The sequence below is a fragment of the Thermostichus sp. MS-CIW-30 genome, assembly GCF_054058015.1.
Window position 1 is genome coordinate 1 of record NZ_JBSRZW010000021.1, and the last position, 55,335, is coordinate 55,335.

Annotated in this window: 56 protein-coding genes and 1 tRNA gene (1 of these 57 only partly in view); 24 read left to right on the forward strand and 33 right to left on the reverse strand. The window is 58.9% G+C overall.

The window, feature by feature from the left end:
- Positions 1-125 precede the first annotated feature (125 nt).
- From ACVWXW_RS09795 to ACVWXW_RS09805, 3 genes are all read right to left on the reverse strand, one after another.
- Positions 126-2,669, reverse strand: a complete 2,544-nt coding sequence (locus ACVWXW_RS09795; RefSeq protein WP_457403707.1) for a UPF0182 family membrane protein — start codon at positions 2,667-2,669, stop codon at positions 126-128.
- Positions 2,670-2,673: 4 nt separating this feature from the next.
- Positions 2,674-4,116 (reverse strand): TIGR03279 family radical SAM protein, encoded by a 1,443-nt coding sequence (locus ACVWXW_RS09800; protein ID WP_457395288.1) that lies wholly within the window; start codon positions 4,114-4,116, stop codon positions 2,674-2,676.
- Between the two features lie 107 nt (positions 4,117-4,223).
- Positions 4,224-4,511 (reverse strand): DUF2103 domain-containing protein, encoded by a 288-nt coding sequence (locus ACVWXW_RS09805; protein WP_414373940.1) that lies wholly within the window; start codon positions 4,509-4,511, stop codon positions 4,224-4,226.
- Between the two features lie 77 nt (positions 4,512-4,588).
- On the opposite strand from ACVWXW_RS09805, the gene ACVWXW_RS09810 reads away from it, so the two are divergent.
- From ACVWXW_RS09810 to ACVWXW_RS09835, 6 genes are all read left to right on the forward strand, one after another.
- Positions 4,589-5,266, forward strand: a complete 678-nt coding sequence (locus ACVWXW_RS09810; protein ID WP_457403708.1) for a molybdenum cofactor guanylyltransferase — start codon at positions 4,589-4,591, stop codon at positions 5,264-5,266.
- 32 nt (positions 5,267-5,298) lie between these two features.
- Positions 5,299-7,437, forward strand: a complete 2,139-nt coding sequence (locus ACVWXW_RS09815) for an FAD-dependent oxidoreductase (protein WP_457403709.1) — start codon at positions 5,299-5,301, stop codon at positions 7,435-7,437.
- A 789-nt stretch (positions 7,438-8,226) separates the two neighbouring features.
- Positions 8,227-8,565, forward strand: coding sequence for a hypothetical protein (locus ACVWXW_RS09820; protein ID WP_011432042.1), 339 nt, complete (start codon positions 8,227-8,229; stop codon positions 8,563-8,565).
- Between the two features lie 84 nt (positions 8,566-8,649).
- Entirely contained in the window at positions 8,650-8,991 is a 342-nt protein-coding gene (locus tag ACVWXW_RS09825; protein ID WP_011432043.1) for a histidine triad nucleotide-binding protein, read from the forward strand.
- A gap of 84 nt (positions 8,992-9,075) precedes the next feature.
- Positions 9,076-9,726 (forward strand): precorrin-8X methylmutase, encoded by a 651-nt coding sequence (locus tag ACVWXW_RS09830; RefSeq protein WP_011432044.1) that lies wholly within the window; start codon positions 9,076-9,078, stop codon positions 9,724-9,726.
- A 238-nt stretch (positions 9,727-9,964) separates the two neighbouring features.
- Positions 9,965-10,435, forward strand: a complete 471-nt coding sequence (locus ACVWXW_RS09835; RefSeq protein WP_011432045.1) for a hypothetical protein — start codon at positions 9,965-9,967, stop codon at positions 10,433-10,435.
- 118 nt (positions 10,436-10,553) lie between these two features.
- Here ACVWXW_RS09835 and ACVWXW_RS09840 read toward each other — a convergent pair whose 3' ends face one another.
- Positions 10,554-12,302 carry a diflavin flavoprotein gene (locus ACVWXW_RS09840; RefSeq protein ID WP_457403710.1) on the reverse strand — a complete coding sequence of 583 codons (1,749 nt, stop codon included), beginning with the start codon at positions 12,300-12,302 and terminating at the stop codon, positions 10,554-10,556.
- Between the two features lie 115 nt (positions 12,303-12,417).
- Entirely contained in the window at positions 12,418-14,184 is a 1,767-nt protein-coding gene (gene hflX, locus ACVWXW_RS09845; RefSeq protein WP_457403711.1) for a GTPase HflX, read from the reverse strand.
- A 195-nt stretch (positions 14,185-14,379) separates the two neighbouring features.
- On the opposite strand from hflX, the gene ACVWXW_RS09850 reads away from it, so the two are divergent.
- Positions 14,380-14,514: a hypothetical protein gene (locus ACVWXW_RS09850; RefSeq protein WP_414342083.1), complete on the forward strand. Its 135-nt coding sequence runs from the start codon at positions 14,380-14,382 to the stop codon at positions 14,512-14,514.
- Between the two features lie 134 nt (positions 14,515-14,648).
- Here ACVWXW_RS09850 and ACVWXW_RS09855 read toward each other — a convergent pair whose 3' ends face one another.
- The 7 genes from ACVWXW_RS09855 to ACVWXW_RS09885 all read right to left on the reverse strand — a co-directional run bounded on the left by ACVWXW_RS09855 (position 14,649) and on the right by ACVWXW_RS09885 (position 21,005).
- Positions 14,649-15,080 carry a DUF488 domain-containing protein gene (locus ACVWXW_RS09855; RefSeq protein ID WP_414424599.1) on the reverse strand — a complete coding sequence of 144 codons (432 nt, stop codon included), beginning with the start codon at positions 15,078-15,080 and terminating at the stop codon, positions 14,649-14,651.
- Positions 15,077-15,694, reverse strand: a complete 618-nt coding sequence (locus ACVWXW_RS09860) for a DUF488 domain-containing protein (protein ID WP_414373927.1) — start codon at positions 15,692-15,694, stop codon at positions 15,077-15,079. Before ACVWXW_RS09860 ends, ACVWXW_RS09855 begins: the two co-directional genes overlap by 4 nt.
- Positions 15,691-16,374, reverse strand: coding sequence for a dual OB domain-containing protein (locus tag ACVWXW_RS09865; RefSeq protein ID WP_011432051.1), 684 nt, complete (start codon positions 16,372-16,374; stop codon positions 15,691-15,693). Before ACVWXW_RS09865 ends, ACVWXW_RS09860 begins: the two co-directional genes overlap by 4 nt.
- A 66-nt stretch (positions 16,375-16,440) precedes the next feature.
- Positions 16,441-17,397: an ABC transporter permease gene (locus ACVWXW_RS09870; protein WP_457394936.1), complete on the reverse strand. Its 957-nt coding sequence runs from the start codon at positions 17,395-17,397 to the stop codon at positions 16,441-16,443.
- A gap of 6 nt (positions 17,398-17,403) precedes the next feature.
- On the reverse strand, positions 17,404-18,453 hold the full coding sequence (locus ACVWXW_RS09875) for an ABC transporter permease (RefSeq protein WP_414417098.1): 1,050 nt from the start codon (positions 18,451-18,453) through the stop codon (positions 17,404-17,406).
- Complete coding sequence (locus ACVWXW_RS09880) at positions 18,443-20,005, reverse strand: ABC transporter ATP-binding protein (protein WP_457394932.1); 1,563 nt, start codon at positions 20,003-20,005, stop codon at positions 18,443-18,445. The genes ACVWXW_RS09875 and ACVWXW_RS09880 overlap by 11 nt, the downstream gene beginning before the upstream one ends.
- On the reverse strand, positions 19,977-21,005 hold the full coding sequence (locus tag ACVWXW_RS09885; protein ID WP_011430426.1) for a BMP family protein: 1,029 nt from the start codon (positions 21,003-21,005) through the stop codon (positions 19,977-19,979). Before ACVWXW_RS09885 ends, ACVWXW_RS09880 begins: the two co-directional genes overlap by 29 nt.
- 401 nt (positions 21,006-21,406) lie before the next feature.
- On the opposite strand from ACVWXW_RS09885, the gene ACVWXW_RS09890 reads away from it, so the two are divergent.
- Positions 21,407-22,681, forward strand: coding sequence for an amidohydrolase family protein (locus ACVWXW_RS09890; RefSeq protein WP_457403713.1), 1,275 nt, complete (start codon positions 21,407-21,409; stop codon positions 22,679-22,681).
- Between the two features lie 3 nt (positions 22,682-22,684).
- Here the strand turns inward: ACVWXW_RS09890 and ACVWXW_RS09895 are convergent, their stop codons facing one another.
- From ACVWXW_RS09895 to ACVWXW_RS09910, 4 genes are read right to left on the reverse strand one after another with little or no spacing between them, the layout of a single operon-like run.
- Positions 22,685-23,143, reverse strand: a complete 459-nt coding sequence (locus ACVWXW_RS09895) for an FxLYD domain-containing protein (protein WP_414332474.1) — start codon at positions 23,141-23,143, stop codon at positions 22,685-22,687.
- Positions 23,144-23,174: 31 nt separating this feature from the next.
- Complete coding sequence (locus tag ACVWXW_RS09900; RefSeq protein ID WP_457403715.1) at positions 23,175-23,801, reverse strand: 5-formyltetrahydrofolate cyclo-ligase; 627 nt, start codon at positions 23,799-23,801, stop codon at positions 23,175-23,177.
- 44 nt (positions 23,802-23,845) lie between these two features.
- Positions 23,846-24,310 (reverse strand): FKBP-type peptidyl-prolyl cis-trans isomerase, encoded by a 465-nt coding sequence (locus tag ACVWXW_RS09905; protein ID WP_457403716.1) that lies wholly within the window; start codon positions 24,308-24,310, stop codon positions 23,846-23,848.
- Positions 24,311-24,369: 59 nt separating this feature from the next.
- Positions 24,370-25,050 carry a VOC family protein gene (locus ACVWXW_RS09910; RefSeq protein ID WP_011432060.1) on the reverse strand — a complete coding sequence of 227 codons (681 nt, stop codon included), beginning with the start codon at positions 25,048-25,050 and terminating at the stop codon, positions 24,370-24,372.
- Between the two features lie 76 nt (positions 25,051-25,126).
- Between ACVWXW_RS09910 and cobJ the strand changes: the two genes are divergently transcribed.
- Complete coding sequence (gene cobJ / locus ACVWXW_RS09915) at positions 25,127-27,025, forward strand: precorrin-3B C(17)-methyltransferase (RefSeq protein ID WP_457403717.1); 1,899 nt, start codon at positions 25,127-25,129, stop codon at positions 27,023-27,025.
- 18 nt (positions 27,026-27,043) lie between these two features.
- On the opposite strand, the gene modB is transcribed toward cobJ, so the two are convergent.
- Both modB and modA read right to left on the reverse strand, forming a co-directional pair.
- Complete coding sequence (modB, locus tag ACVWXW_RS09920) at positions 27,044-28,831, reverse strand: molybdate ABC transporter permease subunit (RefSeq protein ID WP_457403719.1); 1,788 nt, start codon at positions 28,829-28,831, stop codon at positions 27,044-27,046.
- A gap of 37 nt (positions 28,832-28,868) precedes the next feature.
- Entirely contained in the window at positions 28,869-29,630 is a 762-nt protein-coding gene (gene modA, locus ACVWXW_RS09925; RefSeq protein ID WP_457403721.1) for a molybdate ABC transporter substrate-binding protein, read from the reverse strand.
- A gap of 255 nt (positions 29,631-29,885) precedes the next feature.
- On the opposite strand from modA, the gene ACVWXW_RS09930 reads away from it, so the two are divergent.
- On the forward strand, positions 29,886-30,095 hold the full coding sequence (locus ACVWXW_RS09930; RefSeq protein ID WP_414373910.1) for a TOBE domain-containing protein: 210 nt from the start codon (positions 29,886-29,888) through the stop codon (positions 30,093-30,095).
- A gap of 28 nt (positions 30,096-30,123) precedes the next feature.
- On the opposite strand, the gene ACVWXW_RS09935 is transcribed toward ACVWXW_RS09930, so the two are convergent.
- The 14 genes from ACVWXW_RS09935 to ACVWXW_RS10000 form a co-directional block, all read right to left on the reverse strand.
- Complete coding sequence (locus ACVWXW_RS09935; protein ID WP_457403722.1) at positions 30,124-31,776, reverse strand: helix-turn-helix domain-containing protein; 1,653 nt, start codon at positions 31,774-31,776, stop codon at positions 30,124-30,126.
- A gap of 342 nt (positions 31,777-32,118) precedes the next feature.
- Complete coding sequence (locus tag ACVWXW_RS09940) at positions 32,119-32,376, reverse strand: hypothetical protein (protein WP_011430669.1); 258 nt, start codon at positions 32,374-32,376, stop codon at positions 32,119-32,121.
- A gap of 99 nt (positions 32,377-32,475) precedes the next feature.
- The gene (locus tag ACVWXW_RS09945) at positions 32,476-32,802 is read right to left on the reverse strand and encodes a FeoA domain-containing protein (RefSeq protein ID WP_099883830.1); all 327 of its coding nucleotides are present in this window, start codon (positions 32,800-32,802) and stop codon (positions 32,476-32,478) included.
- A gap of 80 nt (positions 32,803-32,882) precedes the next feature.
- Positions 32,883-33,182: a 2Fe-2S iron-sulfur cluster-binding protein gene (locus ACVWXW_RS09950; RefSeq protein WP_457403724.1), complete on the reverse strand. Its 300-nt coding sequence runs from the start codon at positions 33,180-33,182 to the stop codon at positions 32,883-32,885.
- A 42-nt stretch (positions 33,183-33,224) separates the two neighbouring features.
- Positions 33,225-33,590: a nitrogenase-stabilizing/protective protein NifW gene (gene nifW / locus ACVWXW_RS09955; protein ID WP_414424483.1), complete on the reverse strand. Its 366-nt coding sequence runs from the start codon at positions 33,588-33,590 to the stop codon at positions 33,225-33,227.
- Positions 33,587-33,850: a CCE_0567 family metalloprotein gene (locus ACVWXW_RS09960; RefSeq protein ID WP_457403725.1), complete on the reverse strand. Its 264-nt coding sequence runs from the start codon at positions 33,848-33,850 to the stop codon at positions 33,587-33,589. The genes nifW and ACVWXW_RS09960 overlap by 4 nt, the downstream gene beginning before the upstream one ends.
- 60 nt (positions 33,851-33,910) lie before the next feature.
- A complete protein-coding gene (locus tag ACVWXW_RS09965; RefSeq protein ID WP_099813098.1) occupies positions 33,911-34,366 on the reverse strand; it encodes a NifX-associated nitrogen fixation protein in 456 nt (151 codons plus the stop codon).
- Positions 34,363-34,779 carry a nitrogen fixation protein NifX gene (gene nifX, locus ACVWXW_RS09970; protein WP_414373904.1) on the reverse strand — a complete coding sequence of 139 codons (417 nt, stop codon included), beginning with the start codon at positions 34,777-34,779 and terminating at the stop codon, positions 34,363-34,365. The genes ACVWXW_RS09965 and nifX overlap by 4 nt, the downstream gene beginning before the upstream one ends.
- A 74-nt stretch (positions 34,780-34,853) precedes the next feature.
- On the reverse strand, positions 34,854-36,191 hold the full coding sequence (gene nifN / locus ACVWXW_RS09975; RefSeq protein ID WP_011432072.1) for a nitrogenase iron-molybdenum cofactor biosynthesis protein NifN: 1,338 nt from the start codon (positions 36,189-36,191) through the stop codon (positions 34,854-34,856).
- The gene (gene nifE, locus ACVWXW_RS09980) at positions 36,179-37,585 is read right to left on the reverse strand and encodes a nitrogenase iron-molybdenum cofactor biosynthesis protein NifE (RefSeq protein ID WP_457403726.1); all 1,407 of its coding nucleotides are present in this window, start codon (positions 37,583-37,585) and stop codon (positions 36,179-36,181) included. Before nifE ends, nifN begins: the two co-directional genes overlap by 13 nt.
- Positions 37,576-37,935, reverse strand: coding sequence for a Mo-dependent nitrogenase C-terminal domain-containing protein (locus ACVWXW_RS09985; protein WP_011430660.1), 360 nt, complete (start codon positions 37,933-37,935; stop codon positions 37,576-37,578). Before ACVWXW_RS09985 ends, nifE begins: the two co-directional genes overlap by 10 nt.
- 3 nt (positions 37,936-37,938) lie before the next feature.
- The gene (locus ACVWXW_RS09990) at positions 37,939-38,163 is read right to left on the reverse strand and encodes a DUF2949 domain-containing protein (RefSeq protein ID WP_011430659.1); all 225 of its coding nucleotides are present in this window, start codon (positions 38,161-38,163) and stop codon (positions 37,939-37,941) included.
- A gap of 42 nt (positions 38,164-38,205) precedes the next feature.
- Positions 38,206-38,751, reverse strand: a complete 546-nt coding sequence (locus ACVWXW_RS09995) for a ferritin-like domain-containing protein (RefSeq protein ID WP_011432075.1) — start codon at positions 38,749-38,751, stop codon at positions 38,206-38,208.
- A 54-nt stretch (positions 38,752-38,805) separates the two neighbouring features.
- A complete protein-coding gene (locus ACVWXW_RS10000; RefSeq protein ID WP_414416372.1) occupies positions 38,806-39,099 on the reverse strand; it encodes an Asr1405/Asl0597 family protein in 294 nt (97 codons plus the stop codon).
- A gap of 771 nt (positions 39,100-39,870) precedes the next feature.
- Between ACVWXW_RS10000 and nifB the strand changes: the two genes are divergently transcribed.
- From nifB to ACVWXW_RS10065, 13 genes are all read left to right on the forward strand, one after another.
- Positions 39,871-41,307 (forward strand): nitrogenase cofactor biosynthesis protein NifB, encoded by a 1,437-nt coding sequence (gene nifB / locus ACVWXW_RS10005; protein ID WP_457403728.1) that lies wholly within the window; start codon positions 39,871-39,873, stop codon positions 41,305-41,307.
- Positions 41,308-41,332: 25 nt separating this feature from the next.
- Complete coding sequence (gene fdxB / locus ACVWXW_RS10010; protein ID WP_011432079.1) at positions 41,333-41,626, forward strand: ferredoxin III, nif-specific; 294 nt, start codon at positions 41,333-41,335, stop codon at positions 41,624-41,626.
- Between the two features lie 34 nt (positions 41,627-41,660).
- The gene (nifS, locus tag ACVWXW_RS10015; protein WP_041436140.1) at positions 41,661-42,860 is read left to right on the forward strand and encodes a cysteine desulfurase NifS; all 1,200 of its coding nucleotides are present in this window, start codon (positions 41,661-41,663) and stop codon (positions 42,858-42,860) included.
- A gap of 56 nt (positions 42,861-42,916) precedes the next feature.
- Positions 42,917-43,855, forward strand: a complete 939-nt coding sequence (gene nifU, locus ACVWXW_RS10020) for a Fe-S cluster assembly protein NifU (protein ID WP_011432081.1) — start codon at positions 42,917-42,919, stop codon at positions 43,853-43,855.
- A gap of 277 nt (positions 43,856-44,132) precedes the next feature.
- Positions 44,133-45,011: a nitrogenase iron protein gene (gene nifH, locus ACVWXW_RS10025; RefSeq protein WP_011430651.1), complete on the forward strand. Its 879-nt coding sequence runs from the start codon at positions 44,133-44,135 to the stop codon at positions 45,009-45,011.
- 95 nt (positions 45,012-45,106) lie between these two features.
- Entirely contained in the window at positions 45,107-46,570 is a 1,464-nt protein-coding gene (nifD, locus tag ACVWXW_RS10030; RefSeq protein ID WP_457403730.1) for a nitrogenase molybdenum-iron protein alpha chain, read from the forward strand.
- A 65-nt stretch (positions 46,571-46,635) separates the two neighbouring features.
- Complete coding sequence (gene nifK / locus ACVWXW_RS10035) at positions 46,636-48,171, forward strand: nitrogenase molybdenum-iron protein subunit beta (protein WP_457403731.1); 1,536 nt, start codon at positions 46,636-46,638, stop codon at positions 48,169-48,171.
- Positions 48,172-48,424: 253 nt separating this feature from the next.
- Positions 48,425-49,612, forward strand: coding sequence for a homocitrate synthase (nifV, locus tag ACVWXW_RS10040; RefSeq protein ID WP_457403732.1), 1,188 nt, complete (start codon positions 48,425-48,427; stop codon positions 49,610-49,612).
- Positions 49,602-49,751, forward strand: coding sequence for a hypothetical protein (locus ACVWXW_RS10045; RefSeq protein WP_011432085.1), 150 nt, complete (start codon positions 49,602-49,604; stop codon positions 49,749-49,751). The genes nifV and ACVWXW_RS10045 overlap by 11 nt, the downstream gene beginning before the upstream one ends.
- Positions 49,748-50,011, forward strand: a complete 264-nt coding sequence (locus ACVWXW_RS10050; protein WP_011430646.1) for a nitrogen fixation protein NifZ — start codon at positions 49,748-49,750, stop codon at positions 50,009-50,011. The genes ACVWXW_RS10045 and ACVWXW_RS10050 overlap by 4 nt, the downstream gene beginning before the upstream one ends.
- Positions 50,008-50,208, forward strand: a complete 201-nt coding sequence (gene nifT, locus ACVWXW_RS10055) for a putative nitrogen fixation protein NifT (protein WP_011430645.1) — start codon at positions 50,008-50,010, stop codon at positions 50,206-50,208. Before ACVWXW_RS10050 ends, nifT begins: the two co-directional genes overlap by 4 nt.
- A gap of 335 nt (positions 50,209-50,543) precedes the next feature.
- Complete coding sequence (locus tag ACVWXW_RS10060; protein ID WP_457403736.1) at positions 50,544-51,800, forward strand: L-lactate MFS transporter; 1,257 nt, start codon at positions 50,544-50,546, stop codon at positions 51,798-51,800.
- 155 nt (positions 51,801-51,955) lie between these two features.
- Positions 51,956-52,039 (forward strand) — tRNA-Leu (locus ACVWXW_RS10065).
- Here the strand turns inward: ACVWXW_RS10065 and ACVWXW_RS10070 are convergent.
- Positions 52,040-54,223 carry a glycosyltransferase 61 family protein gene (locus ACVWXW_RS10070; RefSeq protein WP_457403734.1) on the reverse strand — a complete coding sequence of 728 codons (2,184 nt, stop codon included), beginning with the start codon at positions 54,221-54,223 and terminating at the stop codon, positions 52,040-52,042.
- 193 nt (positions 54,224-54,416) lie between these two features.
- Here ACVWXW_RS10070 and ACVWXW_RS10075 point away from each other — a divergent pair, with 193 nt between their 5' ends.
- Positions 54,417-55,335, forward strand: partial view of a phycobilisome rod-core linker polypeptide gene (locus ACVWXW_RS10075; protein ID WP_457403735.1) — the beginning only. Its footprint extends 1,778 nt past the window's final position; the window shows 919 of its 2,697 coding nt (coding positions 1-919); the start codon lies at positions 54,417-54,419; its stop codon lies beyond the right edge, outside the window.

Here is a 55,335-nt window from a genome sequence, read left to right on the forward strand (position 1 = left end):
TTGGATAACAGTAGTCATGAGGACAAACTTCCCTAAGGAAGCGCGAAGATTGACAACCTAAACTTAAAACATCCGTTAAGTTTCGTCAACTACCTGCCTCAAAAATGAGGAGGGGATCCCTTTCTCTATCGGCTGCCCCTCGGCAGAAAGAGGGCTTCTAAGGCCTGGCCGAGAGTCGGTTCCATCACCACCCGGTCTTCGTAGGCAGCGATCACCCGGGTGAGCTGAGGCAAGCGGCCCTGTTCTGCTTCGATGTAGAGGGGCTGAACATAGAGCAAAGAAGTCTCGATAGGAATGACCAGCAGCGTGCCCAGGTTCACCCGCGACCCATGCTGGTTCCAGAGGGAAATTTGCTCGGAGATTAAGGGATCCTGATTGACCCGTGCTTCCACCTGTTCCGGGCCATAGATGAGCCGTTGCTTGGAAAACTCGTACACCAGGAGCTTGCCGTAGTTTTCCCCGTCGCAGCGGGCCGCTATCCAAGCCACCATGTTCTGCTTGTTAACAGGGGCATAGGGGGAGAGGAGGACGAACTCAGGAGTGTGGTTTGCAACCCCTTGGGGATCCCTCGGCAAGGTGAGAATGAGATACTGCGGCTGCATGGGAATGCGCCGTCGATTGCGGAACTGGCCGGGGATCTGCCATTGATCCTCGCGGTTGTAGAAGAGGCGGGGATCCGTCATGTGGTAGGTGGCAAACTGCTGCGCTTGCAGGCGGAAGAGGTCTTGGGGATAGCGGATGTGTTGCCGCAGCGGCTCCGGCATTGCCTCCAGAGGCTTGAAGAGGGTGGGGTAGATGCGGGCGTAGGCTTGGATGAGGGGATCCCGAGGGTCGGCAATGTACCAATCGATGCTGCCGTTGTAGGCGTCCATCACCGCCTTGACCGAGTTGCGGATGTAGTTGAAGGGAAAGCCGGGCAGGTGCTCCGAGTAGGGGTAGCGGCTGCTGGTGGTATAGGCATCGAAAAACCAGTAGAGCTTGCCGCCTTGAATGACCAGGTAGGGATCCCGGTCGTAGAGCAAAAAGGGCATCACCCGACGGATGCGCTCGCGGATTTGGCGGCGATAGAGAAAGCGGGTGGCAGAAGACAGCTCGCGGCTGAGAAGGATGCGCAGATCGCCAAAATGCCAGGCGTAGAGAAACCGCTGCCAGAGGTGGGGAATGGGCACGCCACCGCTGCCCCGGTAGCTGCTGTACACATAGCGCTCTGCTGCAGGGTAGTCCAATTCCCGCGCCTCAGCGCCCACGAAAACATCGGTGGTGGTCAGCTCGCCATAGTAGAGGGCCGGCTGCTCCACCCGCAAGACGGAGGCCACCTCAGGGTAGCGAGGAGAAACCCGCGGCGGAATATCCGATAGGAAAAAATCCGGCAGGCCTTCAGGGGTCACCACATTCACCGGGCTGAGGGTGAGGCCATAGCCGTGGGTGTAGAAAAACCGCCGGTTAACCCAGGTTTGGGCGGCGGGGGGTACCTGGGCAAAGTCCAGCTCGCGGGCGGCATGCATAACTTGGCGCAATTCTCCCCCAATGCGGTAGCGATCCACATTCACATAGGGAAATTGGTAGTAGGGGCGGATTTCTTGCAGTTGGCGGTAGGTGGCTAATAGGGGATCCGCATCCCAGAGGCGCACGTTGCTCAGGGTGGATTGATTCTGCTGCAGGATCTCCCAGGTGAGGGCTCCCCCTTCCGGGAAGGGTTGGACTTCGACATCGGCCAGGCCAAAGCCAGCACGGGTAAAACGGATGTTGTCCTCGATGTAGGGGCGCTCCAGCTCCAGCTCGTTGGGGGTGACCAAGAAGGTCTGCACCAGTTGGGGATAAAGTTGGGTGGTTAGCAGCCCAAACCCCAGGTAGGCCCCCCAGAGGATGGCCGGCGCCAAGAGAGAGCTGGCCCAGGGGGGGCACCAGGACTTGAGGAAAGGAAGGTTGAGGCGGATCCCCTGGCGGGCCAAAGCCCAGAATCCCACCGCCGTCAGGCCTGCCACCCCGCTCATCAAGGTCGTGGCCGGCAAGGTTGCATGCACATCGGCAAAACCGGCCCCAAACACAACGCCGCGGGTGGAATAGAGCAGCTCGTAGCGCTCCAGCCAATGGCCCCAGGCGCGAATGAGAAACAGGGATCCCCCCAAGATCAGCAGGTGCCGCTGGGCATAGAGAGAGAGGGCCAAGGTCAGCCGTTGCTCGGAAAGCCCCAGCTCCACCAAGTAGATGAGGACAACGGCAATCAAGGTGAGCAGCACCAGGTTGAAGCACCAATGCTGCACCGTCTCCCAGAAAGGCAGGCTGAAGAGAAAAAAGCCGAGATCGCGGTTGAAAATGGGATCCGACTCCCCGACGGGCCCCTGGTTCAGCCAGAGCAACAGCGTGAACCAGTGATTGGAAAGAGACCAAGCAAAGAAAACACTCAAACCTGTGGCAATCGCCCAGGCCCCAGCCAAGGTTGCCCCCCGCCAGCAGGAGCAGATGTTGGATCCCACCACCGCCAGGGCAAAGAGGAAAGCGCCCAGGCCCAGCCCCCAGCGGGCAATTACCCGCGTCCACAGCACCGGCAGAGCATGCAGCTCGGCAAACCAGGCCAGATCTACATAGAAAGAGGCCAAAGCCGTGATGGCCAGGATCCCCAGCCCCACCCCCAGCAGCAGAAACAATCCTCGCCGCAACCTCTGCATCGCCTCAGGATCCTCGGCTCAAAGCTGTTCTTGGTCGCGTCAGCGGTGCAGTTTCCCTTCGCCCGAGCGTTGCGGAACAACACAGGGTGCCGTAGGCATAGCCCTGTTCTAGCTGTTGCACCGCCTGCACCAAGCCTGCCGGCCCGCCGTCCACCCGCACCACCGGGATCCCCACCTGGGCCTGCACCTCTTGCCAGGTCAGATCGTCCAAAAAGCGCTCCCCATCCTTAAGGGCAATCTGAGGTAGCAGCAGCCCATCGTAGGCCGCCAAGTTTTCAACCGATTTCAAGGCATTCAAGACATCTTGGCCCGTCAGCAGCCCGGTTACCGTCAGGGTTTGTCCCCAAAATTGGCTGGCAATAGGCAAAAGATCCAACTGCAGCCCGCGGATGCGGTTCATCTGCTCCACCACAGGCTGGAAGGCTTGCTCTACGGCATTGCCCACCACCCACAGAACCTTGAGGGGAGAAGGGAGCTCAGGCGGCAGTTTGAGCTGCTCGAACTTGCTGAGGAAAAGCCGCAGGGATCCCACGCCATTCCCCAGTTGGGGGTAATCTTCATAGTGCTCTGCCGGTGGCAGTTCCCACCCCGCCAGCAGATACCACTCATCGGCCAGCCAGGCAAAGGTGGATCCCAATGTTTGCCGAAACTCGACCTGCAAAGTTTCCACCTGCCGGATCACTTCTCGGGCCTTGGCTGCATCCACAGGAACCAGCTCATCTCCAGGGGGGCGAAAGCGGGTCAGCCCCACAGGCACCACAGCAGCCGACAGCACCGTAGGGATCCCGTCTACGGGCCGGCGAAAGGCGGCCAAATCGAGGAGTGTGCGGGTGAGGTGATCCCCATCGTTCCAGCCTGGGCAGACCACCACCTGTGCGTGCAGTTGCAAGCGATGCTGGCGAAACCAGGCCAACTGCTCCAAAATCAGGCCAGCCCGCGGGTTTTTGAGCAAGCGGCTGCGCAGCTCCGGGTCGGTAGCATGCACTGACACGTAGAGGGGAGAAAGGCGCAGGCGAGCGATGCGCTCCCATTCGGCAGCAGGCAAGTTGGTGAGGGTGAGGTAGCTGCCGTAGAGAAAGCTGAGGCGGTAGTCGTCGTCCTTGAGGTGCAGCGTTGCCCGCATTTCCGGAGGTTGTTGGTCGATGAAGCAAAAGGGGCAAGCGTTGGCGCACTGGATCAGGCCATCGAACAGGGCTGTCTCAAACTCTAGCCCCAGATCCTCGTCGATTCCCTTCTCCAGCTCAACTGTGCGCGGGATCCCTTGGCTATTCAAGATCTCCAGGCTTACACACTCCTCAGCGATCAGGAAGCGGTAGTCGATGAGATCGCGGGGGCGCTCGCCGTTGATGCTGACCAGGGCCTCTCCAGGTCGAATGCCTGCTTCTGCTGCCAGGGATCCCGGCAAAACAGCACTGATGCGGGCAGGCTTGAGGCTAGTACGAGACATAAGATTGACTCATAATCAGATGTGCTATTCGCGTTGGCAGGGCGGAGTCCTGGATCGGGACAGCGTTGTGTAGCAAGAACGAGGCTCGGTTGCGTTGCCAGAAGAGCTCACTGCAAACAGCGGAGAATAGCCGCCTCTAGCTCGGTTTGGCTGAGATCCGTCACCACAAACACCTCCTGCACGCTGCTTCCCTTGCGGGCCACCAGCTTGTACCCGCCCCGGATCGGCACCGAAACCCGCAACTGCAACTGGGGGATCCGCCCACGGCTGCAGGACAGAGCGCCCGGCGTCACGGTTTTAATGCCCGCCTGCCGGGTCAGGCGTTCCAAAACAGGGATCAACCCTGAGATGTGGGTGGAGTGGTTCCAAACCAGACGACCAGAGGGCTCAGACATGGCGGCCAAAGTGAGGAGAGGATGGGATCCCTATCCTATTCCTCCACAAATACCTGCTGCTCGTTGTGGAAAACTGGATGTCCAAAATGCCTGAAGATTCCCCGCCTGCGGTCGTGGCTCTGATCTTGGCCGGGGGCAACAGCCGCCGCATGGGATCCGACAAAGCCTTGGTGCTTTGGGATGGGATCCCCCTGCTGCGACGGGTGGCTCAGGTGGCAGCAGCCTGCGCCGACGCGGTTTACATCCTCACCCCCTGGCCGGAGCGCTATGCGCCGGTGGTGGATCCCGGTTGGCACCTCTGGCGGGAAAACGTTCACAGCCGCGACAGCATTGCGGAGCAACACCGAGGCCCGCTGCTGGCCTTTCAAGAGGGGATCCGGCGGCTACAAACCTTGGCTGCTCCCCCGGAGTGGATCCTGCTGCTGGCCTGCGATCTGCCCTGCTTGCAGGAGCAGGTTCTTGGGGATTGGCGACAGCGCCTTGCCACCCTGCCCCCTCAGACGGTGGCCGCCCTGCCCAAAAGTCAGCGGGGCTGGGAGCCCCTGTGTGGCTTCTATCGCCTGGCGCAGCTAGGTTCTCTGGAGAGTTTCTTGCAGGCAGGAGGAAGATCCTTTCAGGGCTGGTTGTCCCAGGTGCCAACAGCCATCCTGCCCCTGACCGTTCCCGACAGCGGGACGGAGTCCCTTGAGAGGATGCTCACCAATTGCAACACCCCTGCAGATCTGCAGCTGGGGGGAAACCTGGGTAGGGGGTGATCCCTGGGATCGGCAAAGGGAGGGATCCCCTCATGTCACAATGGGTAAAGATTTGCTCGGTTTCTTATCTCGGCGCCGTGCTTACTTCCCTTTACTACCGCGAGATCCCTTGCCCCGATAGTGCTCAAGTGCTGCGCTGGCTACAGGAGTGTATCCCCCTGCCCCAAGGCAGCCAGAAGGTTCTTACCCCCACGGGCCTGCGCCTACAGGGATCCGGCGCTGAGCTGGCCCTTTTCTTGTGGTCGGGGCTGAACACCACCTATCTCAAGGTGTTCCAGTGGTCGGAACAGCCCTTCCCCCGCCAAGCTCGCTGGCTGGGAGAGCTGGAACAGGCCATTCAAAGCCAATTTCCCCACTGCTACCCGCAGTTGCCCCAGATCGACCTGAACCGGGGATCCATCTTCGATCAGCTTGAGCCTTTCTACCCGCAAACGGTGAAGTATTTTCGGCGGATCCCCAATGGAGAATTTGACCTGCAGCGGGTGTACTGGTGGGAAAAGCGCTGGCGGGAAGAAGTGCAACATTGCCACGCAGCCCACCGCCCTGCTCAGCCGGTCTTGTTTCGCGAGCCTGGCCCTGAGCCGGCCCCAGTGGAGTGGGATCTGGCCATCGTGGGAGGAGCGCTGGGAGCCATCTATGGAGCGGCCATGGCTCGCTTGGGCTACCGCGTGGCCTTGGTGGAGCGGCTTCCTTTTGGCCGCATGAACCGCGAGTGGAACATCTCCCGGCGGGAGCTGCAAACCCTGGTGGATTTGGGCCTTCTGAGCGCCGAGCAGATGGAGAGCTTGATCCTGCGGGAATACACGGATGGGTTCAACAAGTTTTTTGACGGCAATAGCCCGGTTCGCGCTCCCGTTTTGCACACGCCGACGGTACTCAATCTGGCCATTGACGCGGAAAAGCTATTGCAGCTCTGTGGCCAAATTCTCACTTCCTGCGGGGGAGCTATCTACGAGCGCACCGAGTTTCAGCGGGCCTATGTTGGCGAACAAGGCGTCACGCTGGTTTTGAAGGATTTGCCCACCGGCGAGGAGTTTCGGCTGGGATCCCGCCTTGTGGTGGATGCTATGGGAACAGTCTCTCCCATTGCCCAGCAGCTTTACCGCCATCGGGCTTTTGATAGCGTCTGCCCCACGGTGGGGGCTACCATTGCGGGGGGGTTTGAGCCAGGGGTATGGGATCCCCAGTTTGGGGACATTCTGGCCAGCCACGGGGACATCAGCCGCGGTCGGCAACTCATTTGGGAGCTGTTCCCCGGGCCAGGCGAAGATCTTACCTTTTATCTGTTCCACTACCACCAGGTGCATCCGGAAAACCCCGGATCCCTGCTGGAACTGTACGAAGATTTTTTCACTATTCTGCCGGAATACCGCCGCTGCGACCCAGAGCGCTTGCAGTGGAAAAAAGCGACCTTCGGCTATATCCCCGGACGATTTGGCCAGCCCCGGCACCCTGTTGGCGGCAGCGGGGCGGAGTCTTCGGAACCCTTTGACCGGATACTGCTCATAGGGGATGCGGCGGCTATGCAATCGCCCCTTAGCTTTACCGGGTTTGGATCCCTGGTGCGCAATTGCCCCCGCCTGTGCGATCTGCTGGATACGGCGCTGCGCCACGACCTGCTCAGGGCTGCAGACTTAGCCCAGATCCGGGCCTACCAGGGCAACTCCGCCGTCACCTGGCTCTTCTCGCGGGGGATGATGGTGCCCACCGGCAAGGTGCTGCCCCCCGAGCGCATCAATGCCACTCTCAACAGCTTTTTCGGCATTCTCGCCACCGAGCCGCCGGAGGTGGTGGACGATTTCATCAAAGACCGGGCTGGCTGGCTGGCCTTTAACCGCATGGCCATCAAAGCTGCCCTGCAAAACCCACGGCTGCTGCTGTGGATCTGGGAGGCCGTAGGGGCCAAAGGCTTTGCCCAGTGGCTACCCACCTACCTCAGCTATACCGGCCTGGCCTTGACCTCTGCTTTGCTCAGGGGCTGGCTTCCAAATCTGCTGCGTCGCCTGCAGCCCTGGCTAGAAGCGCGTTACCCCCGCCTGTGGCTGCGCTGCCTGCAGTGGAGCTACACCCTCACGTATGGGGTAGGGCAGCCGCGCATCCAGTTTCAACTCCCCCCCACTCAAGAAAAGACCCAAAACACAATACCGACTTGGATAGAGGAGAGGGCTTGAGCTGGTGGCGCGGTCGGAGAATGCGGCCACGCCAGTTTTTTGATGCCTGTGCTTTTGCTTGCCTCAAGTCACAATCTTCAATGTCTGCTTCAATGTCTGCAGAAAAGGCAGGTGACAATACAGCCTGTTCACAAACTGGGGGATACAAAAATCGTGTTTCCGAGGCTTGACCCTAACGAGGTTTAAAACAAGCAGGTTTATAGTCATTTTAAACAGAACTGAAAGATTTCTGTTGTATTGCTTCCTAACTCCCCTCTCCCTTTGGGAGAGGGGTTGGGGGTGAGGGATGACTCCCTCTGGGAAAGGGGCTGGGGGTGGTCGCGGCAGCGGCGCGGAACGCTTGGGGAGTGTCTCAATTAGCCTAGAATGACCATACAACCGTATCCCGTGGTCCCTTAGTGGGCTGTAGTTGTGTAGCTAAAGCCAATTAGCAAAAGATCCCATTGGATGCTAGCAGTCCTCACTTGTGTTTGCTAGCAGCTTTACCTCTTATCTGCACAGATTTCTGCACAGATTATTTACACAGAGCTGAACGAGGGAGTGCCCATCAGGCAAAGCCTTCCTCTGTGGCGCAAAAGTATTTCGCCACGCAGGGATCTGCCTGTCCTTTGCCTTGGCATTTTGCCCAAGTTGAGTATAATCAATACCTAACATCCAGGATCAGATCGAGGATAGTTGGGAAGGGATCCCAACCTTGATTTGGTTTTGAGACTGCTAGTCCCCTTTTTAGGATCTTTCGCAAAAAACTCTGTAGGACTGAGCCCAGTCGCGTCAGCGTTGCGGAGCAACATGGTTTACACCTTCGAGATCATCGGCATCGCCCCTGCTCTGCAGTTCTTTCATCAGCAACAGAAGCTGGCCCAGCGGCCCTGTGGGGTGGAATACCTGGGTACCAGCTCCTGCACCCTCGATGCGTTGCTGGGATCCGTGGAGGAAGTGCCGGCCCGGCGCGGCTGGGACTTGGATCAGTTGGTCGACGCTGTTATCCGCTTTTGGTGCAGCAACCCCGATTTGGTCAGTATGTGGCGCTCTCGTTTTCGCGATGCCGGGCGAGATGCGCTGTTGGTCTCGCGAGTGGGGCATATTCAATCACTGCGGCAGGAATTTGAATGGCTGCTGAAGCAGTAGATGCCGAGCGCCACTCTCGCCACCTGGGTAGGAGAAGGCGCGGTTAGCAGGTAGGCTAGGGGCAGAACTGGTTTGTGAGCACCCATGAGCGACACAGTTTTCGGCAAGATCATCCGCAGGGAGATCCCTGCACAAATCGTTTACGAAGACGATAGAGCCCTGGCCTTCAAAGATATTGCCCCCCAAGCCCCTGTCCACATTTTGGTGGTGCCCAAAGAGCCCATCCCCGGCATTTCCCAGGCCAAGCCCGAACATGAGGCATTGCTGGGACATCTCCTGCTGACCGCTCAGCGGGTGGCTGCCGAGGCAGGTTTAAATAAAGGCTACCGATTGGTGATCAACGAAGGAGAAGACGGCGGGCAAACCGTCTTTCATCTCCACATTCACGTTCTGGGCGGTCGGGGGATGGGCTGGCCCCCAGGTTGAGCGATGGTTTTTCCCACCCATTGGAGCCTCTGCAGGTACAATCCTGTCATTACGGAGGTAAACAGCGGGCGGGGTCTGGGATCGATGGAGTGGCACGTAACCGATGCAGAGAGTTTGATGATCATCGACCAGGAGGTGGGCAAGCACGAGCTTTCTCCTGCTGAGTATGAGGTGGTTCGTCGGGTTATTTATGCTACTGCCGACTTTGAGTACTTGAACCTCATCCGTTTTGGTAACGAAGCCTTACAGGCTGGGGCGGCGGCCTTGGCAGCGCGTACCACCATTGTGGTCGATGAGCCGATGGTGCAGGTGGGCATTGCCTGGGCTGTTCAGAACACCTTTTCCAACCCCATCTATTGCAGCAGCGAAGCCATTACCCGCCCCCAAAGGGACAAGACCCGCTCCGCTTGGGGCTTGGAAACTCTGGCCCAACGCTACCCTGAGGCGATCTTTGTGATTGGCCAATCCCAGACTGCCCTCTCCACCTTGGTGCAGCTGATTAGAAAGAAGGAGGTGGCCCCTGCTCTGGTCATCGCCACGCCGGCTGGGTTTGTGAACGTGGTGCAAGCCAAGCAGGAGCTAGCCGATTCCATGGTGCCCCACATCCGCACTGAGGGACGCAAAGGAGGCCCGGCAGTGGCTGCAGCGGTGTTGGATGGCCTGCTGGACTTGGCTTGGCACGCCTATATACGGGTCAGCAGCGCAGACTATCCTGGCAAATCCGCCGTTTCTTGACATGCTCCTTGCTCTACTGGCTGGCTAAGCCAAGGCAAACTGCGCAGCGGTAGAGCAGGGCTTTAGACCCCATTTCTAGAGTAGGTCTGCTGATCTGATCGAGATCACTCAACTGGGGGGATCCCGATCACCCGGCCTTCAAGTCGGCATCGGCAAGATGGGAGCTGCGCTCTCAGTCCTGCCTCTTCAGAAAATGGCCTGAGAGACGACTGGGTTGGGCCTATGGAGGGATCTTCCCATGCGGTGTGCCATCTTCTTTTGCTGGCTTGCCTGGGTTTTTGCGCCGGGGGCTTGGGCACAAGCTGAGCCATGCCCGGTGGTCGTCCTTTCGCCCTCTTCACAGTTGCAGTTGTCAGAATCGTCAACACTTGCCTCTACTCTCTCGACAGCCCAGAAAGTGCTCCACACTGCTACTGCACTCGACAAGGCAGAGGTTATCGCTACGCAACATTTTCCCGAACCGGTCAGCCCCTACCAGCGCTGGCGACAGAGGTATGCCCCCTCGGATCCCCTCTCTTCAGGTTTGAACAGCGTCCCTTATCGGCCAGCCCAGCAGGGATCCCAAAGGATTCAACAGGGAACAGAGGGGCTGCCCTTAGGGCCTGCGACCCGCCAAGGGGAACAGCTGGAGCAGATCGGGATCCGCCTGGGAGAAGACAGCCCTTTTTTCCTACATCCCAGTGGGTTGGTCTATCGGCAGTCCTATTGAAGTTTTTGTGAGTCTGTTCGCTACAGGGATCCCAGCTTCCCCAGGGAGAAGGGCTGGGAGTGAGAAATTATCTCTCACTTCTCTCTTCTCACTGCTCACTATCAGTATTAGTACAGTATTAGTAATGATTCCCTACCTTGCGGTGGTGGATGGCGGTGAGGCCCTCTGGGCTGGAGACCCGACCAGCTTCTAGGGTGCTGTACACCACCCAGTGATCGCTGGTTTCCAGGCGGCTCACCACACGGCACTCCAGGTAGGCCAAAGCATCGGCCAAGATGGGGGATCCGTTGGCAGCAGGGTAGGTCTTGATCCCGGCAAAGCGGTCGGCTCCCGGTGGAAATCGCTTCAGGAAGTGGCGCATCAAGGGTTGGTAATGGCCTTCTTGCAGCACATTTAACACGAAGGTATCTCCCACCTGCAGGAAGGATTCGATGGCCCGATCCTTGGCCACCGCAATGCTGATCCCTGGCGGATCGGTGCTGGCTTGGGCTACCCAGGAGGCGAGCATAGCGCTGGTGGCTTGCCCTTTGCGGGCAGTGATGATGTAGAGGCCATTGCTAATGCGGCCCAGGGCGCGATCCAGGTCGGCATCCAAGGCTTTCATCTGCTGAATGCTGCGATCCCGGGTCAGCCACTGCCCCAGGTCGGTACCTGCTTCTTCGGCCAGTTGCAGCAGGGCCTCGCCGGCAGGCTGCTTGAGCAGAATGGGGGCAAACACCTCTTTGGCGCCGATTTCTTGCAGTGTGTTGCGGCAGAGGTACACCGACTCGTCGTCTTCCCCCCCTGACTCGAACAGGCCAAAGCCCTGCTTGCTGTGGGCAGAGGCCAGCAGGGTTTTCAGCAGCACCTGGGTAGTGGCCGCCTCTGGCCCCGATTGGGGCGGCATGCCTATCACCACACCGGCGGCCAAGCTCATCAGCTCCCGCACCTCGTGGGCATCCACCAGCCGCAAATCTGCCAGCTCCACCTGGATGCCGGTTTTTTGGATCCCACGGGCAATGGCTTGAGCCAAGGTTTCCGCCTTGCCATATCCCGACAGGTAGAACACTGCCACCATCCGTTCAGCTTTGGCCTGCTCGAGGCTCCAGGTGCGATATTGCCCCACCCAGTCGGACAGGTGATGGCGCAGCAGGGGGCCGTGGCCGGTAGCAATGGCAGCGATAGGAGGCAAGGCTTCCATGCGCTTCAGGGCGGACAACACCGAGCGGGCGTTGGGCCCCATGAGGCAGTCGTAGTAGAGCTTGAAGTCGGCCTGCAACAGGTGGGGATGTTCGTCCCAGGCGAAATCGTCGCAGTAGTGCATCCCAAACACGTCGCAGGTGTAGAGGATCTGGGTGCCGTGGTCGTAGGTGAGGATGGTGTCGGGCCAGTGCAGGTTGGGGGCCGAGATGAACTCCAGAACGTGCCCTTTGCCCAGATCCAAGCGATCTCCCTGTTTCACCACCAGCCGCCGGAAGGGCCGATGCACCAGATCTTCCAGAAATTGCATGGCCACCTTGGAGGCCACCACCGTCATCTGGGGCGCCAGCTCCAGCAGATCACCGACTAGGCCGCTGTGATCTGGCTCGGTGTGGCTGACCACCAGGTAGTCGATCTGGGCAGGATCTAGGATCCCTTGCAGGCAATCCAGGTACAACTGGCGAAACTTCTCGTGGGAGGTGTCGATGAGGGCCACCTTCTCGCCGCGAATCAAGAAGGAGTTGTAGGTGGTGCCATTTTCCAGAGCAAATTCGATGTCAAATCGATCCCGATCCCAATCTTGGGAGCGAATGGCAAGGGTGTCGGCCCCGATGGGCAGAGTTTGCAGCGTCAGATGGGGCTGGGCCAGGCGAGGTGCGACTTGAGGTGCAACTGCAGTGGTGGCCATGTTCTCTCCCTAACTTTAAGTCGGGTCACAATCCTGATCTCAATGTAACTGAATGTTTATGTTGACGGCGGATGAAGATGAGCTATGCAGGTTTGGAAATCCTTATGGAATGCTTTTAGGGATCCTTGGGTTCCTGACTATCGAAGGGGTTGGGGCTTAGAACTGCAGCAAATTGGGCCAGGGTGTGGCGCAACTGATCCAGGTTTTGGCCGGTGGTGGCGGAAACAAACAGGGCCTTCGGGTAGAGCAGGCGCACATCCTCTACCCATTCGGGATCCAGGCGGTCGATTTTGTTAAACACCAGCTGCCGGGGGCCGGTGGCCAAGGGCATCTCGTCCAGCAATGTTTCCACCGCCTCGATTTGCCCCTCCCAGTTGGGGTGGGAGAGATCCACCACATGTAGTAGGGCATCGGCTTCCGTCACCTCTTCCAGGGTGGCTTGAAAGGCATCCACCAGTTGGTCTGGTAATTCGGTTAGAAATCCCACTGTGTCGGTCAACAGCACCGCCTGCTGGTCGGGCAGCTCCAGCCGCCGCGTGGTGGGATCCAAGGTGGCAAAGAGTTGGTCGGCCACGTAGACCTGGGCATGGGTGAGGGCATTGAGGAGGGTGGATTTGCCGGCGTTGGTGTAGCCCACCAGGGCCACCACAGGAATTTGGGATGCCTCGCGCCGTTGGCGCAGCCGCTGGCGGTGGCGGCGCAGCTCTTCCACCTCTTGCCGCAGCTTGGTGATGCGTCGCTGGATGGCCCGCCGCTCCATTTCCAGTTGGGTTTCCCCCGGGCCACGGGTGCCGATGCCCCCACCTAGCCGAGACATGGTGCGACCGCGACCGGCCAGGCGAGGCAGCAAATACTGCAGTTGCGCCAGCTCCACCTGCAATTTTCCGGCCCGGGTTCTGGCCCGCTGGGCAAAAATATCCAAGATCACCTCGCTGCGATCCACCACCCGCACTCCCAGGGCCTCTTCCAAGGTGCGCACCTGGCTGGGGGTAAGTTCCCGGTCGAACACCACCAAGTTAGCGCCCAGATCCTGGACCAGCAGAGCCAGCTCTTGCACCTTACCGGATCCGATTACCGTGGCCGAATTGGGGCCTTCCCGCCTCTGCCAGAGGGCTTGCAGCACCTGTCCGCCGGCACTCTCCACCAGGCGGCTCAGCTCCGCCAACCCATCCATGAGATCCTCGTAGCTCTGCCCGGACTCCTGCAGCCCCACCAGGATGGCCCGATCCTGATCCAGATCCACCTGGCGGGCGGTCAACTGGCGCCGAAAGCCATCTTCTAGCTCCGCCACCAGCTCCTGCAGATCCTGTTCTGCCAGGATCCCCAAAGGCAAAGGCTCAGAAACCTGCCAACGGCGCTCTCCCTCCGGCAGCAGATGGGCCAGATAGGCCCGGTGAACAAAGCCCGTAGCCGCTCCTCCCCGGCGTCGGTGCCCTCCTGACTTGGACACGGAAAGGGTGATGAGGGCATCCAAACGCTGCAGGGCCATGGCCGTCAGCGCTTTTTGACCGGGGCCCCCCTCCCCCATTTGGGTGGTAATGCAGCGGATCCCGGATAGGCGCTCGGCCCCCTGGCGGGGCAATTCCCAAGCCGGGATCTGGGTTTCAAAAGGGGATCCCAGCCCCACGCGGATTACCTGGCCGCGCCGGTTGAGGTAAACGCTGATGGGCTGACCTTCCAGATCTTGGGTCAGGGATCCCAGCCGTTGGGCAAACTCCACCGTCACCAGGCGGTTGGGGGGTAGGCGCAGTTGGTAAAGCCGTTGCAGTTGCTTTTGTTGGTGGGGCTTTAACCCTTTGGCCTGTTCGGGAAAGCGTCGTGGAGCGATAGCAGAGCTGAAGCGGGGGTCGGTCTGATGGCGAGAGGTGCTAGCCCTGGGCATGGGGACGGGGAAAGACCCAAAAACAAGCTTTCATCTACCATACACGCTAGCTGACAGCAGGAACTTGGGATCCAAAAGCAACGGCGGCAAACACTGGCCCAGTGTTGCGGGGGCAACAGTACGGCGATGTCATCAGCAACGGGTGCAACATTCAAACCAAGGTCATTCCCGAACAAAAGTAGGCGGAATACTTCCATGACCCAACCGAGGTACGCATGGGGCAGCCAAACCCAGACGATCACAGGCTTCCTGCTCGCCCATCATCTGCTCAAGGTCAACCCCAAAGATGTCAATGTGTTGGATCTGCCCAAGCGGGGATCCCTGTATTGAGCTTGCTGTCGGTGAGAGAGTTTCCAAATCGGTTGGGCAGTCAGGGATCCCTTTCGCTCCGTGTTGCCGGAATCCTGCTGCAACTCGGAGTAGCTGCATAAATCGGAAAAATCCGTAGTGCCAGCTCTTAGTTATCATAGATGCACGATTTCAACATCACCCCATTTTCTGCGCAAATATTCAGCAACCAGCCTACGATGACAGTGCTCAGGAGTAGCTTCACTACAAAGCAGACACCCTCCATCGAGAATACTTTTATCCACTTGATCTTCAATGCGACGCTCGGCCATCAGCGACAAAAACTGTCTCTCGTAGTTAGACCATTCACCACTGGCTTTGTAAGCATCGAGAATCTCTTGAGTTGGTGCAAGTTCCGGCAAATGAACATATCCAAGCTTGCAGATCTCGCGAAGAAAAAACTCTAGATCCCTCTTTTTCGTGAATCCCGCCAGTTGCGAGGTGTTATTAAGTCGAGTATCAACAACTCGAACCAGACCAGGCTGTTTTAAGCGATTAAAAAATTGCTCTGCACTTTTCTTCGTAAACCCTATCGTAAATATCTTCATGGCCTCGCGCTCCGCTCATCATTTTTTGACATTTTCTCATCTCGATAGGCGACACGCCTGCCTTGAATGAGATAGGCTTCGGCTATACACTCTTCCCGACTTCTAAACAAGTCCCCCTCTGGAAGTTTGCAAAGGGCAAGAAGACGAGATTCTAGAGCCTCATGAGTCTCCAAAGAGCCATTGGCCAAGATGTGGTTGACCGGAATCCCACTTTGAAAAAGTTTACGCGCCACCAGCAACGATCTATGACATTCAATAGGGTCTTTCTCAGCACACATCAGTGCGATCCGATACCGACTAGAACCTTGGATCAGACGGTCGATCCCTTCGAGGAAGGCTGGCTCATTTGCCAGTCGTTCATACTGAATCCTACCCTGATCATAGCAGCTCGGATTTTCGCTACGTCCTCCCAATTCTTTGCCCAGAAAGACGTAAGCAATACCTGCTGCCGCTAAAGCACTTTTCAACTTTTCTTGTGAATATTGAGGGACGTAACGGCTATATGGACGTGAGCGAACGTCGCCAATACCGGTGATGTTGTACTGGCGCAGTAAGTCTATGAAAAAATCAATCTCGTGGTTTGAGTGACCAATCGTGTAGATCTCTGATTTCATATGAGTCGACCTGAGTAGAGAACAGCCGCTATCAGCTTGTAGTAATAGCCCAAGTAGGGATCGCTAAGGCTAACACACAGCACCGGATCGGGGATGTCATATTGACCGTCTTCGCCCATTAGGAAATCCCGTTCAATCACAGGATCGGTAACATCCATGCAGTATTTTACTCCCTTGTATACAAACTCGCCGCGTACTCTACGCTTAGAATTCGGGTATCCTGGTGCCTTGTAACCAACCAACAGACGCAAATGCTCGACCGGTACAAGGTAAAGAGAAACTCCGCTTTCTCGCCCGACACTTAACCGGTTGTTCCACCCAGCATAGCTGCTCTCGCCAGTGCCCCAGAGATTCTCAGGGTTGTCTAGCCAACTGTTGATATCCTCCCAAGGCAGGTGGCCAACTTTTTTCCAGCGGTGCTTTGGATTGATAACGTGGTTCTCCCTCTGGTGAGGTAGTGGCTGAGGTGTATCACAAGAGACACAGAGAATATCAAGAAGTTCTGGGTCGCCACCGCTCTCGTAGTACCTCTCATGTTCAGAGACCTCATGTGACGGGCGGCTGCTGACAGGACGCACCCATTCTCCTGGCTCTCCGTTCTGCCATTCCTTGCCGGCAATACAGCGACCGGCCATTTTTCTGGAGTTGGCGAAACAGACAATCGTCTTGACGTAAGACATACAGGCTTCTGGGGCAAGGGCAAAGGCTCAATGGGAGTAATTTTCGGCTTCTTGAAAGTCCAGTAGTCAAATCCGTTCTTCAGGGCGAAAGGGGATCAAAAGGGCGCGGGGCGCTTTGGCATGGCGAGAGACCAAAATCAACGCCACAATACTGAGCAGATAGGGCAACATTAAGAAAAACTGATAGGGGATCCGGCTACCCCAAAGCTGCTGAAGGCGCAATTGCAAAGCATCAAACCCGGCAAACAGCAACGCTCCTCCTAAGGCTCGCCAGGGATCCCAAGCGGCAAAAACCACCAGAGCAATGCAAATCCACCCCCGCCCATTGACGATATTGAAGAAAAACGCATCGAACGCAGAGAGGGTTAAAAAAGCACCGGCCACGGCCATGAGAGCGCTGCCCACCATCACGGCCCCGGTGCGAACGGCATAGACCGGGATCCCCTGGGAAGCGGCAGCCTGGGGATTTTCTCCAACCATGCGCACGGCGAGGCCCAGAGGAGTTCGGTAGAGGATGTAGGCCATGAGGGGCACCAGGAGAAGGCCGAGGTAGGTGAGGGGCGGCTGGGTAAACAGGGTTTCTCCCAGAAAGGGCAGGCTGGAGAGACCGGGGATCGGCCAAGGGCTGAAGGGGATGATTTTGGGAGGAGAGGTGACCTGGGGCAGGGCCATGCGATAGACAAAATAGGCGGCATTAATGGTCAAGAGGGTGATGCCGATGCCGGTGACGTGCTGGGAAACCCCAAGGCGGACGGTCAACAGGCTGTGAATCAAGCCCACACCTGCACCGAGGACGGCAGCAAAGGCTACGCCCCACCACAATCCGGATCCCTGATAGACCACCAGCCAACCGGTCATGGCCCCCAGGGTCATGATCCCTTCGATGCCCAAATTGAGAACGCCGGCCCGCTCACAGAGGACTTCGCCCAAAGTGCCAAAGAGCAAGGGAGTGGCAATGCGCAGGGTGGCCACCCAAAAGCTGGTGGTGCTGATTAAGCTGATTAGACTCAGGAGTGCAGACACGGGTGCTCAGTCCCAGCGCAGACGATAACGGGCCAATCCCATGCAGACCAACATCCACAGCAGGGCAGCAGCAACAATGACATCGGCAAGATAGGTGGGAACGCCCAAGCTACGCCCCATGGTATCCGCCCCTACATAAACTCCGGCAATGAAGACCGCCGCCCCCACCACCCCCAAGGGATGCAGTTGGGCCAACAGGGCAACAACAATGCCGGTGTAGCCAAAGCCCGGGGATAAATCCAAGGTGAGATAGCCCTTGAGCCCGAGAAGTTCACAAGCTCCCGCCAAGCCTGCCAGCCCCCCTCCCAGCAGTGAGGTATACAAAATAACTCCCTGGACTGGGATGCCGAGAAACCTGGCCGCTTCCGGGTTCGCGCCTACGGCTCGCATTTCTAGGCCCCAAACGGTGAACCGCTCTATGGCCCACACCCCCAGGGCAGCGAGCAGGGCAATGATCAAACCGGCGTGGAGACGACTGCGGGGGATCAGCCGCGGCAGTAGGGCAGCATCCACAAGGGCACGACCTTGGGGCCAACCCAGAGCCAGAGGATCTTTGAGGGGGCCTTCCAGGAGATAGCTGATCCCAAGAAGAATGACAAAATTGAGCAGCAAGGTGGTCACCACTTCGTCCACCTGGAACTGAGTCTTGAGCCAGGCCGGGATCCACAGCAACAGCCCTCCGGCAATCCAGCCCGCCAGCAGCAGCACCAGCACCAACCACGGGCGCGGCAGCGAAAGCCCAGCGGTGCCCAAGAGGCTGGCAGCCAGAGCCCCACCATAAAACTGGCCTTCTGCACCGATGTTCCACAACTTGGCCCGAAAACACACCGCCACCGCCAATCCCGTCAGGATCAGGGGAATGGCCCGCGTCAAAGTTTCGCTCAGGGCAAAGGGGGATCCCACCGCTCCCCGCAGCAAAGCTCCATAGGCTGCCAAAACTGGGGATCCCGTCCACAGGATCAGCAGGCTGCAGGAGAGGAAAGCCAGGACAATGGCTGCCATCGGCGCGCTCAGGATCAGCCAAAGGGGCACCGTGGAACGGGGTTCAACACGCATCAGCCACCTCCTGCCCGGCCATACGCAACCCCAAGGCGGTCACCGTTGTGGTTTGGGTCGGGACTGCCGAGGAAAGCCGACCGCGATAGAGCACCGCCACTCGATCCGCTAAACTCAGCAATTCATCCAGGTCTTCGGAAATGAGCAGGATCCCGGCTCCAGCCCGGGCTGCTGCCAGAAGTTGGGCATGCACATAGGCCACAGCCCCCAGATCCAGTCCCCGCGTCGGTTGGTGAGCCACAATCACCTGGGGATCCCGACACAGCTCCCGCGAGAGGATCACTTTTTGCATATTTCCGCCGGACAGCAGTTGCACTGGCATCTGGAGCGCCTGCCGCGGATCCCCACTCTGGAGTCCCCGCACGTCGTAGGTCTGTAGCCAGGTGTGGGCCTGCTGATAGATTTGGCGGTGACGCAGGATCCCCCACCGCGAGAATTCGGGATCCCGATAGCGCTCGATCACCCAATTCTCCCACAGGCTAAGGGAACCAATCAGCCCAGTTTTGTGGCGGTCTTCTGGGATCCGGGCCATGCCTTGCCGCACCATCTCAGCAGGAGAGATCAGCCGCAGGACTCGGCCATGCAGATGGAGATGACCTTGGTGGGGCCGGATCACCCCACAGACCAGATCTGCCAGAACGGCCTGCCCATTGCCCGCCACCCCGGCAATACCCACGATTTCGTGACGCCGCACCGTCAGAGAAACCTGCTCCAGATGCTGCTGCCCTGCCCGACAGGAGACCTGCTGCAGCTCCAGGATCGTCTCCCCAACAGACAAGGGCGCTTTGACCACCGCCGCCAACCGCTGCCCCACCATCGCTTCCGCCAGAGTTGTGGGATGGATCTCAGCCGTCTTGCCCGCCATCACCACCCGCCCTGAGCGCAGCACCATCACCCGGTCACTGATGCGCATCACCTCCTGGAGCTTGTGGGAAATCAGCAGGATCCCCAGCCCGCGACCGGCCATCTGCCGTAGGGTGTGAAAAAACGGCTCAATTTCCGGTGGGGTCAACACCGCCGTAGGCTCATCCAAAATCAGGATCCGCGCCCCTCGATACAGCACCTTGAGGATCTCCACCCGCTGCCGCTCCCCTAAGGTCAGGGATCCCACCAGGGCATCGGGATCCACGGCCAACCCCAATTCCTCGGCCAGCTTTTGGATGCGCCGCCGTCCCTCTCGCCGCCGAGACCACAGGTGCCACAGGGGCTGAGTGCCCAGAAGAATGTTGTCCAGCACCGACAGATTATCGGCCAAGACCACATGCTGATGCACCATGCCTATCCCTGCCGCCAGGGCAGCCGCCGGGGATCCCAGCTTGAGGGGCCGACCAAACACCCACACCTGACCCTGATCGGGAACATAGTGCCCAAACAGGATGTTCATCAGTGTCGTTTTGCCCGCCCCATTTTCCCCCAAGATGGCCAGAATCTCCCCGGCCCGCAGCTCAAGATCAATCTGGTCGTTGGCCAGCAGAGCACCAAAGCGCTTAGTAATGCCCACCACCTTCAAGGCCAAAGGCGCTTCAGAGGGTGGACTTGGGTTCGCTATCATCGATGGCTACAACAAAAGACCCTGCCAGAATCTCTGCCTGCCTCTGCATCACCTTAGCTTTCAGTTCAGCCGGAACCTTGTCGGCGAAGGTTCCCCAGTCGGAGAGGCTGGATCCCCCATATTTCATCATGCTGTAGATCCCGTAGTCCTCTGCCTTAAATTCTCCGGCCTTCACCGCGGCAATGGCTCTGTCGATGGTGGGTTCCATGTGCCACAGGGCACTGACCACCACCGTTTCCGGGTAGTCCGGCTGGGTATCGATCACATTGCCGATGGCCAAAACGCCCCTCTCTTTGGCGGCATCAGATACCCCAAACCGCTCCGCGTAAAGGATATCTGCGCCGGCATCAATTTGGGCAAAAGCCGCCTCTTTGGCTTTGGGGGGATCAAACCAACTGCCGATAAAGGTGACCAAAAACTTCACCTCCGGCTGCAGTTCCCTCGCCCCTGCCATAAAAGCATTCATGAGGCGGTTCACTTCTGGAATGGGATAGCCCCCCACCATGCCGATGATTTTGGAGCGGGTCAGCCCCCCGGCCACCATTCCCGTCAGATAGGAAGGCTCGTGGATGTAGTTGTCAAACACGGCAAAATTGCTCAGGGCAGGATCCGGCTTGAGGCTGGATCCCATCAAGAAGCTGACCTTGGGATAGTCTTTGGCTACTTCCCGCGCTTCCCGCTCCACCCCAAAGACCTCACCCACCAGCAGTTGGACGCCGCTCTCGGCATACTGACGCAGCACCCGTGGGTAGTCGGTGTTGGAAACTGACTCCGACCAGGTATAGTCAATATCCCCCCGCTCCTGGGCGGTCATCAAGGCTTTATGGATCCGGCTCACCCACTGCTGCTCAATGGGAACCGTATAAACCCCGGCCACCTTCAGCTTGGTTCCTTGAGCCACCGCGGCATCGCGAACCAACCAGCGGCTCCCCATCAGGCCAGCCACAAAAGCCCCAGAACGCAGGCAGAAGTCCCGCCGGGAGAGTTCTAAACGTGCCATAGTCGCTTCTGTTGAGGTTACTTCGAGATCGGGTTACTGCTCGGCTTATCCTAAGGGGGAGATCCCTGAAAATATGCATCCTGAAATACAATTTTTTGAGAAGGAGCTTGTTTGTAATGGACAACGAAGTTTCGCTGACGGTTGGAATGGATGTAAGGGCCAAGTCCTCTCAAATCAGCTCTCGATAGATTATCCCTCTGACTACTTGGTTGATATCTTGCACAACCGGATGATGTTGGGGACTACAGCCCTCTTTTATAAAGTGAGCAATAACCCAATCAACTGGTTTCCTAAATTCGGGCTTTGAGGTAATTTAAGACATCTTTATCTGATTTGGCCTATCATTCAGTCAACTGTAGTTGCTTCTTTCCACCCTAAGTTCAAACAAATAGCCACAACATATGGATCTCATTTTGCGCCGGGCCAATTTGCCGGATGGCCGCAAGGGAATCGATATCGGTATCCAGGGGGATCGCATTGTGGCTCTGGAAAGCAACTTACAAGCCACTGCCCCCCAAGAAATTGATGTCGGCAACCGCTTGGTGTCGCCCCCCTTCGTGGATGCCCACTTTCACATGGATGCCACCCTCACCTATGGGATCCCGCGCGTCAACCAGTCGGGCACCTTGCTAGAAGGGATCGCCCTCTGGGGGGAGTTGAAGCCGCTGTTGACCCCCGAGGCGGTGATGGAGCGGGCCTTGACCTATTGCGACTGGGCGGTGGCGCGTGGGATCCTGGCCATCCGCACTCATGTGGATGTGTGCGATCCCAACCTGTTGGCGGTGCGGGCGCTGCTGGAAGTCAAGCAAAAAGTGGCTCCCTACTTGGATTTGCAACTGGTGGCCTTTCCTCAGGATGGCTACTATCGCTCGCCAGGGGCGGTGCAGCTTCTGGAGAAGGCTCTGGATTTGGGGGTGGAGGTGGTGGGCGGGATCCCCCACTTCGAGCGGACGATGGCCGAGGGAGCAGCTTCGGTGCGGGCCCTATGTGAAATTGCAGCAGCGCGGGGTCTGCGGGTGGATCTGCACTGCGACGAGACGGACGATCCGCTTTCGCGCCATGTGGAAACCTTGGCCTACGAAACGCTGCGGCTGGGCTTGCAGGGGCGGGTAGCCGGATCCCATCTAACTTCCATGCACTCGATGGACAACTACTACGTCAGCAAACTGATCCCCCTGATGGCCGAGGCAGAGCTGGGGGTGATCGCCAACCCGCTGGTCAATATGGTCATCCAAGGTCGCCACGACACCTACCCCAAGCGACGGGGGCTGACCCGGGTGCCCGAGCTGATGGACGCAGGCTTGACGGTAGCCTTTGGCCAGGATTGCGTGATGGATCCCTGGTACCCTTTGGGCAGCGGCAACATGCTGGAGGTAGCCCACATGGCCATCCACGCCGCCCAACTGACAGGCTATGAGCAGATGCGCCAGTGTTTCTTGGCGGTTACGGAGAATCCGGCCCGCATTCTGGGGTTGGAAGGCTACGGCCTGGAACCCGGCTGCTACGCCGATCTGGTGGTGCTCCAGGCCGCCGATGCCGTCGAAGCCATTCGCCTGAAACCAGCTTGCCTGTATGTCTTCCGCCGGGGCCGGCTGATCGCCCAAACGCCGCCTGTGGTTGCCCAGCTCCATTTGCTTGAGCGCCCCACCCAGGTGGAGTTCACCCGCCAGCTTTAGACGTTAACGACGCACGGTACCGCTGAAGCCGCTGGCCTTGAATTGCTCCAGGGTGAGGGGCAGGGGGCTGGTTATGGGCACCGAGATGCGAATTGAAAAGGGGCTCTCGCCGGGAGGAACTTCTGCAATGGCCCCCAGGCGGGTACGCTCCGGCAGAACCTCGTTGCCGTTGGCATCGTAAAGCCGACCGAAGACATCCGCGTTCAGCAGGGTATTTTTGGAGCGGTTGACCACTGTGCCTTCGACGAACAGGCACCTGGCCGGTATGGGGTTGCCGTTGCTGGTCACCAGGTTGGTGTATTCGGGGGTATCGGGACAGGGGGTGACGTGGAGATCCTTCAGTTGCAGGGGGATCGCCCCAAAGCCCATCAAGAGCACCGCCAATGCCACACAGCCAAAGCTCATGCAGACAAGACGCAGCTTTTGGGTTAGCCACTGCGCCGGCTTCCAAACTTGGCTCATCGTTTTTCCTCCAAGGCCCACCCTCTTTAGTCTAGGGGATCCCCGTCTCGTAGAACCTTTCCTCGGTTTGGATCCCATCCAGGCGCTGATCCCAAGGATCCTGAGGCAGGGGCTGCTCCAGCAAGCAGGCTTGGGGGAGGATGCCCCACTTGGGCACACTGGGATCCGGCAGAGAGGCCAAAAAGCGGTCGTAATAGCCGCCGCCATAGCCCAAACGCCTTCCCCACCGATCGCAGGCCAGGGCAGGCACCAGGATCAAATCCGCCTTGCCAGGGTCGATAACTGTGCTGCCGGGAGAAGGCTCCAGCAAGCCCCAGCAGTTGGGGACAAGCTCAGCCGGCTGGTAGCGGTGCCACTGCATTTGCCGCTGCGGCAGACAACGGGGGATCCCCCACTGCTTCTCTGGAAAAAGGGCAAACAGGGATCCCAAGTCCACCTCGGAGCCGAAGGCCACATAGGCCAGGATGGTTTTGGCGGCCAAAAGTTGGGGGCAAGAGGCCAAATGAGCCACGATCTTCTGGCTGATAAGGGATCTGTCCAACCTCTGCCGTAGCTGGCGAAAGTGCTGGCGCAGGCGAGCTTTTTCTAGGGCAGGATCTGCTGCCAGAGAACTGGGCCGCCAAGAAGAAGACAGTTCCGGGGAAGGGAGTTCCTGCACAAGCCCAATGCCGCTTGGATATTCGGTCTCTGCAAGATCTGAATCTACTGGATGGCCAGGAGCTCCACTTCAAAATCCAAGGTGGCATTGGGGGGGATCACCCCGCCTGCCCCGCGGCTGCCATAGGCCAACTCCGGCGGAATGCGCAAGTAGCGCTTGCCCCCCACCCGCATGGTGGCCAGCCCTTCCTCCCAGCCACGGATCACCTGCCCTACTCCGTAGGTGAAGACAAAAGGCTGATTGCGCTTGTAGGAGCTATCGAAGATGGTGCCATCCTGTAGCTTGCCCACGTAGTTGACCACCACCGTTTGCCCCGGCTGAGGCGAAGGCCCACTGCCTTGAGCAATATCGTAGTACTGCAATCCCGACTCGGTGGTGATGAAGTCCTTGGCTGGGGATTGCACGCTCACCACCGGATTGTCTTTGGCCCGCGACAGAGCCACGGCCGACTGGCCGCCCCACACCCCGAGCCACAGCAAACACAGCACCAGCAGCAGCACCCGTTTCATCGTTGGCATCCCCCCGCCGCCGACTTTTGGCTTTCCTTTAACAATCTTAGGGGATCCCGTCAGCCTTTCAGTTCGGCAAATTCGATAATCTGACCCTGGTGATCCCGCACCCAAAAGACAAAGGGTTTCTCGGAGCGAATGCTGTTGCGGATCCCTTGCTTGTTGATTCGCTTCAGGAGGGCCTTGAGGGATTCCCGCTCGTAGCTGACATGGCGATAGCGAACGCCGCTGCTGCGGCCCGCTGCCGGTACAGTCCCGTAAGCAGAAGCAGATGAGGAGCTAGGCCTAGAGGCGTTGCCGTAAGAACCGGACCCCGCATAGGGATCTGTAGAGCCAGGGATCACGTGCAATTGCACATTGTCGGAGAGTTGGTACCAAAGTCCGGGGGTATCCAATTGGGTGGGCCCAGAGGTGGGACGGGCTTTGGCATCGAAGCGGGGACTGAGGCCAATATCCCCTGGAAAGTAAGCGGATCCTAGGCTGTAGCCGACCATGCTTTGCTCGTAGCCGTAGTAGTACTGCAGGGGCAGCTCCGCTTCCGGCAGTTTCAACACCTTCTCGTAAAACCCTCTGGCCTGCTCCAAGTCCGGCACGATGATGGTGTGGACGCGGGGAGCGCCGCTTAAGAATGTCCACATGGCCCCCCCATAGGCCGATAGCAGCAAAAACATCAGCCCCTTCGTGGAGAGCAAAACCTCCAGGGGGATTAGGGGCAGCATCAGTCCAGGTGGGATGACCATCGGCACTTGTCCCTTCGCGGGTGGCTCTATGTCCAGTATAGGATCCGGGGAGAATCCTGGCCTTGGCCCACGCTCGATGAAGCTTGCTCTGTTTGCCCCCAGCCCGCGCGCCCGCTGGTTGGCCGACTCCCTGATCCCCCTCCTAGGCAAGGAGGTCATCTGCTGGAGCAAAGCTGAACCGCAGGGGCTGCCCTCCCCCTGGCAAGCCTACGGGGATCCCAAGGATCCCACAGCGCCAGGCTCCCTAGCAGAAGCCGTTGCCCAAACTTGGCCCCAGGTGCAGGGCTGTCTCTTCATCTTGGCCGCAGGGTCGGTGGTGCGGCTCATTGCCCCTCTCCTGCAGGACAAGCAGCGGGATCCAGCGGTGGTGGTGGTGGACGAAGCCGGTCGCTGGGCTATTAGCCTGTGCGGGGGACATGTGGGGGGGGCCGATGCCCTGGCGCGGCAGGTGGCCGCTACCTTGGGAGCCCAGCCGGTTCTCACCTCTGCTTCCGAGGGGCTGGGGATCCCGCCTTTGGATTTGCTGGGGGATCCCTACGGCTGGCGGCGGGGCGCTGGAGATTGGAACGGGGTGGCAGCCGCCTTGACGCGGGGAGAGCCGGTGGCCGTTCACCAGACCTGCGGCACGCGGCTTTGGCGACAAGCTTGGCCGGCAGATCATCCCCTAGTGGCCTCCTCTCCTCCCCATCCCGTTGCCCAGATCTGGATTGGGGAATACCTCTCCCCTCCCACGGGGATCCCAACCGTGCACTGGCATCCGCGGGTGCTCTGGGTGGGGGTGGGCTGCGAGCGGGGCACCACCCGCGCTTGGCTAGAGGGATCCCTGCGCCGCCTGTTGCAGGCCCAGGGGCTGGCTTTTGAGGCCATTGCCGGCTTGGCCACCTTGGAGCTGAAGCAAAACGAGCCAGGTCTTCTGGAGCTGGCCCAAGCCTATGGCTGGCCCATTGAGTTTTTCTCGGCAGAGGCTTTGGCCGGGATCCCAGTGCCCCACCCTTCGGAGGCGGTGCGGCAGGCGGTGGGCACTCCCTCCGTAGCCGAGGCGGCTGCTCTTTTGGCGGCTCAGATCTGGGGAAGAGGTGACCGAGCTTTTGAGAGGCCCTCTTGCGTTGCGGAGGGGAAGGCAACTCTTCTCTGCCCCAAGCAGGTCTTCACCTCGAAAACCGAAGGGGCCTGTACCCTGGCCATTGCCCACGCGGCGCAGGAGTATTCCCCTCGCAGCGGCCACCTCTGGCTCATCGGCACTGGTCCTGGGGATCTGGGTCAATTGACTTTGGCTGCCCGTATGGCTTTAACTCAGGCCGATGTGGTTGTTGGCTACCAGCTTTATCTGGATCTGGTGGATCCCCTTTTGCACCCCGGCCAAATCCGGGAGGCCTCTCCCATTACCCAAGAGCTGCAGCGAGCCGAACGGGCGATTGCTTGGGCGCAGCAGGGGCTGAAGGTGGCGGTGATTTCTTCGGGGGATGCGGGCATTTACGGCATGGCGGGGCTAGTGTTGGAGTGCTTGGCCCGCTCTGGCTGGGATGGGATCCGCCCTTCTCTGGAGGTGCTGCCGGGGATCTCTGCCTTCCAGGCGGCTGCTGCCCGGCTGGGGGCTCCGCTGATGCACGACTTCTGCGCCATTTCCCTCTCGGATCTGCTTACCCCCTGGCCAGTGATTGCAAAACGCCTGCAGGCGGCTGCAGCTGCCGATTTTGTGGTGGCCCTTTACAACCCCCGCTCCCGGCAGCGTGTGGATCCCTTCCTCAAGGCTCTGCAGATCTTTTTGCAGGCCCGGCCCGCCCATACCCCTGTGGCTTTGGCCCGCAACCTCTACCGCCCTGGCGAAACTCTCCGCCTTACCACCCTAGGGGAGCTGGATCCAGAGGAGGTGGACATGCTCACCCTGGTCTTTATCGGCAACTCCCAGACCTTTCGCCATGGAGACCGGCTGATTACCCCGCGGGGCTATTGCCTGGGCGAAGAACCCACTTGACGGGTGTTAAGCCCAGACTCAAAACACCCTCAGATGCCGGGGATCCAACTGTAGCCACCAGGGGGATCCCCAAGTCTCCACCTCGCGCCAGCGCTCCCGCCACACCTCGGCTTGCAGGTGGTAGTCCTGGCTGTGGGCAGGAGGGCTGCCCAGCTTAAAGAAGAGGGTCAGCCGGTGGGGGGTCTCGCTCCACTTCACCAGCCAAGCCGGAAACGTGTTGGGCAGCTTCCCGTCGGGCCTGAAGGTGAGGTGGTGGGCGCGGATGGCGATGTATTCTCCCGCTGGGGATCCCTGTACCTGCAGCTCACAGCCCCAATCCAAGGCCAGCACCCGTTGAGGGCCCAGGAGCTTGGCCCGCGAGATGTTTTTGCAACCCGTCAGTTGCGCCACACTAAGGCAGGGGGGAGCCTCAAATAGCTGACGCTTGTCCCCCTGGGCAATGATTCGCCCCTGCTCCATTACAGCCAGATCCCCGCAGAGGCGGAAGGCTTCCTCAATGTTGTGGGTTACCAAAAGCGTGACTCCCTTGTAGTCGGCTAGGATCTCCCCCATCTCCTGCTCCAGTTGGCTGCGCAGGTGGGCATCCAAAGCAGAAAAAGGCTCATCCAGCAGCAAGATCTCCGGCTCAGAAGCCAAGGCTCGCGCCAGGGCCACCCGCTGCTGCTGTCCTCCGGAGAGCTCCGTGGGATAGCGGTTTTCCCAGCCCTTCAGCTTGACCAACCGCAGCTGGGCCTGGATCCGCTCTTGTTTTTCCGCTTCGCTCAAGCCCGCAGGGATCCCAAAAGCGATGTTCTGGGCGACGGTGAGATGGGGAAACAGAGCGTAGTTTTGGAAGATCACCCCCACCCGCCGCTGAGCCGGAGGCAGCCGGATCCCCTGTTCGGCGTCAAACAACGCCCGCTCGTTGAGCAAAATGCGCCCACCATCCGGGGTTTCGATCCCGGCAATGCAGCGCAAAAGTAGGCTTTTGCCGGATCCAGAGGCCCCCAGCAGTCCTAATGGCCGCCCGTCGCAGCTCAGTTGCGCCTGCAGCTCAAATTGGGGCAGCTTCTTGTCAATGTCTACCCAGAGGCGAGGGGCCGGAGTTGAGAAATCCGGATCCCTTCTGGTGAGAACCTGTAGAGGACGAGAGGGAGGTCGCTGCCAGGGCCGTCGCTGAAACCAAAGGTTAACTGCCGTCATCACCCCCAAGGACAACCCCAAGACCAGGGCCGAGCTGATGGCCGCCCCCCGCATATCCCCCGCCTGAACGGCAAAGAAGATGGCCATGGACAGGGTTTGCGTGCGGCCTGGGATGTTGCCTGCCAGCATCAAGGTGGCGCCAAACTCCCCCAGAGCGCGAGCAAAACTGAGGGTAACCCCCGCTAGGATCCCCGGCAAGGCCAGTGGGATCAGCACCCGCGTAAAAATCTTGGCCCTACTTGCCCCCAGCGTGCGGGCTGCCGCCACCAGCGTCGGGTCAATCTGCTGGAAAGCTCCCAGGGCCGTGCGGTACATCAGGGGCAGGGCCACCACCGCTGCCGTGATCACCCCGGCATACCAGGTGAAGATGACCGACAAGTTCAGCGAGGCCAAAAGTTGTCCCAGAAGGGTTCGCCGGCCAAACAGCAGCAACAATAGGAACCCCACCATGGTGGGCGGCAACACCAGCGGCGCCAACAAGAGGGCCTCGATGAGAGAGCGCCAGCGACCTCGGTAGTGCAACATCCCGTAAGCCGCCAGCGTCCCCACCCCAAAGGTGATGCCCGTGGCCAAGCCGGCAATCCGTAGGGAGATCCAAAGCGGGGATAGGTCGTAGTCGCTCATTTGGAGTAACTCATCCGCGCCATTGCAGAGGGATCCCTCACAGGCGGATAAAGCCGTACTTCACAAACACCTCTGCCGCTTCCCCTGAGGTCAAAAACTCCAAGTAAGACCGTCCGGCGGGAGTATCGCGCACCAATGCCACCGGGTAGATAATTGGCGTAATGGGATCCGCCGTAGCCACCACCCGCACCCGATCCGAAAGCTGAGCATCCGAGGTAAACAGGATCCCAGCGTCAGCATTGCCCTGCTCCACCGCCGTCAAAATTTCCCGCACCGTGCTGGCAAACACCATCTTGGGCCGCAGCGTCTCAAACACCCCCGCCTCGGTGAGAATTTCCTGGGCATAGCGTCCGGCGGGCATGGCCTGCAGATCCCCAATGGACAGAACCCGGATCTCTTCCGCCACCAAGTCGGCAAAATCCTGAACCTTGGTTCTGGCATTGGCAGGCACAATTAAAGCCATGCGGTTGCTGAGAAGATCTCGCCGGGATCCCTCCACCAGCAGGTTTTGCTTGGCAAGGGCGTCCATAAAAGAGGCGGCTGCGAAAAATACCACGTCCAGAGGCGCCCCCTGCTCCACCTGTTGCTGGAGAAAGCCGGAATTGGCGAAGTTGTACTCAACCTTGATGTCGGGATAGCGGGCGGTGAACAACCGGTCGATTTCCGTTAAAGCCGGTTGCAAGCTCACCGCAGCCCCCACCAAAATGGGCTGAGATTGCGCCAAGCCGGGAGCCGACCCCCACCTCAAAGCCAGAGCGGCCAGGATCCCCAGGAATAACATTGCAGTTCTTCGTTTCATAGCCATTCTTCTTTGACCCGTGACGACTTTCAGAACAGGAAAATCCACCAATCGCTCGGTACTTTGACCATTAGAGGTTGCAGTTTGTATCCTTAAGATACATAATCTAGACTATTGGCAGCCCTTCCTCCCCAGAGGCAACGATAAGCATCTGATAGTATTGAAACCAATGTTGAATGGCCATCTGCCGAGATCCCTTCTTGTTCAGTTTGGTCAACACCCCTGTTGCTTTAAGTGTTCAACAAAGGAGAAATCATGCAAATCAGCACTCGCAACTTGTTTAAAGGAACTGTAAAAAGCTTCCAGGTGGGCATGGTCAATGCCGAAATTGTTCTGGAAGTTGCACCAGGCATAGAAATAACAGCCATTATTTCTAAGCACTCTGCCGAACGGTTGGGTATAGCAGTTGGAAAAGAAGCGTATGCTGCCATTAAAGCCTCAGATGTGGTCATCGCCGTGGATTAGTGGTGGATTAGCAAATTGAGTGACTGGCCTAGACTTGCTGTTGCCTGGGATCCAAATACAGGGCTTTGATAAGGCGCTGGCGATCGTTTAGGCTGATCTGAAGCCGCCCATTCTCTACATCCCGCACCCAGCTCTGGCTGCGCCCCAGCCTCTGGGCCAATTCCCGCTGGCTGATTCCCTTTTGCTGGCGTGCCGCCGAGATATCCGCTCCACGCAAAGCTTTGCTTGAGGGGAAGTCTTTTGGGTTTTCGGGAGGGCCAGGGAGATCCGAGTCTGTTGCAACAGGCGCAGACTTTGCCCTACGCTGCCGCCGAGATCCCGATTCTCGGGTTGGGGATCTGGCTTCTTGAACTGCTTGACGATGCCAGTCGGAGGGCAGATGAAATCGTTGAATGCGAGCCTGCATCAAGAGTCCCCACTTGCCCCGCGGCCCGGCAGCCGTCAGCAAGCCACCGTTGTTGGCATCTTCAATCCAAAAGTTCAATGCCTCGTCCGCATCCTCGGGCACAGCTTCCAGGCGAGCCCACAGGGGTTGAATGGAAGAAGGATAGGTGAGGGGATCGAACTCCGGCTTGAGGCCGTAGTGGTTGAGAACCTCCAGATCGCTTTCAAAGGTGCGCACCAGCCGTTTGCGTTCTTGGAGATTGAGATAAGCTTCCTGCAGTCGCTCTTCCCCGTAGGCCACTCGCATCAGGGTGGGCACCGTCAGACGCTGTTGCCGCCCCATCCTCACTTTGAACAACAGCCACAGCAGCAGGCGCATGGCTCCTTCATGGTGTTGCCAATGGCTCATCACGGCCTGCAGCAGGGATAGGGGCAGGCTGCTGTACTGATAAAAGGCTTGCCCCTGGCGGCACCCTTGTCGATTGAGAAAGTACCGTGTCCATTCGCCGGGCTGAATCGCCCAAGTCAGGCCCACCAGATGGTTGCAGCCCTGCTCATCTTTTTGAAAGTGGCGATGCATCTTGAGCAGCCTCCACAGAGGGCCAGCCGGTACCGAAAACCCCTTCACCCGCCCCTGATCCGGCCAATCGATGGAGACTTGAATCCGACAGAGCTGCTCTATCCAGGTCATGAACAGGTGGAGACGGGTCATCTTGCTCAGATCTTTACGTTTATCCCAGCCCAAATAGGACTCCAATTGTGAGTCGGTGAAAACAAAGGATTCCTTCCAGGGGCTATCCAACCCGGCGGCATAGGCAGCAAAAATAAGATGCAAACAGGCAGTTCGCACATCGATCGGAGCACTTTGTGGGATCCCGTCCAAACATAGAGTTAGGGTCAGAGATCCCTGGTTGTGGCCAACAGATTTCTGATAGCAAACCTGGTTATCTCCCTGCTTTTGCAGATTGAGAGATTGAAATTGAGATAGGAAATTGCAAGCTTCCCAGACCACAATTGACGAAGCAAAAGCCTGGCTATGGCCGTTCAAAAATAGAGGTGGACTGCTGCGAATGCGGGCCGTGACCGTGCGGTTGCGCCCCTTCATGGCTTCATAAGGCTGCGGGGCAGAACCGGGACACAGGCTAACGCACTGAGGTTCTGGGAAGAAACCTTCGCAGTCATTGCACAACAGAGGATTAATCCAGTATTCCCCATCCTGAACAACAATAGCTTTCGTAGGACAGCTATCTACGCAAGCGTTGCAACCGATACAATCCCCTGAGATTTGATAAGCCATAGCCCTCAAACTCCATAACGTTTCCCTGTAGCTCTCCCTCGTTCACACCTGCTATCGCATCTGCGCAACCCTAAACCCGGCCATGGAGACCTTCCTCGCAAAGCCGTGGCAGCCCGGCGAGAGACCTTAGTTTAAGGTCTGTTTCCTAAGCTCAATTCGTGAACTGGATTGAACGATACCTCAAAAGATCCCCGGCAGGCCAGGGAGATTTGGTCTAGGGTGAACCTTCTGGAAAGCTTTGTTTTCTCTTAACTTCTAATGTTTACAGTGAACTTTTGAGATGGCTTTGCAGGCTACTCCTCCCCCTTGAGAGCCTTTTGGGGATCCGAACTGCAACAAGTGTCAGGCGAAACGCTCAATAACCAAGCCGACACAAGGTCGTCCGCCCACCCAATACGCCGATTCATCGGCCAGGTTGTGGCTTGGCTCCAGATGCCAACCCAAGGGATTGGGTTCTAGCTCCAGCGCCCGCACGATTTCCTCTGGGCTGAGCCCTGTGCAGAGTTGGATGTGTTGCAACTTGGGGAAAGGCTTTTCCACAAGGCTAAGCTCTTCAGCAGCTTTAAGGATGGAGCCCAGGTGCAACAAACAGGTGTTCATGGCTTTGCTCCCAAATCAAGATAGGTTATGAAGAGATGAGCTTCCCTTACTTTGAGTGTCCCTCATTACAGGTTAAAAATTGGGTAAATAGACTACATTTTAGAAGGCTCTTGGCAAATTTAAGATTGTTTTCTTATTCGGTTCTTGGGTAGACATCAAGGCGCAACGGGGATCCATGTAAACCCAGATGGGTTTAGCTAAATGAGCAGGAAGGGAAAGTTGGCCACTGGGTAGGAGTAGGATCCACTCAGGGTGACGTTGGATAACCTGGAGATAGGTACCTGGAGTGAGACCCATTTGCTGCAATTGGGCGCAAGCAGCTTCGGATCCGCGCAGTTGGTAGATGCGACCTTCTTCTCCAACCTTCATGAGTTGGAGAGGAGATATGGTTATTGAGATCTTAGGGACGGTGGGCGGTGCCAACATATAGGGATCCCTAATTCTAGAAAAAAATAGAAAAAAGGCTGCTTAAGCCTAGCGGCAAGCAGCTGGAGAGCGGCGGTCTATCAAACCAAGTAAGCTTCCTGGTGGGTACGAATTGTACAACTGGAGCGAGGTCTGGCCACACAGAGCAGCACAAATCCCTTGGCTATTTGTTCCTCATCCAGAAAGGTTTGCTCCGATTGATCGACTTCTCCCTCTACCACTTTGGCCACGCAAGAGGAACAACTACCGGAGCGGCAGGAAGAGGGCAAGTCCACATCTTGATCCTCAGCCGCTTCTAGGATGGTCGAATCTTCATCTACTGAGATATAGGTATCAAGCTGTCGTTTTAGGTTAACCAAGTGAACTGTGTAGGTAGCCATGATGGAGTCTCCAGAGAGCTGACGAGGGGTAAACAAGAGATCTTAGGCAGGGATCCCAGGGCTGCATTCGCCCCGCTCTCCCAAAGAGCTGCAGCCGGCACAGCCGCCGACAGCATCTGGACAACCGTAGTCTTGAAAGACTCGGAATAGCTTCTCCTGCTGCGGAGTAGAGGTGAGAAAGGTTTGGTACGCTTTTTCCAGCGCTTGCCGGGCTTGCTCCAGCCATTCTTCTTCGCTGCCCTGGAAGTGCTCCAGAGGAGCCAGATACTGAGCAAATTTGCGTAAGATATGCAAGCGATTTACATTGACCACCCGCGGATCGTAGGGGAGCTCGAAAAAAGCGAAATAATCCTCGGCATTGACTAGGGCTTGGAAGTCTTTCCAACGGCGGTTGCGGTTCCAACTCATCGGCAGGTCTCCAGGGTTTTCAAGCGTTGTCTGAGGGCGCGCAGCCGGGCAAATAGGGCGTAAGTGCGGGCTGCCAAGTCGGGGAGTCGCTCGAACCCGTCGGGTAGCCCCTCGGCCAGATCGTGCAGATCCATTTTCAGTTGGCCTGCTTTGCTGTTTAGGCGCTTGATCTCGCTGCGGAGCTGGTCGGCAGAGAGGTGTTCGAAGGGCTCGAAAGCCAGGTCGTTCACAACATTTTCAACATCCCTCTCATTCAACATGGGCAAGGCACTCCTGATGGCTAAAGAAATTGCTGCACAGACAAAAGGGGAGGCAGGCGGCTACAGCCGGCCCACCTCGGGGTAGGTTCGGGCCAGTTGGATCCCTTTGTCGATAAGGGCAGTAGCTTTTTCAGTGAGCTGTTCGAGAGACTCGAAACCGAAGCGATGGGCGTCTCGCAGGGTGTTGACCACCAACAACAGCCGCCCCGAGAAGACCAGCACCCAACCAAAACCTTCACTGTTGAGATCCAGCACCACCTGAGCCAGGAGGCCCGTCTCCTTTTCGATCAGGGCGGCAATGGCGCGGTAGTAGATGAGGATGCGGCTCCGCACTGCCGGATCCACCTCCCCTTCCAGGGATATTTGGCGCTTCTGGGCTTTGGTGACGACAAAGGGCTTGAGCAGCAACTCATCACTCCAGGCGCGGTAGGTGCCGTAGGGATCCGCCGCCCGCATCTGGCGAACGATCTCTTGCAAGATGGGGCTGGTCGAGGGAGAGAGAGGGGTGACGGTCATGGCTGAGCCTCCACAACTGGAGTTGAGGACTCCGGTCTGCTGACGCGCTCGGCCAAGAGCACTTTGCGCAGCCAGGGGGGAGGATTGTGCAGGGTGGTTACCAGGCGCTGCAACAAGCTCTCGATGGATTCTTCTTCCGACTGCACTTTGATGGGGGTGATGCGGCGGTTGATCAGGCGGGCGGCGGCACTGCTGCCAATGGCAGCCACGTAGATGAGGGTGACATCGGCCAAAGCCTGCAGCTTGGGCACCAGCTTGTCCTCGTTGCCATCTGCCTCCAAGTTGCCCCCAAAGGTGAGGGTCTTGCAGAAGCGGTAGCCTTCGGGGGTGACTTCGTAGAGGTCGATCTGGTTGGCCCAGCCAAAGTGGGCATTGACGTGCTTGCCGTCGCGGGTTGTAAAGGCCACTTGCATAGGCGTTCTCCTTAGAACCGTGAACTTGAGGGTTTAGGGGAGCTAGGGGGATCTAGCTCGAAGCTCTGGATCCCTTAGAATCCATGCCCAGAAACCTGGGGTGGGCTGGGGTGACGGGCTTCCTCCTGCTCCATCAGCAGGTTGCCGACGGCAAACAGTTGGGATAGGGTGCCGCGATAGCCCACCTGACAGAGGTGGTTGGCCCCCAGCCGGTCGAAGATGGGGATCCCCATCCGATGCACCGGGATCCCCAGCCGCTTGCCCAGGCGCGCCACGTGGGAGTTGCCCACCAGCAGGTCAGCCCCGGGTGCTAGCTCCTCCAGATCCCCCAGATCTCCCACCCGCACTGCCTCAATGGGAAGGGTGGTCAAGTGGGGATCCGGTGTGGGACTGATGGCCGCCTGGATCTGACAGCCCATATCCAGCAGCCAGTCCACCCACCCCCAGAGCAGATCGGCTTCTAGGGCCAAGGCAATCCGCTGGTTGCCGAAGAAAAAGTGGCAATCCAGGAGGGCATCTTGAACCTGGCTGCGCTGGCGGCGGTAGCGAGAGGGCACCGGCTGCTGGCTGTGATCGGCCAAGGTTGCCAAAAAGGGATCCACAGCCTTGAGACCGGTCAGGTGGGGGAAAACCCGATAGGGGGTGCCAAAGCGCTGGGCCAGGATCTGAGCGGCAGGGCGCATGCTCTCGCCGACAGCTATGGTGAGGCCGGATCGCCCGAGCTGGCGCAATTGCTCAAGGGTGGTGCCGCCGTCTGGGGTCGCCCTAAAGCCGGTGCCCAAGTGTCCGTCCAGGGAACCCGCGGGATCCGGCACCAGGATCGGCTCTAGGCCAAAAGCCTCCGCCATTTCTTTGATCTCCTGGGCGTCGGCAGGGGTGAGGGCAGGCCCGCACAGCACCGTTACCTGGGCAGGGCGGACGGATCCCGACGGCGATTCCGGCAGGGTGCTGACCAAGCTGTTGACGGCGATGGCATAGCCGTCTTGCAGGGATCCCTTAAAGTCAGGCGTGGAGGCCAAGACGATGGGCAGATCCTGCAATTGCGGCTGGCGTCGGCGCAGCTCCCGCAGGATGCGCGGCATATCGTCCCCGCGGGTTTCCGTGAGGCCGGTGGTCAGAAGACCAATCAGCTCCGGCTGGGCCTTCTCCACCAAGGTGAGGATGGCAGCTTCGACATTCTCCTCGCCTCCCAAGATGGTGTCCACTTCGGACATGGCAGTGGTGGACATGGGAATGGCCTCGCGGAAATGACGTACCAGCAGCGCTTTGGCAAAGGCCGTACAGCCTTGGGAACCGTGGAAGAGCGGCAGACAGCCCTTGATCCCCAGAAAGGCCAGGGCCGCCCCCAGCGGAGCGCTGAGTTTGAGGGGGTTGACGCTGAGGGGCTTGCGTTCTTGAATCAACTGGGCCATCCTCCCACCTCCTTTGCTGCTGAGGTCTCCCAGGGGGCAGGCCGTCGCAACTGCTCCCAAATGGGACTGTGGAGGGCGGCATCGATCTCCCGCGCCAAGTTCACCAGGCCGCGATAGCCGGCATAAGCGTGGTGCCGCTCCTGGTTGATGTCCAGAAAGGGGATGCGGGCCTTGAGGGCGGTGTACTGGTTGCGTCCGCCGGCGATGAGCAAGTCCGCTTTCGTGCGCTCCACCACCTTGAGCAGCTCTTGAGGGCTGCCCTTGTCCAAGAGAATGCCATCCTGGCCGAGCAGCTCGCGGATGCGGGCTTTGTCTTCTTCGGTGCTTTTGCGGGTGCTGGTGGCCGTTACCTGCATCCCCAGATCTCGAGCGGCGGAGATGATCGACCAACTTTTCACCCCGCCGGTATAAAGGACAACTCGTTTGCCCGCCAGCCGCTGCCGGTAGGGGGCCAAAGCCGCCTCGGTGGCGCGAGTTTCCCGCTCGATGAGGGCCTCGGTACGCTCCTGCAGTTGCGGATCCTTCAGCCCTTGGGCAATGGCCCTTAGGCAGTGGTTCATCTCCTGCAGCCCGTAAAAGGAAGCCTCGATGTAGGGGATCCCGTAGCGCTCCTGCATCTTGCGGCCCACATTGAGCAGGGCTTTGGCGCAGATGAGGACGTTCAGCTTGGCCCGGTGGGCGGTACAGATCTCGCGGTAGCGGCCATCGCCGGTGATCTTGGCCAAGATGCGGATCCCCAGCTCGTCAAACAGAGGCAAGACATCCCACAGCTCGCCGGCAATGTTGTACTCGCCGATGAGGTTAATGTCGCGGGGAGTGGTGTACTCCGGGGAGGCGGTGCCGATAACATAGTCCAGCAGGGCTTCTCCGGCCAGACGGTTGCCTAGGTTTTTGCTGCCCACAAAGCCGGGCGCATTCACCGGAATGACCGGGATCCCAAGCTGGCGGCTGGCCCGCTGACACACGGCCTCCACATCGTCGCCAATGAGGGCAGTTACACAAGTGAGATAGACAAAAATGGCGGCAGGCTGGTATTTGGCCTGCAAGTCAAGGATGGCCTGGAACAGCTTTTCCTCCCCCCCGAAGATGATCTCGTTCTCGCTCAGATCGGTGGTGAAGCCCACCCGATAAAGCTGGGGGCCAGAAGAGAGGCTGCCCCGCGTCCCCCAAGAGTTGCCGCTGCAGGCGATTGGCCCATGTACTAGATGGGCGGCATCGGCGATCGGCACCAGGGCAATCGAAGCCCCATCAAAGGCACAGCCTCCCTGCGCTCCTCCGGGCTTGGCCTGCTCGGCACAGACCTTGTTTTTGCCTTTGCCGTCTTTCTTGTGGTTGTGCTCGCAGGCGGTCTCGTTGAGCAGCTCCGCCACTTTGGTTCGGCTGATCAAGGGCATGATGGGATCTCCTGAGAAGAGGGGGGCTGGGGTTGAGCCGCAGCTTCGGCCAGATAAGCCGCCGCCCGTAGCCGCAGGGCGATGATCTCCTCGTAGAGGGGGTTGATGCGACAGAGGGCCGGAATGTGGACGGTGCGGGATCCCAGCCGGATATCCCGCTCAAAGGGACAGGAAGCCGGGATCAAACGACAAATCCAACGGGCCTGCCGGGATCCCCGAATTTCAATGCTGTTGAGCCAGCGGCGCGGCCACTTCAGGGCGGATCTGAAAATTGAGTTCAAAACCAGGCCGAGCCATCCCAAAGGGTTGCCGACTCTGGGAAAGGGAAGAGAAGGGTAGGGATAAGTCATGGCTTAAACCTCCGAATGGGTAGAATTGGTAACAAGAGGAGGGGGAGCACACCATTCAAAAATCTGCTCTAGTTGCTCCAAGGAAATCAGCCCGTAATGCCAAAGAATCATGGGCAAAGGGCCCTGTTCACACCCATGCCGTTTCAGGGCGAAGGTGAGGGCGGATTCCGGGATCCCAAGCTCAACTTGCAAAAACTGCAGCAGCGGCGCCCGATCGGGGGTAAGCATGGCAGAGTCTCCCAAAACGAGGGGTGGGCGTAGATGGGCAAGCTAGGATGGGGACAAGCCCAAAACCAAGCTGTCGGCAGCCAGAAAGTGGGCCAGGTGAAAGGCCCGTTCTTCCGTCCGCAGCAAAATCTGCTCGTAGAGGTGACGGGTGGCGCGATCCCCAACACTTTCCGCCAGAGCCGCCTGGCGACGCAGCAGATCGATTAGGCTTTGCTCGGCCCGCAAATCCGCTTCCAGCATGGGCCGCACAGCCAACGCATCGTCCCCTTCTGGGCTGAAGCAGCACAGCTCCGCCAGCTTGGCAAAGCTGGAGGCCGGGATCCCACCTAGGCCGTTCAGGCGCTCCCCCACCTCATGGGCGTGGTTCTGAACTTCCTGTAGACTTTCGTTGAAAAATTGGTGAATTGAGTAGAACTCTGCTCCTTCGACAACCAGATGGTGCTTCAGATACTGCAAATACAGCCCCTGAAGACTGGCCCAAGCCAGGTTGAGGCCCTCGCAGATGGGAACCGTGATCTCCCGTCCCAGGTGAACGGGGTTGTCTCGGACTTGTTGGAAGGAGCGAGTTGAGGGGGATGGAGTGGTCATTGGCGCTACCAAAACGAGGTGAACAGGAGAAGCAAGAAGGCAAACGGCAGAGGTTCAGGGGTGGTCATCCCCTCCTGCAGATCTCTCAGGGGGATCCCAGGTTTGGAGAGACCAGCAGCGATCCAACCAACTCAGCCAGCCAGAGCGGTCAAGGGCGAAAAGGCGGAGCACACTGTGGACGAGGAGGGCTTCGGTGGGGGTGCGAATCATCACCCACAGTTGGCCGGTCGGGGTACAGCCACAGGTCAAATCCAGCTCCTGCAGACGGTAGAGAATCCGCCAGCGATCGCAACGGGGCACCTGCAGCACTTCAGCCGTTTTCGGTGGGGGAGAAACAAGGGGGGACATAAGCTCACCGGTTGGGAAGCAGGAGGGAGTCTCAGCAGAGGGCAGAACCGTTGGGTTTCTGTTCCCCCGCTTATATCCCCCGCTTATAGCAAGCGGCTGCAGGGGCTCAGGCTTGGCAGCGGGCGATCAGGATTGATTGAGTTATTGCCGATGTACTCAAACCCTGGAAGCTTGGCCCAGAGGGCAAAAAAAGTTTTTCTGAGGGCAGGGGGTTGAGTCTTTTGCCCGCAGGGATCCGGTATTTTTGGGGAAGGGTATGGGTATTTGAGCGAGTACATCCCCCCTGTCACAACAAGAAAGTCCGACGGCCTGCCGCCGCAATAGTCTTCACTTCCTTGGCGAGGACTTTGCCCCAGGGGGATCTTTCCTCAAACTCAAACGGCTATTTTCAATACACTTTTGGGCTGATACGATATTAAATCGTAGCAATTGATGCAAAACGCAGCCGAGGCTGCGGCGCTTGAGTGCATCTGAGCAGATTTTTAGTATTTCCTAAGCATTGCCCCAAGCCCTTGTCGAATCAGGGATTCCGGGGATCCTCCCCACAGCCGGATCCCCCGCCCCTTTGGGTCAAAATACGGCATCCCCGGCCTTGAAAAACCAGACCCTTGACCCCTAAAAAAAGTTGGATTTGGCCTGCCATCAGGCTTTGCAGGTCTTGAGTACAAAGCCAATAAACTCGATCAGTTCTACCGGGCTGAGTGCAACGGAGCGGGCAGAGGGCGGTTGATATAACCGCCAGTAACGTTCTATCCCCTGGTTGACCCCACTATGCCGCCCCTTTCAACTCCGCCCCGCCAGGGATCCCCTTCCCCATCGGCCTGCGCTTGCAGCAGCAGCCCCCGCCAGGCTCTCCCCCCTCATCTGCAGCAACGCATCGCCACCCATCCCTGCTACAGCGAAGCAGCTCACCATCACTACGCCCGCATGCACGTGGCGGTAGCCCCCGCCTGCAACATCCAGTGCAACTACTGCAACCGCAAGTTCGACTGTGCCAACGAGAGCCGGCCCGGTGTGGTCAGCGAGCTGCTTACCCCGGCGGAAGCCGCCCACAAAGTGCTGGTGATTGCCGGCAAGATCCCGCAACTGACGGTGGTGGGCATTGCTGGGCCTGGGGATCCCTTGGCCAACCCCAAGCAAACCTTCGAGACCTTTGCCCGCATTGCCGAGAAAGCTCCGGATCTCAAGCTCTGCCTTTCCACCAACGGCCTGATGTTGCCGGACTACATCGACGAGATCAAACGGCTGAACATTGACCACGTCACCCTGACCATCAACATGGTGGATCCGGAGATCGGAGCCAGGATCTACCCCTGGATCCGCTGGCGACGCAAGCGCATTCGAGGGGTGGAGGCAGCCCGCATCCTGCACGAACGGCAGATGGAAAGCCTGGATCTGCTGCGGGAGGCAGACATCCTCTGCAAAGTCAACTCCGTTCTCATTCCCGGCATCAACGACACCCACCTCTTGGAAGTGAACCGGGTGATCCAGGAGAAAGGGGCTTTCTTGCACAACATCATGCCCCTGATCTCGGCGCCTGAACACGGCACCTACTTCGGCCTCATCGGCCAGCGGGGCCCCACCCCTCAGGAATTGAAAGCCCTGCAAGATCGGTGCTCCGGCAACATGCGGATGATGCGCCACTGTCGCCAGTGTCGGGCGGACGCGGTGGGCCTTCTGGGGGAAGACCGCAGCCAAGAGTTTACCAAGGAGCGCTTTATGCAGATGACCCCCGAATACGACCCCGAAAAACGCCGCCAGGTCCAGGCAAGCATTGCCCAACTGCAAGCTCAGCAGCAGTCAACCCCAACCCACTGGACAGCTGACCTGCCTCCCGACAGCCCCTCCATCCTGGTGGCCGTGGCCAGCAAAGGCGGTGGCTTGGTCAATCGCCACTTCGGCCATGCACGGGAGTTTTTGATCTACGAGGTCAACGCCCGTGGGGCGCAGTTTGTCGGCCACCGCAAGGTTCCGCAGTACTGCCACGGGGGATCCGGGGAGGACAACAACCTAGAGCAAATCCTGGATCTCATCCGGGATTGCCGAGCCGTGCTGGTCTCCAAGATCGGCGATTGCCCCATGAAGCGTATTCGCGAGGCCGGCATCGAAGTGGTGGAAGACTACGACCTCATTGAAACGGTGGCCCTCAAGTTTTACCGCACCTGGTTGGTCAACCAGACCTTGGACAGCAAATCTTCCCGATCTTGAGACCTCATCTTTTGGAGACGCGGCCATGGCTACTGTAACTGCTCTCACCAAAGGCGGACTGCCCTGGATCCCACAGTTTATCGAAAGCCTGGATATCAGCCGCTGCCTCGGCTGTAGCCGTTGCCTCAAAGTCTGTGGCCGGGGTGTGTTCGCCCTCAGAGCCCTCAACGAAGACGGCGAGTTTGTCGACAACGAAGAGGAAGAAGAAAGTGAGCGCAAAGTGATGACCATCCTCAACGCTGCCCTCTGCATCGGCTGTCAGGCTTGCGCCCGCATTTGCCCAAAGCAGTGCCATTCCCACGCTCCGCAAGCCGTTTAACTTTGCCCAACCCCTATCTTGTACCGGAGCCTGTATGAACCCTGTGATCTACCTGGACAACAACGCCACCACCGCCGTGGATCCCCTGGTTCTGGAGGCGATGCTGCCCTATTTGCAGACCTTCTACGGCAACCCCTCCTCGATGCACAGTTTTGGCGGCCAGGTGGGGCGTGCCCTTAACCAAGCCCGCGAACAGGTGGCAGCCCTTCTGGGAGCCGACCCGACGGAGATCGTCTTCACCAGTGGCGGCACCGAAGGCAACACCACGGCCATTTATGCAGCCTTGGCAGCCCAACCCCAGAAGCGCCACATCATCACCACGCAGGTAGAGCACGCCTCGGTGCTCAACGTCTGCAAGCACCTGGAAAAACAAGGCTACCGCGTCACCTACCTCTCGGTGGATGAGCAAGGCTGCCTGGACTTGCTGGAGTTGGAAGCAGCCCTGACCGGCGATACTGCCCTGGTGAGCTGCATGGCCGCCAACAACGAGACGGGCGTGCTTTTCCCCATCGAGGCGGTGGGATCCCTGGCTCGCAGCTATGGGGCTGTTGTCCATGTGGACGCAGTACAGGCGGTGGGCAAGATCCCTCTCGATCTGCAGCGCCTGCCGGTGGATCTCCTCACCCTTTCCGGGCACAAGCTGCATGCCCCCAAGGGGATCGGCGCCCTCTATGTGCGGCGGGGCTTTCGCTTCCGTTCTCTGTTGCTGGGAGGACATCAAGAGCGGGGCCGCCGCGCCGGGACGGAAAATGTGCCGGGCATCATCGCCCTGGGCAAAGCGGCTGAGCTGGCCCAAGCCCACCTGGGGGATCCCCATGAGCGGCTGCTGCGGGATCGCCTGGAGCAGGGCTTGCTACAGCGGATCCCGGATGTCCAGGTTAACGGCCACCCCACTCAGCGGCTGCCCAACACCACCAACTTGGGCTTCAAGTTCGTGGAAGGGGAAGCGATCCTCTTCTGGCTGAACAAATACGGCATCTGCGCCTCCTCCGGCTCCGCCTGCACTTCCGGATCCCTGGAGCCCTCCCATGTGCTGCGGGCCATGGGCCTGCCCTACACCGTTTTGCACGGCTCAATCCGCTTCAGCCTCTCTCGCTTTACCCAGCCGGCAGAGGTGGAGCGGGTGCTGGAGGTTTTGCCGGGGATCATTGAGCATTTGCGGGCCATCTCCCCCTTCAGCCACGAGGCGGAAGACTGGCTGCAACAGCAGGAACGGGAACTGGCTCGCCGCTGACCCCCCTCAAACTCATCTTCCCTCGACCGTTAGCATCCTCAACTCAGGATCCAGCCATGTGGGACTACAGCGAAAAAGTTTTGGAACTCTTCTACCACCCCAAAAACCAAGGGGCGATGGATCCCAGCTCCGAGCCTGGTGTTCGGGTGGTGGTGGGAGAAGTGGGCAGCATCACCTGTGGCGATGCCCTGCGGCTCTACTTAAAGGTGGACGAGGCCAGCGAGCGCATCTTGGCTGCCAGCTTCCAAACCTTCGGCTGCACCAGCGCCATTGCCTCTTCCTCGGCCCTGACGGAGCTGATCACCGGCCTCACTCTGGATGAAGCCCTGCGGATCGACAACCGCCAGATCGCCGATTACCTGGGCGGCTTGCCCCCCGCCAAGATGCACTGCTCGGTGATGGGGCAAGAGGCTCTGGAGGCAGCCATCTACAGCTATCGCGGCCTTCCCCTACCTGACCATACGGATGATGACAGCGCCTTGGTCTGCTCCTGCTTTGGCGTCAGCGAGCAAAAGATCCGCCGCCTGATCCGGGAAAACCGCCTCACCTCCGCTGAGGAAGTAACAGCCTACAGCAAAGCGGGTGGTGGCTGTGGTTCCTGCCTGGCCCAGATTGAAGACCTGATTGCCGCCGTTCTGGCCGAGACCGACACGATCCCTTCAGAAGATTCAAGAAATTCAAAAGGGAACTCCCAAAACCAGACAGAGCCCTCTCCTGCTGCTCCCCCTCCTGTCTCGGCAACAGCGACACCCCCTCCCCTCACCACCTTGCAAAAGATCGCCCGCATTCAGGCCGTCCTGGAGGAGGAAGTTCGCCCGCTGCTGTTGGCCGATGGCGGCGATGTGGAGCTGTACGACCTGGAAGGGGATCAGGTGTGGGTACGCCTCAAGGGATCCTGCACCACCTGCCCCAGCCAGCAAAACACCCTGCGGTTGCTCATCGAAACCCGCCTGCAAGAACAGGTGTGGCCCACCTTAACCGTGCATGCCCTCTAGTTGCCCATTCTCGATAAGCCTGAGAGCCCTATGATCTGCCCCACTGTTACTCCCCGTCGCTTCCCCCATCTCCTGCCTCGATTCGGGAGAGCCCCACCGTTCAACCGGTTTGCTTTTGGATTCCAAGGGATCCAAGGCTGCCTCCCCGCGAGCTGAAATCCTTTGCAGTAAGGATCCCGTCTCGCTAATGCGACCAGTTGCGCCCATTGGCAAGAGATTTCTAACCCTTAAGTCGCCCTCAAGTTTTTCCTCAAGTCTTCATTAGGAGAACTGAACCATGAGACAAATTGCATTCTACGGCAAAGGCGGTATCGGCAAATCCACCACCTGTCAGAATACCGTTGCTGGTATGGCCGAATTGGGACAGCGGATCATGATCGTCGGCTGCGACCCGAAGGCCGATTCCACCCGCCTCATGTTGCACTGCAAAGCCCAGACCACCGTCCTTCACCTGGCGGCTGAGCGGGGATCCGTAGAAGACGTGGAGCTGGAAGAAGTGGTGCTCACCGGCTACCGAGGGGTGCGCTGCGTGGAATCCGGTGGCCCCGAGCCTGGTGTTGGCTGTGCCGGACGAGGCATCATCACCGCCATCAATTTCTTGGAAGAAAACGGTGCCTACGAGGATCTGGACTTTGTCTGCTACGACGTGCTGGGGGACGTGGTCTGCGGCGGTTTTGCCATGCCCATTCGGGAGGGCAAGGCCCAAGAGATCTACATTGTTTGCTCCGGCGAAATGATGGCCATGTATGCGGCCAACAACATCGCCCGCGGCGTGCTGAAATACGCCTACTCTGGCGGCGTGCGCTTGGGTGGCTTGATCTGCAACAGCCGCAAAGTGGATCGCGAGATCGAGCTGATCGAGGCTCTGGCCGAAAAGCTCAACACCAAAATGCTGCATTTCATCCCCCGCGACAATGTGGTTCAGCACGCAGAATTGCGCCGCATGACGGTGATCGAGTACTCCCCCGACTGCAACCAAGCTGACGAGTATCGGGCCTTGGCCAAAAAGATCATCAACAACACGGATCTGAGGATCCCCACCCCCATCTCTATGGATGAGCTGGAGCAGTTGTTGATAGAGTTCGGCGTTTTGGACGACGACCAGAAAATCGCCCACCTCATCGGCAAAACCGAAAAAGAGTTGGCCCCTGTCTGATCCCCGAAAAGACGGGCTGGGGGTAGCTGGTTTCCTCCCTCAGCCCCCCTTCGCACTGTGGCTTTTATCCATGACACCCAATAGCTGAGGTTCTCATGACTACTCTGAAAAGTACCCTCAAAGAGGAAACCCGGAAAATCGTAACGGAGGTTCTGGAAACCTACCCCGAAAAAGCTCAGAAAAAGAGAGCTAAGCACCTCAACGTCTATGACGAGGGCAAAGCAGATTGCGGAGTAAAATCTAACATTAAATCCATCCCCGGCGTCATGACCACCCGCGGCTGTGCTTACGCCGGTTCCAAAGGAGTGGTGTGGGGGCCGGTCAAAGACATGATCCACCTCAGCCATGGCCCCGTGGGCTGCGGCTACTACTCCTGGTCGGGAAGGCGCAATTACTACGTCGGCACAACCGGGGTAGATACCTTCGTTACCATGCAGTTCACCTCCGATTTTCAGGAGCGAGATGTGGTGTTCGGGGGGGACAAAAAACTGGCCAAACTCTTGGTGGAAGCCAGCGAACTCTTCCCCTTGGCCAAAGGCATTACCATCCAGTCCGAATGCCCCGTCGGCTTGATCGGGGATGACATCGAGGCAGTGGCCAAGAGAGTTTCCAAAGAAATTGGCAAGCCGGTGGTACCGGTGCGCTGCGAAGGCTTTCGGGGGGTTTCCCAGTCCCTGGGCCACCACATTGCTAACGATACAGTGCGGGACTGGGTTCTGCCCATTGCCGACAAGAAAGCCAAGGAGGGATCCCTCAATTTTGAGCCCGGCCCTTATGATGTGGCCCTGATTGGGGACTACAACATCGGCGGCGACGCCTGGTCTTCCCGGATTTTGCTGGAGGAGATGGGCCTGCGGGTAGTGACCCAGTTTTCCGGCGATGGCACCTGGAACGAGATGCTGCTTGCCCCTCGGGTGAAGCTGAATCTCATCCACTGCTACCGCTCCATGAACTACATCTGCCGCCACATGGAGGAAGCCTACGGGATCCCCTGGCTGGAGTTCAACTTCTTTGGCCCCACCCAAATTGCCAAATCCCTGCGGGCCATCGCCCAGCGGTTTGACGAGACCATCCAGGCCAAGGCAGAGCAGGTGATCGCCAAGTACAAGCCCCAGAGCGAGGCCATCATTGCCAAGTACCGTCCCCGCCTGGAGGGCAAGCGGGTGATGCTGATGGTGGGCGGACTGCGGCCCCGCCACGTCATTCCGGCCTTCCGGGAGCTGGGCATGGAGGTGATTGCCACCGGCTACGAATTCGGCCACGGCGACGACTACAAGCGCACCACCCAGTACATCGACGACGGCACCCTCATCTACGATGACGTGTCCGGCTACGAGTTTGAAGAATTTGCCAAGAGGTTGAAGCCAGATCTCATCGCCTCCGGCATCAAGGAGAAGTACGTCTTTCAAAAGATGGCTTTGCCCTTCCGCCAGATGCACTCTTGGGACTACTCCGGCCCCTACCACGGCTACGACGGCTTTGCCGTGTTCGCCCGCGATATGGATCTGGCCTTGAATAGCCCCACCTGGGATCTGGTCAAAGCCCCCTGGAAGTCTTAGCTTGCCGCCGGGATCCCAAACGCGAACGGCCCTTCCTTCCCCTGCCCCTCATTAGGAGACCGACCATGCCGCAAGATATCCAAGACATCAAAGATCACGCCCGCCTGTTTCAAGATCCGGAATATCAGGCGCTTCTGCAGTGCAAGCAAACCTTTGAAGATCTCCCTTCCCCGGAAGAAGTGGCCCGGGTGGCCGAATGGACAAAATCTTGGGAATACCGGGAGAAAAACTTTCAGCGGGAAGCTTTGACGATAAACCCTGCCAAGGCTTGCCAGCCCTTAGGGGCCATCTTCGCCGCTGTCGGCTTTGAGGGAACTCTGCCCTTCGTCCATGGATCCCAGGGGTGTGTGGCCTATTTTCGCACCCATCTCACCCGCCACTTTAAGGAGCCCTTTTCGGCGGTCTCCACCTCGATGACGGAAGATGCGGCGGTGTTTGGCGGCCTCAAAAACCTAATCGAGGGACTGGAAAATGCCTACGCCCTCTACAAGCCCAAGATGATCGCCGTGTGCACCACCTGCATGGCGGAGGTGATCGGGGATGACCTGGGAGCCTTCATCACCACGGCCAGAAATGAGGGAGTTATTCCCCACAACTTCCCGGTGCCCTATGCCCACACGCCAAGCTTTGTGGGATCCCACATCACCGGCTATGACAACATGCTCAAGGCCATTCTCAGCACCCTCACCGAGCCGGTGGGCCGCACAGGCAGCAATGGCCACATCAACGTCATCCCTGGCTTCGATACCTACGTGGGCAACTTGCGGGAGATCAAGCGCATCTTCGGCTTATTTGGGATCCCGCTGACTTTGCTGGCGGACAACTCCGACTATTTGGATTCGCCCAACGACGGCACTTTCCACATGTATCCCGGAGGAACCCCTTTGGAGGCGGCTGCCCAATGCCTCAACGCCGAGGCTACTTTTTCCTTCCAGCGCTACACCACGCCCAAGACCCTGGAGTTTCTAGCAGAGGCCTCGGGTCGGCCCACCCTGACGGCGCGGCCAGTGGGTATTCGGGGCACGGATGAGTTTTTGATGCAGCTATCCCAGTTAACGGGCAAGCCCATTCCCGCCGAGCTGGAGATCGAACGGGGCCGGGCGGTGGATGCTTTCACGGACTCCCAAGCGTGGATCCACGGCAAGCGGGTAGCCCTGTATGGGGATCCGGATCTGGTGATGGGCTTGCTCAGCCTGTTGCTGGAGCTGGGAGCGGAGCCGATCCATGTGGTGGTGACCAACAGCAACGAGGAGTTTGAGACCGAGGCGCGGACGCTGCTGGCCTCTAGCCCCTATGGGCAGGGGGCAACCGTCTGGGGGGGCAAGGATCTCTGGCATCTGCGCTCTCTGATGTTCACCGAGCCGGTGGATCTGCTGATCGGCAATTCCTACGGCAAATACCTGTGGCGGGATACGGGCACACCTTTGGTGCGCATCGGCTACCCCATCTTCGACCGCCACCACCTGCACCGCTACCCCACCTATGGCTATGTGGGGGCGCTCAACCTCCTTAACTGGATTGTCAACACCATTCTGGATGAGGCAGATCGGCGCAGCATCATTCCCGGCAAAACCGACATCTCCTTCGACTTAATTCGTTGATGGCCAGAGCAGCGGGATCCCAAAGGCCGGACTTTGTCGGACTTTGTCAAGGATCCCCTGCTCCAAAGACTCCACCCCGCTAAGAGGAACAGCCAAGCCTTACAGGAATCTGATGAATTCTGCGGCAACTTGGTTGAGCTTTCTACCCTGGACATGATTGCCCTGACGCAACCGGGGTCCCGCTAGCGGTGCGGAGCACCATCGACGGTTACCGATTGCCTAGGCGGGCCGTAGGTCTTGGAGGATGGATCCCATGAATTCCTCTGTTACCATCAACGACACCACCCTGCGCGATGGGGAGCAAGCAGCAGGGGTAGCCTTCCAAATCCCCGAGAAGATCTCCATTGCCGCCCTCTTGGATGCCATTGGCGTACCCGAAATTGAGGTGGGGATCCCGGCCATGGGCGCCGTGGAAACGGAAGCCATTCGCGCCATGCTCAGCCTGGGGCTGCGGGCCCACCTGCTGGGGTGGAACCGGGCTGTGCCCAGCGATATCCTCGCCTCTATTCGTTGCGGCCTCAAGCGGATCCACATCTCCGTGCCGGTCTCGGATCGGCAAATCGCTGCCAAGTTCCAAGGGGATCGCCCTCGGCTGCTGCGACAGTTGCGCCAATGCGTGGAGATGGCCTTGGAGCAAGGGCTGTGGGTCTCGGTGGGGGCAGAAGATGCCAGCCGCACCCCCCTGGAGCAGGTGATCGAGTTGGCCCAAATGGCCCAAAGCTGGGGCTGTCGGCGCTTCCGCTACTGCGATACGGTGGGCATTTTGGATCCTTTTAGCACCTACAAGCAGATTCGCCGTCTGGTGCGGGCCATCGATATCCCTGTGGAGATGCATACCCACGACGACCTGGGCATGGCCACTGCCAATGCCTTAGCCGGAATCCGCGCCGGCGCTCAGTCGGTAAACACCACCGTCAACGGCTTGGGGGAACGGGCCGGCAATGCCCCCTTGGAAGAGGTGGTGATGGCTCTGCGCTGCACCTTGGGGATCGATGTTGGGGTGGATACCCGCCGTTTGCGGGAGCTGTCTCAACAGGTGGCGCGGGCCAGCGGTGCTCCCCTCCCCCCCTGGAAGGCCATCGTCGGTGACAACGCCTTTGCCCACGAGTCGGGCATTCACGCTGCAGGGGTGCTGCGGGATCCCCAGACCTATGAGCCTTTCCCACCAGAAGCCGTGGGCGGCCAGCGGCGGCTGGTGTTGGGCAAACACTCCGGCAGGCATTTGCTGCTGCAAATCCTCAAGGAACAGGGGATCCCTGTCGAGCAGATCCCACCTGGCCAACTGGAAAAGCTCCTGGAACAGGTGCGGCAGCACGTCACCCACTGCAAGCATCCGATCCCGCCCGCGGAGCTGGCCCGTTATTGCCGCGCAACGCTGACGCAATGGGCGCAACACACTCCAGAACCCATCCCAGAGGAGAGCCATCCCGATGTTGTCTAACCGCTTGTCCGGAAAGGAAACTTCCAAATCTCAGGCCATTTTGGCAGCCGTGTCTCGACGGGCGCGCCAAGTAGGCCGCAGCCTAACCCGCCAAGAGCTTTGTCAGGTGTTGGCAGAAATCACAGGAGGTACCCCATGAGCGACGAACTGGAGCTGGATCGCCCTCCCCAATTTGAGCTGGGCGACAAAGTCCGCATCCGTAAGGTCATCCGCAACGATGGCACCTTCTTCGGCCAGCCGGTGGGGAAAATCTTGGCCGTTCCGGGCGACGAAGGTTACGTGATTTCCATTGGCACCTTTCTACAACGGTTTTACGTCTATGCCGTCCACTGCTTGGCCAAAGGCTTGGTGGTGGGGTGCCGCGCCCAAGAGCTGGAACTTGTGGAGAAAGGGCTATGAAAGTCATCCTGCACGAAAGTGCCTACGGGCATTTGATGGTCTACGTTCCCAAAAAAGATCTGGAAGAATCGGTTGTGGCCACCCGTTCAGAGGCCGGGGAAACCATTTTCACCTTGAGCAACGGTTGGGAATTGTCCATCCCGGAGCTGCCGGAGCCTTTGTCTCTGCCCAAGACGGTAGAGGCCAAACGCCTCTAGCCAACGGTTGGCTGAACAATTCAAGCAATTCTATTCCTATCGGCTCATCCTCGAAAGGGCTGAGAGAATGGGTTGAACTCAGCTGTGACATACTCCCATCGCTGACCCTACAGGTACAGCGTGGGCTTCGCGCTTCATCGGGGAGCCTTCGCAAGAACCCTCCACGCGCAGACACGGAATGCCCTACCGCGTAGTTGTACCAGATTCCGGCAACGCCGTTTTGTACAACTACTCCCATCATACACCATGTGGGGGTATCTGTATCCCGACACTGATGCTACGGTTACAGTGCGGGGCTTAGCTACCCCACGCCCCCACAAGCTAACAAGCTCCAAATACCCATGAAAAGGGTTGGATCCCCCATTACTTTGTATAGACAACCAGCCTATGGAGGGAGATGGCTTTTTATCCTCCTGGGGCTCCTGGTTCTTCTTTGCCTGGGAACCGTCTATTCCTGGAGCATTTTCCGCAAGCCTCTGGAAACAGAGCTGGGGATCGGGGCCAGTGAGAGCCTGCTGCCCTACACGGTTGCCCTCGTGTTCTACGCTACCCTCATGCCCATCACAGGGTTTGTCATCCCCCGCTGGGGATCCCGCCGAGTACTGGCTCTGGGGGGCAGCTTGGTGGGTTTGGGCTATGGGCTGGCCAGCTTCGCCCCCTCCATTGGGTGGATCACCCTCTGCTATGGGGTGATTGCCGGTAGCGGAGTAGGGGTTGCCTATGGGGTGCCGATGGCCGTGGCAGCCCGTTGGTTTCCCGATTGCAAGGGATTGGCGGTGGGGTCCACCATTATCGGCTTTGGCCTATCCCCCCTGCTTACCGCTCCTCTAGCCAACCGCTTGATCGAGGCACTGGGGGCTCGGCCTACGCTGCTGATTTTGGGGATCCTCTTTGCAGCGGTGATCTTGGGGATCGCAACCCAACTGAGATTTCCTCCCCCCGATTGGATCCCTTCCTCACCTTTTCCAAGAAAATCCACGAATGGCCCAGATCGCTCTCCGTTGACTTCTCGGCGCTCTCTCCCTCTGCTGAGAAACCCCTCCTTCTATGGCCTGTGGATCTGCTACGCCATCGGCACTCTGATCGGTTTAAGCGCCATTGGGATTTCTGGTCCTGTGGGGGAAGAGCTGATCGGCCTGGATCCCCCTGCGGCTGCCAACAGCGTGGCTCTCTTCGCCATTTTCAACGGGCTCAGCCGTCCTCTGTTTGGCTGGTTGGCCGATCGATTACATCCCCATCAGGTCACTACGGGCTCCTATGGGCTGATCCTGCTGGCCTGTGGGCTGATGCTCCTGCCTCCCCAGGGATCCCTTCTGGGCTACTGGGTAGCCTTTTCCTTGCTTTGGTTTTGCCTGGGGGGGTGGCTGGCCATGGCTCCCGCCCTGACCCTGCGCTTGTTTGATCCCGAACGCTACGCCCAGAACTACGGCATTGTGTTTACCGCCTATGGAGTTGGGGCCTTGGTGGGAACGATGATCGCGGGGCAAATTCGCGATAGGCTGGGCAGCTATAGCTATACCTTTTATGGGATGGCCGCCTTGGCGGTGGTGGGGATCTGGGTGGCCAACGTTTTTTTGAAAGAGAAGTTGTAGGAGCTTCAAGCCAGCGGGCACAGCAGGGATCCCATCAGCAGGGGCAGCAATCCCCTACTTCATACCCTCCACTGCAGGGCTGGGTGAACCAACTTAAAGACTTGCCTCCCCAAGGCGAGCAGTTTGGTAGAGTAGTACGGCTGTTGCCGACAGATGGGATCGTGGCGGAATGGTAGACGCTACGGACTTAAAATCCGTTGTTCCTAAAGAACGTGAGGGTTCGAGTCCCTCCGATCCCATCATCTTCTGATCCCTGTCTGTTCCAGCACCTCCAGCAAGTCCGGGATCCGAGCCCAGGCATCTTCTCGATCCAAATCGGGGCTGGAAAGAAGAGCCACCAAAGCCGGATCACAAACAGGTGCCACCAAGGGGAAGTACCTTAGCCCTGCCACCTGAGCAATACTCCAAAAATAGGGAAGCACTGCATTGCTGGGCAAGATCTCGATGACGGTGGTGCCGGGTGGACAAAAGGCGAGGTTGGTTAGGCCCGCCCCGTGGATCCCGATCACCGCCTCTGCCCCTTGCATTAGGGCTATTTGCTCTTGAAGAGAAAGGGTTTCCATTTGCACCGGTGCAAATCCCCAAGGGTGCAAACAGGCTAGCACCTCCGCTTCGTTGATCACCCGCCGCCAGCGGGCAGACCGACGGCTGATGTAAATCCGCCGCGGCTGCAGGGGGTCGATGGAGAAACTCGGCTGGGCCAGTTGCCGCAGCACCTCCAATCCCCTAGGGGTCAAGCACCCCACCGGAGCGCCTGCTGAGGGCACGATCAGGTTTTGGGCTTGCAGATGGGATCCCCCCAACTGCTCAAAGCTGAGGATGCGCTCGGCTGGGATCCCCAAAGCAGCCAAGCTCTGCACCTGAAAGGGCTTTCTTTGATACCCGTGGATCAAGATGGGGATGTCCTTTTCCAGGGCGCCCGACCGCCGCAGGATATCCAAGGCAGGCAAAATATCCACCATCCAGTGAAAGTAGTTGACCGCTCCCAAGGGCAAGAGGGCAACGGGGCCATCCAGTGGGATCGGTGGGGGGAGATGGGGCAAGCCCAGCAGGGGGTGGTGTCGCAGGTGATCTGGCCTGTAGTCCCAGTCGAGGAACTCCGGCGGCGGCAAGCTCAGGGATAGATCGGCGAGCAATTCTCCCCGGCGGGTGAGCACCCCGCTGGCAAAGCTGGCGTAGAGGTGGCGGGGATAGTGGCCCACGTGGACGGATCCTCGGGGGATCTGGGCGACAAAGGTCTCTGCCAAGGGGATGCGCTGCGGGCGCAACTTTTGCAAAATGGCGGGATCAGCCGCAGGGGGCGCTTTCAGACAGAGAACCCCCCCTGGATCCAGCAGTTGGTAGTCCCCTTCGCCCGTGGCCTGATGCCACTGTCGGGTGGTGAGGTAGCCTTGGGTTGGCACTGGCCAGAAGTCAGTTGTAGGGGGAGTGCTCTGGGAAAAGGAGTCTGCTGGAGGGGCAACGCCTTCTGGAGCCCAACGCTGCCGCCAAGCCGAGTACAGCAGGCAATCGGGGCCCTCCCCTCTGCATGCCTGCTCCAGTCCAGACCGCAGAGGGCTTTCTCTGCCGCTGCCCTCGCACCACGCCTGCACCCAATTCCGTTCCGCTGCCACCGCTCGGCAAACCTTCTCCCAAGCCGCCTCAGGGTGAGCCAACCGCACTTCCGCTTCCGCCCAGTAGCTGTAGAGCTGCGCTGTCCCGGTGCCCCGCGCCTCAGCCGCCTGGAAACACCCCACAGCCTGAACTGGATCCTGCAGATCCAGCCACGCCAGGCCCATCTGTACCCAGGGATCCCCCCACTCAGGGCGCAGCCGCGCAGCCTCCTGCAGAGGGGAAATCGCCTCTCGCAAACGGCCCAGCTTCATCAGGGCCAAGCCCCAGCGCCAAAAACTCTCTGCCGCCGTCGGATCCTGCTGGCAAGCCCGCTCAAACCACTCCGCTGCCGCAGCCCACAGCCGGCTCCGCTCTTGGGTCAGGCCAATGCGGTGAGCAGCCAAAGCCTGGCCAGAAGACAGCTCCAGCTGTCCATCCCCCAACTCCAGAAGCTGCCGATACAGAGCTGCTGCCTGCGGCCAATGGCCCTTCTCCCACAGGCTTTCCGCCAAAGCCTGCAAGCTCCTCAGCAGGTGGTAGACGGCCTCGGATTCGGCCACCCCCCCCGCTTGCAGCATCGCCAAGCCCTCTTGCCACACCAGCTGCGCCTCCAGTTCCCGACCCAGCAGGAGATAGGCGGCTCCCAGCTCCCAATACAGCTCTGGAGAGGGGGATCCCTGCTCGAGCTGTTGCTGTAAAACCTGGGTAACGCGTTCGTAATGTCCCTGCTCCCAATCCTCAAGGAGAAAAGCGGAAGACAACAGATGGGAGGGTAGAGCTGGGTTGAGAGCCATGTCTTTGTGGATGAGAAACAGTGTTACAAACTGCAACAACCTCCCCACTCTGGGCCCGTGCCCCTAGTATTCTAGGCTTGGCTTCCCCCTCAGGGATCGGGCATCGATCCTTCTCAGCTCAGAGAGGGATGCTCCTCCAGTCGTGGGTCAGCCTCTTCACCCCCTTCGATGGCACTGTCCTCGGCCTTTGTCGGCAGTTTTTTCGATCAAAACGGAGTTTAAAAGATCGATGGGTATCAACGTATCCGCTGGCGCAGTCGTTTCCAACCCCCGTCTCTACCAAACCGTGCCTGTATCGACCATCTCCCAGGCGGAACAGCAGGATCGCTATCTGGGACGCACCGAGCTGGATCGCCTCGAGGACTTTTTCTCCAGCGGCCTGAAACGGCTAGAGATTGCCGAGGTCATTGCGGCCAATTCGGAAATCATCGTCAGCCGGGCAGCCAACCGCATCTTCACAGGGGGCTCGCCCATGGCCTATCTGGAGCGGCCAGAAGCGACCCAAGACGAGAAAGAAGCCTTCAAGCTGGGTACTGCCTTCTACGTGGAATCCACCGGCGGATTCATTGAGGCCATCCGCAACATCTTTAGCGCCAGCGGTGTGGAGATTCCCCCCAATTTCCGCCCCATCAACATCTCCCGCTACGGAGCTGCCAACATGCGCAAATCGCTGCGGGATCTGAGCTGGTTTTTGCGCTACGTCACCTACGCTTTGGTGGCCGGGGATCCCAGTATCATCGCCGTCAACACCCGCGGCCTGCGGGAGATCATCGAAAATGCCTGCTCCGCCGAGGCCACCATTGTCGCCATTCAAGAGATGAAGCGGGCAGCGGCTGGCTACTTCCGCAAAGATGCCGAAGCAGTTGCCATCATCAACCAATATTTCGATGTCTTGCTGAGCGAGTTCATCGCCCCCGCCCCTTCCGACAAGCTGCGGCAGCGCAATGCCAGCACCGCCGACGGCCTGCCCCTGCAGGGGCTGCAGCTACCCCAGGTTTACAACTTGGCTGCCGAGAAAGTTCCCGTTTTTGCCATGAAGCCGGGGCTGTCCAACGCCGAGAAAGAAGAAGTCATCAAGGCCGCCTATCGACAGGTGTTTGAGCGGGATATCCGCCGCGCCTACGGCCTCAAGCTTTCCGACCTGGAGT

What these genes read in the sequence shown, in the direction of transcription:
- ACVWXW_RS09835 (WP_011432045.1), top strand. Translation starts at nt 9,965, where the DNA reads ATGCGGTGTGCCATCTTCTTTTGCTGGCTTGCCTGGGTTTTTGCGCCG.
- cobJ (WP_457403717.1), top strand. Translation starts at nt 25,127, where the DNA reads ATGAAGCTTGCTCTGTTTGCCCCCAGCCCGCGCGCCCGCTGGTTGGCC.
- ACVWXW_RS09840 (WP_457403710.1), bottom strand. Translation starts at nt 12,302, where the DNA reads ATGGCCACCACTGCAGTTGCACCTCAAGTCGCACCTCGCCTGGCCCAG.
- ACVWXW_RS10050 (WP_011430646.1), top strand. Translation starts at nt 49,748, where the DNA reads ATGAGCGACGAACTGGAGCTGGATCGCCCTCCCCAATTTGAGCTGGGC.
- ACVWXW_RS09985 (WP_011430660.1), bottom strand. Translation starts at nt 37,935, where the DNA reads ATGACTTATCCCTACCCTTCTCTTCCCTTTCCCAGAGTCGGCAACCCT.
- ACVWXW_RS09800 (WP_457395288.1), bottom strand. Translation starts at nt 4,116, where the DNA reads ATGTCTCGTACTAGCCTCAAGCCTGCCCGCATCAGTGCTGTTTTGCCG.
- nifT (WP_011430645.1), top strand. Translation starts at nt 50,008, where the DNA reads ATGAAAGTCATCCTGCACGAAAGTGCCTACGGGCATTTGATGGTCTAC.
- ACVWXW_RS09965 (WP_099813098.1), bottom strand. Translation starts at nt 34,366, where the DNA reads ATGACCGTCACCCCTCTCTCTCCCTCGACCAGCCCCATCTTGCAAGAG.
- ACVWXW_RS09855 (WP_414424599.1), bottom strand. Translation starts at nt 15,080, where the DNA reads ATGAAGATATTTACGATAGGGTTTACGAAGAAAAGTGCAGAGCAATTT.
- hflX (WP_457403711.1), bottom strand. Translation starts at nt 14,184, where the DNA reads ATGCCCAGGGCTAGCACCTCTCGCCATCAGACCGACCCCCGCTTCAGC.
- ACVWXW_RS09865 (WP_011432051.1), bottom strand. Translation starts at nt 16,374, where the DNA reads ATGTCTTACGTCAAGACGATTGTCTGTTTCGCCAACTCCAGAAAAATG.
- nifE (WP_457403726.1), bottom strand. Translation starts at nt 37,585, where the DNA reads ATGCCCTTGATCAGCCGAACCAAAGTGGCGGAGCTGCTCAACGAGACC.
- ACVWXW_RS09810 (WP_457403708.1), top strand. Translation starts at nt 4,589, where the DNA reads ATGTCCAAAATGCCTGAAGATTCCCCGCCTGCGGTCGTGGCTCTGATC.
- nifK (WP_457403731.1), top strand. Translation starts at nt 46,636, where the DNA reads ATGCCGCAAGATATCCAAGACATCAAAGATCACGCCCGCCTGTTTCAA.
- nifS (WP_041436140.1), top strand. Translation starts at nt 41,661, where the DNA reads ATGAACCCTGTGATCTACCTGGACAACAACGCCACCACCGCCGTGGAT.
- ACVWXW_RS09885 (WP_011430426.1), bottom strand. Translation starts at nt 21,005, where the DNA reads ATGGCACGTTTAGAACTCTCCCGGCGGGACTTCTGCCTGCGTTCTGGG.
- modB (WP_457403719.1), bottom strand. Translation starts at nt 28,831, where the DNA reads ATGAGCGACTACGACCTATCCCCGCTTTGGATCTCCCTACGGATTGCC.
- ACVWXW_RS10045 (WP_011432085.1), top strand. Translation starts at nt 49,602, where the DNA reads ATGTTGTCTAACCGCTTGTCCGGAAAGGAAACTTCCAAATCTCAGGCC.
- ACVWXW_RS09815 (WP_457403709.1), top strand. Translation starts at nt 5,299, where the DNA reads ATGTCACAATGGGTAAAGATTTGCTCGGTTTCTTATCTCGGCGCCGTG.
- ACVWXW_RS09905 (WP_457403716.1), bottom strand. Translation starts at nt 24,310, where the DNA reads ATGAAACGGGTGCTGCTGCTGGTGCTGTGTTTGCTGTGGCTCGGGGTG.
- nifH (WP_011430651.1), top strand. Translation starts at nt 44,133, where the DNA reads ATGAGACAAATTGCATTCTACGGCAAAGGCGGTATCGGCAAATCCACC.
- ACVWXW_RS09795 (WP_457403707.1), bottom strand. Translation starts at nt 2,669, where the DNA reads ATGCAGAGGTTGCGGCGAGGATTGTTTCTGCTGCTGGGGGTGGGGCTG.
- nifU (WP_011432081.1), top strand. Translation starts at nt 42,917, where the DNA reads ATGTGGGACTACAGCGAAAAAGTTTTGGAACTCTTCTACCACCCCAAA.
- ACVWXW_RS09945 (WP_099883830.1), bottom strand. Translation starts at nt 32,802, where the DNA reads ATGTTGGCACCGCCCACCGTCCCTAAGATCTCAATAACCATATCTCCT.
- nifD (WP_457403730.1), top strand. Translation starts at nt 45,107, where the DNA reads ATGACTACTCTGAAAAGTACCCTCAAAGAGGAAACCCGGAAAATCGTA.
- ACVWXW_RS09805 (WP_414373940.1), bottom strand. Translation starts at nt 4,511, where the DNA reads ATGTCTGAGCCCTCTGGTCGTCTGGTTTGGAACCACTCCACCCACATC.
- nifB (WP_457403728.1), top strand. Translation starts at nt 39,871, where the DNA reads ATGCCGCCCCTTTCAACTCCGCCCCGCCAGGGATCCCCTTCCCCATCG.
- nifV (WP_457403732.1), top strand. Translation starts at nt 48,425, where the DNA reads ATGAATTCCTCTGTTACCATCAACGACACCACCCTGCGCGATGGGGAG.
- ACVWXW_RS09825 (WP_011432043.1), top strand. Translation starts at nt 8,650, where the DNA reads ATGAGCGACACAGTTTTCGGCAAGATCATCCGCAGGGAGATCCCTGCA.
- ACVWXW_RS09995 (WP_011432075.1), bottom strand. Translation starts at nt 38,751, where the DNA reads ATGACCACTCCATCCCCCTCAACTCGCTCCTTCCAACAAGTCCGAGAC.
- ACVWXW_RS09950 (WP_457403724.1), bottom strand. Translation starts at nt 33,182, where the DNA reads ATGGCTACCTACACAGTTCACTTGGTTAACCTAAAACGACAGCTTGAT.
- ACVWXW_RS09860 (WP_414373927.1), bottom strand. Translation starts at nt 15,694, where the DNA reads ATGAAATCAGAGATCTACACGATTGGTCACTCAAACCACGAGATTGAT.
- ACVWXW_RS09930 (WP_414373910.1), top strand. Translation starts at nt 29,886, where the DNA reads ATGCAAATCAGCACTCGCAACTTGTTTAAAGGAACTGTAAAAAGCTTC.
- ACVWXW_RS09830 (WP_011432044.1), top strand. Translation starts at nt 9,076, where the DNA reads ATGGAGTGGCACGTAACCGATGCAGAGAGTTTGATGATCATCGACCAG.
- ACVWXW_RS09990 (WP_011430659.1), bottom strand. Translation starts at nt 38,163, where the DNA reads ATGCTTACCCCCGATCGGGCGCCGCTGCTGCAGTTTTTGCAAGTTGAG.
- nifN (WP_011432072.1), bottom strand. Translation starts at nt 36,191, where the DNA reads ATGGCCCAGTTGATTCAAGAACGCAAGCCCCTCAGCGTCAACCCCCTC.
- ACVWXW_RS09895 (WP_414332474.1), bottom strand. Translation starts at nt 23,143, where the DNA reads ATGAGCCAAGTTTGGAAGCCGGCGCAGTGGCTAACCCAAAAGCTGCGT.
- ACVWXW_RS09940 (WP_011430669.1), bottom strand. Translation starts at nt 32,376, where the DNA reads ATGAACACCTGTTTGTTGCACCTGGGCTCCATCCTTAAAGCTGCTGAA.
- ACVWXW_RS10000 (WP_414416372.1), bottom strand. Translation starts at nt 39,099, where the DNA reads ATGTCCCCCCTTGTTTCTCCCCCACCGAAAACGGCTGAAGTGCTGCAG.
- ACVWXW_RS09960 (WP_457403725.1), bottom strand. Translation starts at nt 33,850, where the DNA reads ATGTTGAATGAGAGGGATGTTGAAAATGTTGTGAACGACCTGGCTTTC.
- nifW (WP_414424483.1), bottom strand. Translation starts at nt 33,590, where the DNA reads ATGAGTTGGAACCGCAACCGCCGTTGGAAAGACTTCCAAGCCCTAGTC.
- ACVWXW_RS09875 (WP_414417098.1), bottom strand. Translation starts at nt 18,453, where the DNA reads ATGCGTGTTGAACCCCGTTCCACGGTGCCCCTTTGGCTGATCCTGAGC.
- ACVWXW_RS09820 (WP_011432042.1), top strand. Translation starts at nt 8,227, where the DNA reads ATGGTTTACACCTTCGAGATCATCGGCATCGCCCCTGCTCTGCAGTTC.
- fdxB (WP_011432079.1), top strand. Translation starts at nt 41,333, where the DNA reads ATGGCTACTGTAACTGCTCTCACCAAAGGCGGACTGCCCTGGATCCCA.
- ACVWXW_RS09880 (WP_457394932.1), bottom strand. Translation starts at nt 20,005, where the DNA reads ATGATAGCGAACCCAAGTCCACCCTCTGAAGCGCCTTTGGCCTTGAAG.
- modA (WP_457403721.1), bottom strand. Translation starts at nt 29,630, where the DNA reads ATGAAACGAAGAACTGCAATGTTATTCCTGGGGATCCTGGCCGCTCTG.
- ACVWXW_RS09935 (WP_457403722.1), bottom strand. Translation starts at nt 31,776, where the DNA reads ATGGCTTATCAAATCTCAGGGGATTGTATCGGTTGCAACGCTTGCGTA.
- ACVWXW_RS09890 (WP_457403713.1), top strand. Translation starts at nt 21,407, where the DNA reads ATGGATCTCATTTTGCGCCGGGCCAATTTGCCGGATGGCCGCAAGGGA.
- nifX (WP_414373904.1), bottom strand. Translation starts at nt 34,779, where the DNA reads ATGCAAGTGGCCTTTACAACCCGCGACGGCAAGCACGTCAATGCCCAC.
- ACVWXW_RS09850 (WP_414342083.1), top strand. Translation starts at nt 14,380, where the DNA reads ATGACCCAACCGAGGTACGCATGGGGCAGCCAAACCCAGACGATCACA.
- ACVWXW_RS09910 (WP_011432060.1), bottom strand. Translation starts at nt 25,050, where the DNA reads ATGGTCATCCCACCTGGACTGATGCTGCCCCTAATCCCCCTGGAGGTT.